The organism is Streptomyces sp. NPDC006610 (assembly GCF_040611575.1).
Classification (GTDB): Bacteria; Actinomycetota; Actinomycetes; order Streptomycetales; family Streptomycetaceae; genus Streptomyces.
The window spans coordinates 55557-113227 of record NZ_JBEXOP010000010.1; the positions used below are offsets into that span (position 1 = coordinate 55557).

At 74.3% G+C, this 57671-nt stretch carries 44 protein-coding genes and 1 pseudogene (1 of these 45 only partly in view); 14 read left to right on the forward strand and 31 right to left on the reverse strand.

Annotation, left to right across the window (positions count from 1 at the left end; translation table 11 throughout):
* The 4 genes in view from ABZY13_RS10650 to ABZY13_RS10665 are tightly spaced (at most 7 nt apart) and all read right to left on the reverse strand, a layout consistent with a single transcriptional unit that may run on beyond the window.
* Positions 1–2041, reverse strand: partial view of a glycoside hydrolase family 3 N-terminal domain-containing protein gene (locus ABZY13_RS10650; protein ID WP_356628952.1) — the 5' portion only. 332 nt of this gene lie to the left of the window's left edge; the window shows 2041 of its 2373 coding nt (coding positions 1–2041); the start codon lies at positions 2039–2041; its stop codon lies beyond the left edge, outside the window.
* On the reverse strand, positions 2038–2856 hold the full coding sequence (locus ABZY13_RS10655) for a carbohydrate ABC transporter permease (RefSeq protein WP_356628954.1): 819 nt from the start codon (positions 2854–2856) through the stop codon (positions 2038–2040). Before ABZY13_RS10655 ends, ABZY13_RS10650 begins: the two co-directional genes overlap by 4 nt.
* Positions 2853–3812, reverse strand: a complete 960-nt coding sequence (locus ABZY13_RS10660; RefSeq protein ID WP_356628956.1) for a sugar ABC transporter permease — start codon at positions 3810–3812, stop codon at positions 2853–2855. The genes ABZY13_RS10655 and ABZY13_RS10660 overlap by 4 nt, the downstream gene beginning before the upstream one ends.
* A 7-nt stretch (positions 3813–3819) precedes the next feature.
* Positions 3820–5124, reverse strand: coding sequence for an extracellular solute-binding protein (locus ABZY13_RS10665; RefSeq protein ID WP_356628958.1), 1305 nt, complete (start codon positions 5122–5124; stop codon positions 3820–3822).
* Between the two features lie 139 nt (positions 5125–5263).
* Here ABZY13_RS10665 and ABZY13_RS10670 point away from each other — a divergent pair, with 139 nt between their 5' ends.
* Positions 5264–6283, forward strand: a complete 1020-nt coding sequence (locus ABZY13_RS10670) for a LacI family DNA-binding transcriptional regulator (protein WP_356628960.1) — start codon at positions 5264–5266, stop codon at positions 6281–6283.
* Between the two features lie 596 nt (positions 6284–6879).
* Here the strand turns inward: ABZY13_RS10670 and ABZY13_RS10675 are convergent.
* Positions 6880–7962, reverse strand: a complete 1083-nt coding sequence (locus tag ABZY13_RS10675) for an endo-1,4-beta-xylanase (protein ID WP_356628962.1) — start codon at positions 7960–7962, stop codon at positions 6880–6882.
* Positions 7963–8302: 340 nt separating this feature from the next.
* Between ABZY13_RS10675 and ABZY13_RS10680 the strand changes: the two genes are divergently transcribed.
* Complete coding sequence (locus ABZY13_RS10680; RefSeq protein ID WP_356628964.1) at positions 8303–9673, forward strand: endo-1,4-beta-xylanase; 1371 nt, start codon at positions 8303–8305, stop codon at positions 9671–9673.
* 150 nt (positions 9674–9823) lie between these two features.
* A complete protein-coding gene (locus ABZY13_RS10685; RefSeq protein WP_356628966.1) occupies positions 9824–10510 on the forward strand; it encodes a polysaccharide deacetylase family protein in 687 nt (228 codons plus the stop codon).
* 70 nt (positions 10511–10580) lie between these two features.
* Here the strand turns inward: ABZY13_RS10685 and ABZY13_RS10690 are convergent, their stop codons facing one another.
* Together ABZY13_RS10690 and ABZY13_RS10695 are read right to left on the reverse strand one after the other, a co-directional pair.
* Positions 10581–11714: an amidinotransferase gene (locus ABZY13_RS10690; RefSeq protein WP_356629182.1), complete on the reverse strand. Its 1134-nt coding sequence runs from the start codon at positions 11712–11714 to the stop codon at positions 10581–10583.
* Between the two features lie 156 nt (positions 11715–11870).
* On the reverse strand, positions 11871–13742 hold the full coding sequence (locus ABZY13_RS10695) for a serine/threonine-protein kinase (protein WP_356628968.1): 1872 nt from the start codon (positions 13740–13742) through the stop codon (positions 11871–11873).
* A 110-nt stretch (positions 13743–13852) separates the two neighbouring features.
* On the opposite strand from ABZY13_RS10695, the gene ABZY13_RS10700 reads away from it, so the two are divergent.
* The 4 genes from ABZY13_RS10700 (at position 13853) to ABZY13_RS10715 (ending at position 18359) form a co-directional block, all read left to right on the forward strand.
* Positions 13853–14536, forward strand: a complete 684-nt coding sequence (locus ABZY13_RS10700; protein WP_356628970.1) for a helix-turn-helix domain-containing protein — start codon at positions 13853–13855, stop codon at positions 14534–14536.
* Between the two features lie 104 nt (positions 14537–14640).
* The gene (locus ABZY13_RS10705) at positions 14641–17025 is read left to right on the forward strand and encodes a SpoIIE family protein phosphatase (RefSeq protein ID WP_356628972.1); all 2385 of its coding nucleotides are present in this window, start codon (positions 14641–14643) and stop codon (positions 17023–17025) included.
* Between the two features lie 301 nt (positions 17026–17326).
* The gene (locus ABZY13_RS10710; protein ID WP_356629184.1) at positions 17327–17617 is read left to right on the forward strand and encodes a tetratricopeptide repeat protein; all 291 of its coding nucleotides are present in this window, start codon (positions 17327–17329) and stop codon (positions 17615–17617) included.
* A 55-nt stretch (positions 17618–17672) separates the two neighbouring features.
* On the forward strand, positions 17673–18359 hold the full coding sequence (locus ABZY13_RS10715) for a peptide deformylase (protein ID WP_356628974.1): 687 nt from the start codon (positions 17673–17675) through the stop codon (positions 18357–18359).
* Here the strand turns inward: ABZY13_RS10715 and ABZY13_RS10720 are convergent.
* Positions 18344–19774, reverse strand: a complete 1431-nt coding sequence (locus ABZY13_RS10720) for an NAD(P)/FAD-dependent oxidoreductase (RefSeq protein ID WP_356628976.1) — start codon at positions 19772–19774, stop codon at positions 18344–18346. The genes ABZY13_RS10715 and ABZY13_RS10720 overlap by 16 nt on opposite strands.
* A 123-nt stretch (positions 19775–19897) precedes the next feature.
* On the opposite strand from ABZY13_RS10720, the gene trxA reads away from it, so the two are divergent.
* Positions 19898–20287: a thioredoxin gene (gene trxA / locus ABZY13_RS10725; RefSeq protein ID WP_356628978.1), complete on the forward strand. Its 390-nt coding sequence runs from the start codon at positions 19898–19900 to the stop codon at positions 20285–20287.
* A gap of 175 nt (positions 20288–20462) precedes the next feature.
* Here trxA and ABZY13_RS10730 read toward each other — a convergent pair whose 3' ends face one another.
* The 3 genes from ABZY13_RS10730 to ABZY13_RS10740 form a co-directional block, all read right to left on the reverse strand.
* Entirely contained in the window at positions 20463–21674 is a 1212-nt protein-coding gene (locus ABZY13_RS10730) for a hypothetical protein (RefSeq protein WP_356628980.1), read from the reverse strand.
* 106 nt (positions 21675–21780) lie between these two features.
* On the reverse strand, positions 21781–22542 hold the full coding sequence (locus tag ABZY13_RS10735) for a M23 family metallopeptidase (RefSeq protein WP_356628982.1): 762 nt from the start codon (positions 22540–22542) through the stop codon (positions 21781–21783).
* A 146-nt stretch (positions 22543–22688) separates the two neighbouring features.
* Positions 22689–23348, reverse strand: coding sequence for a M15 family metallopeptidase (locus ABZY13_RS10740; RefSeq protein WP_356628984.1), 660 nt, complete (start codon positions 23346–23348; stop codon positions 22689–22691).
* A gap of 603 nt (positions 23349–23951) precedes the next feature.
* Between ABZY13_RS10740 and ABZY13_RS10745 the strand changes: the two genes are divergently transcribed.
* Entirely contained in the window at positions 23952–27281 is a 3330-nt protein-coding gene (locus ABZY13_RS10745; protein WP_356628986.1) for a BTAD domain-containing putative transcriptional regulator, read from the forward strand.
* Between the two features lie 242 nt (positions 27282–27523).
* On the opposite strand, the gene ABZY13_RS10750 is transcribed toward ABZY13_RS10745, so the two are convergent.
* Both ABZY13_RS10750 and ABZY13_RS10755 read right to left on the reverse strand, forming a co-directional pair.
* Positions 27524–28558: a LacI family DNA-binding transcriptional regulator gene (locus ABZY13_RS10750; RefSeq protein ID WP_356628988.1), complete on the reverse strand. Its 1035-nt coding sequence runs from the start codon at positions 28556–28558 to the stop codon at positions 27524–27526.
* Positions 28559–28611: 53 nt separating this feature from the next.
* Entirely contained in the window at positions 28612–29289 is a 678-nt protein-coding gene (locus tag ABZY13_RS10755; RefSeq protein ID WP_356628990.1) for a helix-turn-helix domain-containing protein, read from the reverse strand.
* A 117-nt stretch (positions 29290–29406) separates the two neighbouring features.
* Here ABZY13_RS10755 and ABZY13_RS10760 point away from each other — a divergent pair, with 117 nt between their 5' ends.
* On the forward strand, positions 29407–29970 hold the full coding sequence (locus ABZY13_RS10760; protein ID WP_356628992.1) for an NAD(P)H-dependent oxidoreductase: 564 nt from the start codon (positions 29407–29409) through the stop codon (positions 29968–29970).
* Between the two features lie 266 nt (positions 29971–30236).
* Positions 30237–31244 carry an FkbM family methyltransferase gene (locus tag ABZY13_RS10765; RefSeq protein WP_356628994.1) on the forward strand — a complete coding sequence of 336 codons (1008 nt, stop codon included), beginning with the start codon at positions 30237–30239 and terminating at the stop codon, positions 31242–31244.
* A gap of 27 nt (positions 31245–31271) precedes the next feature.
* Here the strand turns inward: ABZY13_RS10765 and ABZY13_RS10770 are convergent, their stop codons facing one another.
* The 7 genes and pseudogenes from ABZY13_RS10770 to ABZY13_RS10800 all read right to left on the reverse strand — a co-directional run bounded on the left by ABZY13_RS10770 (position 31272) and on the right by ABZY13_RS10800 (position 36832).
* The gene (locus ABZY13_RS10770) at positions 31272–33248 is read right to left on the reverse strand and encodes a caspase family protein (RefSeq protein WP_356628996.1); all 1977 of its coding nucleotides are present in this window, start codon (positions 33246–33248) and stop codon (positions 31272–31274) included.
* A gap of 2 nt (positions 33249–33250) precedes the next feature.
* A complete protein-coding gene (locus tag ABZY13_RS10775; protein ID WP_356628998.1) occupies positions 33251–33625 on the reverse strand; it encodes a hypothetical protein in 375 nt (124 codons plus the stop codon).
* Positions 33626–33887: 262 nt separating this feature from the next.
* A pseudogene (locus ABZY13_RS10780) lies at positions 33888–34177 on the reverse strand (DUF4235 domain-containing protein).
* A gap of 5 nt (positions 34178–34182) precedes the next feature.
* Positions 34183–34746, reverse strand: coding sequence for a DUF3618 domain-containing protein (locus tag ABZY13_RS10785; protein WP_356629000.1), 564 nt, complete (start codon positions 34744–34746; stop codon positions 34183–34185).
* On the reverse strand, positions 34743–35165 hold the full coding sequence (locus ABZY13_RS10790) for a phage holin family protein (RefSeq protein WP_356629002.1): 423 nt from the start codon (positions 35163–35165) through the stop codon (positions 34743–34745). Before ABZY13_RS10790 ends, ABZY13_RS10785 begins: the two co-directional genes overlap by 4 nt.
* Positions 35166–35260: 95 nt before the next feature.
* A complete protein-coding gene (locus ABZY13_RS10795; protein ID WP_356629004.1) occupies positions 35261–35806 on the reverse strand; it encodes a phosphatase PAP2 family protein in 546 nt (181 codons plus the stop codon).
* A 63-nt stretch (positions 35807–35869) separates the two neighbouring features.
* Positions 35870–36832 (reverse strand): helix-turn-helix domain-containing protein, encoded by a 963-nt coding sequence (locus ABZY13_RS10800; protein WP_356629006.1) that lies wholly within the window; start codon positions 36830–36832, stop codon positions 35870–35872.
* Between the two features lie 296 nt (positions 36833–37128).
* On the opposite strand from ABZY13_RS10800, the gene ABZY13_RS10805 reads away from it, so the two are divergent.
* A complete protein-coding gene (locus ABZY13_RS10805) occupies positions 37129–39861 on the forward strand; it encodes an AAA family ATPase (RefSeq protein WP_356629008.1) in 2733 nt (910 codons plus the stop codon).
* A gap of 139 nt (positions 39862–40000) precedes the next feature.
* On the opposite strand, the gene ABZY13_RS10810 is transcribed toward ABZY13_RS10805, so the two are convergent.
* The 3 genes from ABZY13_RS10810 to ABZY13_RS10820 all read right to left on the reverse strand — a co-directional run bounded on the left by ABZY13_RS10810 (position 40001) and on the right by ABZY13_RS10820 (position 42988).
* Entirely contained in the window at positions 40001–40843 is an 843-nt protein-coding gene (locus ABZY13_RS10810; protein WP_356629010.1) for an alpha/beta hydrolase, read from the reverse strand.
* Between the two features lie 75 nt (positions 40844–40918).
* A complete protein-coding gene (locus ABZY13_RS10815) occupies positions 40919–41764 on the reverse strand; it encodes an alpha/beta hydrolase (RefSeq protein ID WP_356629012.1) in 846 nt (281 codons plus the stop codon).
* Between the two features lie 237 nt (positions 41765–42001).
* Entirely contained in the window at positions 42002–42988 is a 987-nt protein-coding gene (locus tag ABZY13_RS10820; RefSeq protein WP_356629014.1) for an alpha/beta hydrolase, read from the reverse strand.
* A gap of 244 nt (positions 42989–43232) precedes the next feature.
* On the opposite strand from ABZY13_RS10820, the gene ABZY13_RS10825 reads away from it, so the two are divergent.
* On the forward strand, positions 43233–44192 hold the full coding sequence (locus tag ABZY13_RS10825; RefSeq protein ID WP_356629186.1) for a helix-turn-helix domain-containing protein: 960 nt from the start codon (positions 43233–43235) through the stop codon (positions 44190–44192).
* 6 nt (positions 44193–44198) lie between these two features.
* On the opposite strand, the gene ABZY13_RS10830 is transcribed toward ABZY13_RS10825, so the two are convergent.
* The 5 genes from ABZY13_RS10830 to ABZY13_RS10850 form a co-directional block, all read right to left on the reverse strand.
* Complete coding sequence (locus ABZY13_RS10830) at positions 44199–45086, reverse strand: helix-turn-helix domain-containing protein (RefSeq protein WP_356629016.1); 888 nt, start codon at positions 45084–45086, stop codon at positions 44199–44201.
* 85 nt (positions 45087–45171) lie between these two features.
* A complete protein-coding gene (locus tag ABZY13_RS10835; protein WP_356629018.1) occupies positions 45172–47934 on the reverse strand; it encodes an AAA family ATPase in 2763 nt (920 codons plus the stop codon).
* A gap of 293 nt (positions 47935–48227) precedes the next feature.
* On the reverse strand, positions 48228–48896 hold the full coding sequence (locus ABZY13_RS10840; RefSeq protein ID WP_356629020.1) for a hydrolase: 669 nt from the start codon (positions 48894–48896) through the stop codon (positions 48228–48230).
* A gap of 54 nt (positions 48897–48950) precedes the next feature.
* Positions 48951–49952, reverse strand: a complete 1002-nt coding sequence (locus tag ABZY13_RS10845) for an alpha/beta hydrolase (RefSeq protein WP_356629022.1) — start codon at positions 49950–49952, stop codon at positions 48951–48953.
* A 43-nt stretch (positions 49953–49995) separates the two neighbouring features.
* The gene (locus ABZY13_RS10850) at positions 49996–51216 is read right to left on the reverse strand and encodes a helix-turn-helix domain-containing protein (protein ID WP_356629024.1); all 1221 of its coding nucleotides are present in this window, start codon (positions 51214–51216) and stop codon (positions 49996–49998) included.
* Positions 51217–51467: 251 nt separating this feature from the next.
* Here ABZY13_RS10850 and ABZY13_RS10855 point away from each other — a divergent pair, with 251 nt between their 5' ends.
* A complete protein-coding gene (locus tag ABZY13_RS10855) occupies positions 51468–54218 on the forward strand; it encodes an AAA family ATPase (protein ID WP_356629026.1) in 2751 nt (916 codons plus the stop codon).
* A 97-nt stretch (positions 54219–54315) separates the two neighbouring features.
* Here the strand turns inward: ABZY13_RS10855 and ABZY13_RS10860 are convergent, their stop codons facing one another.
* From ABZY13_RS10860 to ABZY13_RS10870, 3 genes are read right to left on the reverse strand one after another with little or no spacing between them, the layout of a single operon-like run.
* Positions 54316–55029, reverse strand: a complete 714-nt coding sequence (locus ABZY13_RS10860) for a GPR1/FUN34/YaaH family transporter (RefSeq protein ID WP_356629028.1) — start codon at positions 55027–55029, stop codon at positions 54316–54318.
* A complete protein-coding gene (locus ABZY13_RS10865) occupies positions 55026–55550 on the reverse strand; it encodes a DoxX family protein (RefSeq protein WP_356629030.1) in 525 nt (174 codons plus the stop codon). Before ABZY13_RS10865 ends, ABZY13_RS10860 begins: the two co-directional genes overlap by 4 nt.
* A gap of 58 nt (positions 55551–55608) precedes the next feature.
* The gene (locus ABZY13_RS10870; RefSeq protein ID WP_356629188.1) at positions 55609–57492 is read right to left on the reverse strand and encodes an amidohydrolase; all 1884 of its coding nucleotides are present in this window, start codon (positions 57490–57492) and stop codon (positions 55609–55611) included.
* Between the last annotated feature and the right edge of the window lie 179 nt (positions 57493–57671).

The following is a 57671-nucleotide window of genomic DNA, read 5'->3' on the forward strand; positions in this document are numbered from 1 at the left end:
TGTTGCGCACGGTCAGCGCGAGCTGGAACTCGCCGTCCGTGGGCGCCTCGTCGGCGGCGACGGAGAGGTCGCTCCAGTCGAACCGCGTGTACGACAGGCCGTGCCCGAACCCGAAGGCGGGCGTCGGGTCGATGTTGGACACCTCGCTGAGCTGCGCCAGCCGCGCGCCCAGGTAGGTCGTCGGCTGGGCGCCCGGTCCGCGGGGCACGCTGACCGGCAGCCGTCCGGAGGGGTTGGTGCGCCCGCTGAGCACCCCGGCGATGGCGGTGGTGCCCTCGACGCCGGGGAAGAAGGACTGCACGATCGCGGCGGACTCGGCCGTGGCGCGGCCCAGGGCGTACGGGCGTCCGGAGATCAGCACCGTCACCAGCGGGGTGGAGGTGTCGAGCAGGGCGTCGAGGAGCTGCTGCTGGGCGCCGGGCAGGGCGAGCGACTCGGCGTCGCAGCCCTCGCCGCTGGTGCCGCGCCCGAACAGGCCCGCCCGGTCGCCGAGCACGGCGATGACGACGTCGGCGTCGCGGGCGGCGAGCACGGCCTCGGGGATGCCGATGACGTCGTTGTCGTCGATGCCGGTGCCGCGGACGACGGTCAGCTCGGCGTCGGGGAACTCCCGGGCCAGCGCGTCGCGCAGCGTGGGCAGTTCGAGGCCGACCGGGATCTGCGGGTGGTGGACGCCGACGTGCAGCGGGAAGGAGTAGCAGCCCAGTGCGGCAGTGGGCGTGTCGGCGTTGGGGCCGATGAGCGCGATGCGGCGGGGGCGCTCCAGGGGGAGGGTGCCGTCGTTGCTGAGCAGCACGACCGCCTCCTCGGCGACCGTGCGGGCCAGCTCGCGGTTCTCCGGCGTGTCCAGGTCGATCCGGCCGCGCAGGGCGTCGGGGTCGTCCTGGTCGGCGCCGACGAGGGCGGGCGGCACCGGGTCCCAGTCCGGGTCGAGCAGGCCGAGCCGGGCCTTCTGGGTGAGCACCCGGCGCAGGGCGCGGTCGACGAGCTCCTCGGGCACCCGGCCCTCGCGGACGGCGTCGGCGAGGGGCCGGCCGAACGTCTTGACGGTGGGCAGTTCGATGTCGACGCCCGCCTTGAGCGCGGCGCCGGCGGCCTCGGCCCAGTCCCCGGCGACGCCGTGCAGCGTCTTGAGGAAGGCGATGCCGAAGTAGTCGGCCACGACGGTGCCGTCGAAGCCCCAGGTGTCCCGGAGAAGCCCGGTCAGCAGCGTCTCGTCGGCCGCCGTGGGGACGCCGTCGATGTCCGTGTAGGAGTGCATGACGGACTCGGCGCCGCCCTCGCGCACGGCCATCTCGAACGGCGGCAGCAGGACGTCGGCGCGTTCGCGGGCGCCCACCGAGACGGGGGCGAGGTTGCGTCCGGCGCGGGAGGCGGAGTAGCCGACGAAGTGCTTGAGGGTGGCGACGATGCCGGCGGACTCCAGGCCCTGCACATAGGCGGTAGCGACGCTGCCGACGAGGTACGGGTCCTCGCCGATGGTCTCCTCGACCCGGCCCCAGCGGGCGTCGCGCACCACGTCGAGGACGGGGGCGAGGCCCTGGTGCACTCCGAGGGAGCGCATGTCGCGGCCGATCGCGGTGGCCATCCGGCGCACCAGGTCCGGGTCGAAGGTGGCGCCCCAGGACAGCGGGACCGGGTAGGCGGTGGCGCCCCAGGTCGCGAAGCCGGCCAGGCACTCCTCGTGGGCGACGGCGGGGATGCCGAAGCGGTTCGCCGAGACGATCCGGGCCTGGGTGCGGGCCAGGGACAGCGCGCCGAGGGCGGGGTCGACGGGGGCGGTGCCGAAGGGCCGGGTCAGCTGGCCCAGCCCGGCGGGCAGGAGGGCGTCGAGGTCGACGGCCTCCTCCATGTCGTGCTGGTGCGGCGCGACTTCGCCGCCCTCGTCGGAGGCGCCGACCCAGACGCCGTACAGCTGGGCGATCTTCTCCTCCAGGGTCATCGCCTCGATGAGGGCGGCGACTCTGGTGGCGATCGAGTGGGCGGGGTCGTTCCAGAGGGGGACTTCGGGGGTGGTCTCAACGGCCACGTTGGCGGTCACTTTCCTCCGACGCCCATGAGGCCCTGGACGAGGGCTCGGCGGGCGAAAAGATAAACGAGCAGGACAGGCGTCATGGACAGCACGACGGCTCCCAGCAGGCCGGGAATGTCGACGCCGTACTGGGTCTGGAAGTTGTAGAGACCCAGCGTGATGACCTTGGTCGAGTCGGACTGGGTCAGCACGAGGGGGAACAGGAAGCCGTTCCACGCCTGGAGGGCGGAGAACACGACGATCGTCGACATGCCGCCGCGGGACAGCGGCACCACGAGCTGGAAGAACATCCGCCGGGGGGTGGCGCCGTCCATGGCCATGGCCTCGAACAGCTCCGGGGAGATGTCGCGCATCGCGCCGCTGAGGATGAGCGCCGACATCGGGAGGCAGAAGGCCGCCGTGGGCAGGATGACGCCCAGCAGGTTGTCGTACAGCCCGGCCTCGCTGATGAGGTAGAACATCGGCACGATCACGGCCTGGGCCGGGATGGCGAGGCCGAGCAGGAACAGCCGGAAGACCGCCGAGGTGACCTTGGAGCGGCTGCGCACGATCGCGTACGACAGCGGCGGGACCAGCAGCAGCACGATGCCGACCACGGCGACGGTGACGACGATGGTGTTGAAGAAGTACCGCCCGAAGCCCGAGTCGAAGGCGTTCAGGTAGTTGTCCAGCGTGAACGTGTCCGGGATGGACACCGGACCGTCCTGCGCGTAGTCCGCGCGGGTGCGCACCGTGGCGGCGAGCATCACGTACAGCGGCAGACCGACCAGGATCAGCCAGACGATCGACCCCGCGCCTGCCAGGTAATTGGGGCGGCGCCTCATGACACACCCTCCATGGAGCTGCGCATCTTGTCGTAGCCGGAGACCCGGACGACGATGAGCGAGATGATGGTGGCCGCGACGACCAGGGCGAGCGCGATGGCGGCGCCGGCGCCGAAGTCGAATCCCTTGAAGGCCTTGTCGTACATGTAGTAGGCGCTGATCGTGGTGTCCGTGCCCGGTCCGCCCTGGGTGAGGATCAGCACCGTCTCGAACGTGGTCAGGCCGCCGACGATCATCATGATCATGGAGGTGATCATGGCGTTGCGCAGCTGCGGCAGCGTGATGTGGAAGAACTGCCGGTAGCGGCCCGCGCCGTCGATCTCCGCGGCCTGGTAGAGCACCTGCGGGATGGCCCGCGCGGCGCCCTGGTAGATCAGCGTGTGGAACGGCGTGAACTGCCAGGTGCTCACGAACGCCAGCACGCCGATGGCGGTGGCCTGCTCACCGAACAGGTTGCCGTCGCCGAACAGCCAGGTCATCCGGCCGGGGATGCCGAAGTTGGGGTCGAGCAGCGCCCGCCACAGCACGGACACCGCGGTCGCGGACAGCAGGAGCGGGATGAAGTAGATGACCGACAGCACGGCCCGGTTGCGCTGGTAGCCGGCGGCCCACACGCCCAGGACGATGCTCAGCGGCGTCTGGATGGCCACGCCGAGCACGGTCAGGAGCAGGGTGAGCCAGATGCTGTTGATCATCACCGGGTCGTCCAGCAGACGCGACCAGTTGTCCATGCCGACGAACTCGGGCGAGCCGAGCCCGTTCCAGGTCATGAAGGACAGCACCGCCACCATGACCAGCGGGGCGATCGCGAAGAGGGCGAAGAACACGGTGGCGGGCAGCGCCCAGGCGAAGCCGGGACGTCCCACGTTCACTGCGGATGAGCCGCCGGCCGGCCGCCGCCGGGCGCCCTTGCGGGGCCCAGCGGCAGCGGGAGCGCTCGTGATCTTGAGAGTCATGAGCCGTTCATTCGGTCGGGAGGCCCTGCATGGCCTTGATGAAACCGTCCTCGTCGATCTGGCCGTTGAAGAACTGCTGGATGGCCTGGTGGATCGGCGTGATCGCGGCCGGCGGGTACGCCTGGTCCCACGACAGCTGGAACGACGGGGCCTTCTCGACCAGCTCGTACTGGAACTCGGTGTACGCGGGGTCGGCGGCGGTGTCGAAGAACTTCGGCGTGTTCGTGGTGGTGGGCAGGTTGCCGATGGACATCTGCGCCTTCACGAAGTCGTCCGAGTACATGAGCTTCAGGAACTCGGCGACGGCCTCCGGGTGCTTGGTCTTCTTCAGCACCGAGTAGTAGTTGTTCGTGTTGCCCGCGACGTTGGCCGGGTCGCCCTTGCCGCCCTCGATGGCCGGGAAGGCGGTGTAGCCGAGGTCCTTCTCCGCGAACTCCTTGGCGTCGTTCTGCTGCTGGGAGTAGTACCAGGAGCCCATCAGCTCGAAGCCGGCCTTGCCGGAGGCGAGCAGCGCCGGGGAGGCGCCGTTCGTGTACTTCACGGAGTCGTAGTTCTTGCCGAAGGCGCCCGCGTCGACCAGCTCGCGGATCATGCTCAGGGCCTTCTTGCTCTCCGGGCTCTCCCAGACCTCCTTGTTGCCGTCCAGCGCCTGCTGGAACAGCTCGGGACCGGCGATGCGGTCGTAGAGGTACTGGAACCACATCTGGGTCGGCCAGCGGTCGCCGCCGCCCAGGGCGATCGGGGTGACGCCGTCGTCCTTCAGCTTCTTGACCGCGTCGAGCAGCTCGTCCCAGGTCGTCGGCGGCTTGACGCCCGCCTCGTCGAGGACCTTCTTGTTGTGGAAGAGGAGGACGGGCTGGGTGCCGCGCATCGGGATGCCGTACGCCTTGTCGTCGACGACGGCGGTGTTGAAGACGGACGGCAGGAAGTTGTCCTTGAGGCCCGGGTCCTTCTTGATGAAGTCGTCCAGCGGCATCAGCAGGTCGGCCTTGACGAACGGCTTGATGCTGCCGCCGCCCCAGTTGAAGAAGATGTCCGGGGCCTGCGGGGTGTTGATGATCGTCTGCAGCTTCTGCTGGTAGTCCGCACCGGGGATGGTGTCGAGGACCGCCTTGACCTTCGAGGTCTTGTTGAACTTGTCGATGATCTGCTGTTCGACCTTGTTGTTGGCGTCCCCGTAGACCAGGACATGGATCTTGCCGTCACCGGACGACGCCCCGCCGTCACCGTCACCACAGGCCGCAAGGCTCAGGGCCATGGCGAGCGTCGCACCAGAGGCGACCAGTCTGGGCAAGCGCGCACGTGTCTTCATCGTTCGCCTTTCGAAAGTTTCGGCATCATCGCCGAAAGTCCATGCCTCGGGACAGTAGGGTCACATCCGAGTTTCGGTCAACGGTCGTGCATGCACTCGCCCAAACCGTTACCCGACACTCGTGGCCTATCCTGCGTGCATGCACGAAGACGACGAGGTGAGCCCACGGGTGACACTGGCCGAGGTGGCGAAAGAGGCCGGGATATCCCTCCCGACAGTTTCGAAGGTCCTCAACGGGCGTTCGGATGTCTCCAACGCGACCCGGGCCAAGGTCGAGCGGCTGCTGGAGCTCCACGGCTACCGCCGTCGGCCCCAGGGCGCGCCGCCGTCGCCGCTCATCGAGCTGGTCTTCCACGAGCTGGACAGCGTGTGGGCGATGGAGATCATCCGGGGCGTGGAGAACGTCGCCAAGGCCAACCGGGCCACGGTGGTGCTCACCGAGAGCGGCACCCGGCACGCGCCGTCGCCGGAGTGGATCGAGGGCGTGCTGCGCCGCAGACCCCTGGGCGTGGTCCTGGTCTTCTCCTCGCTGCCCGAGGACGTCAAGCGCCGCCTGCGCTCGCGCGCGATCCCCTTCGTCATCATCGACCCGGCGGGCGACCCCGACCCGGACGTGCCGTCGGTCGGATCGGCGAACTGGGCCGGGGGTCTCGCGGCCACCCGCCATCTCACGGACCACGGGCACGAGCGCGTCGCGATCATCACCGGCCCCGAGGACATGCTCTGCTCGCTGGCCCGCCTGGACGGCTACCGCTCGGCCATGGCCATGGCGGGCCTGCCGATCGACCCGCGCCTGGTCCGCCACGGCGACTTCCACGTCCAGGGCGGCTTCGAGCACGCCATGGACCTCCTGACCGGCCCCGACCGCCCCACGGCGATCTTCGCGGGCAGCGACCTCCAGGCGCTGGGAGTGCTGGAGGCGGCCCGGCTGAAGGGCCTGAGCGTCCCCCGGCAATTGTCGGTCGTGGGCTACGACGACGTCCCCCTGGCCCAGTGGTCGAGCCCCCCGCTGACCACGGTGCACCAGCCCCTCCTCCAGATGGCCGAGGAGGCCTCGCGCATGCTCCTGCGCCCGGAGACCCCGGGCAAGGCGGCCCAGCGCATCGAGCTGGCGACGAACCTCGTGGTCCGGCAGAGCACGGCGCCGCCGGGCGAGTGAAGGGTCCCGCCGGGCGGGGCACTCCCCCTCGGGGGCGTTGAAGGCGAGGGAGCTGCCGCGGAGCCGGCCAACGGGTCCCTCGTTCGCGGGTTCCGGCGCGCGCCGAGCCCTCCGCTTTCCGCCGACGGCACGCGGGACCGCCAACGGTCACCGCGGCACCGGGCCCACCCGCCGCGGACGGTGCCCCACGCCGGCTGGCCTCCCCCGGGCGACACGCCCGCCGTCACCCCGGCTCCCCCGCACCGACCGCCCCCGTCCGGGCACGCCGAAGGCCGGGCAGGGCGCGAAGGCGCGCCTGCCCGGCCGGATGGTCGCGGGTGGCCGGAGGGCCGGTGCGGCGGGGGGCACGGCGGGGGGTCGGGGTGCCGCCGCGCCGGGGTGAGCCGCCGCGCCGGGCTGCCACCCTGCGGGGCAAGTCGCCGCACGGGGCCGGGGCCCTCCACGCGGGGCGCGTGGGTCCTCGACGCGGGGCGAGGCTCGGCGTACGACACGGAGACCACCGCCACGAAAACCCCGCCCGAGACGGGCCTCCACCGCGACGCGCACGAAGCGGGACTCCCGCCGACCCGAGACCCCGCACGAGGCGGGACCGCCGGTTACCGCAGCGTGGCGCGGGACGAGTCGGCCAGGGTGGACTGGAGGGTGCGGTAGGCGGGCTTCGCCTGGTAGTCCTCGTCCAGGATGTTCGCCGCGCCCTCGCCCTCGAACGTCCCCGGCACCCACGAGTACTTGTCCGTGAAGCCCCACACCGTGAACGAGACGCAGTGCCGCGCCCGCAGACAGGCGTCCAGCATCCGCCGGTAGCCCTCGGCCTGCGTGGCCAGCTTCTCCTCGTCGGCCGGCATGATCATGCGGACGTCCGCCTCGGTGACGGCCGTCTGCACGCCCAGGTCGTCGAACCGCTTGAAGTTCTCAGCCACGCCGCCGGGAAGTCCGTACTGGATCCCCCAGTGCCCCTGGAAGCCCACCCCGTGCACCGGAACGCCCTCGGCGCGCAGCGTGCGCACCAGGTCCAGCACGGCGTCGCTCTTCGGGCCGGCCCACTCGATGTTGTAGTCGTTGTAGAACAGCTTGGCCCGCGGATCGGCCTGGTGCGCCCAGCGGAACGCGTCCGCGATGTAGCCCGGCCCCAGCTCACGCAGCCAGATGCTCTCCCGCAGCGTCCCGTCCTCGTTGAACGCCTCGTTCACCACGTCCCAGTGCCACACGCGCCCCTTGAAGTGCCGCACGGTCTCGGTGACGTGCCGGCGCAGGATGCTGCGCAGTTCCTCCTTGGTGAAGTCGCCCTGGGTCAGCCAGGACGGCAGCTGGCTGTGCCAGACGAGCACGTGGCCGCGTACCTTCTGTCCGCGCTGCTCGGCGAACCGGACCAGCCGGTCGGCCGCGGCGTAGTCGCGCTCGCCGCGCCGCGGTTCCAGGGCGTCCCACTTCATGACGTTCTCCGGCGTCACCGAGGAGAACTCCGACCCGGCGATGCTGCGGTAGGGCACGTCCTCGGCGAGGGCGTTCATGTCGACGGCGGTGCCCACCCGCAGCCGGTCGTCGGCCGCGAGCTCCCGCAGCGACCGGTCCCACGGAACAGGCTCCTCCGCCCCGGCGGCCGGGCCCGCGGCGGTGAGGGACAACAGGGCGAGAGACGAGGTCACGGCGGCGGCCGTGACAAGGCGCAGAGCCTTCACGAAGAGCACTCCTTGCATGGGTGTGGCGGCCCGAACGGCCGCGAATACCAAGCGAATGCGAATGTTTCGAAGATCTCGAAAACGCGCTGCGCCAAGCTATTGGCCGCCCCCCACACCGTCAACCAGGCGGACGCCACGGACTTTTCCCACCCGGTTCGTACGCCGATTCGTGCGCAAGTGGTTGACCAAGGGACCAGCTGGCCGTACCTTCTGGCCGAGCCATTCGGAAATGCATCCGAAACTTTCGACAAGCACTTTCGCAACGCGTCTGAGGTTTCATCCACCCTCCCACTCAGGCCCCGCCACCGGCGACGGCCGCCCAGAAGGGGATGACATGCGCATGAGTACACCACGGGGTTCGTATACGACCCGGGCTCGCAGAGCCCTGGGCGTCGGCATGGCGAGCCTCCTCGCCATGGCCGGCGTCACCGCCCTCGCGGGGACCGCCGAGGCCGCCACGACGCTCGCGTCGGCGGCCAACGCCAAGGGCCGCTACTTCGGTACGGCCGTCGCCGCGAACCGTCTGAGCGAGACGGACTACGTCAACACGCTCAACACCGAGTTCGACCAGGTCACGCCCGAGAACGAGATGAAGTGGGACGCCCTGGAGCCGTCCCGCAACTCGTTCAACTTCAGCGCCGCCGACCGCATCGTCGACCACGCGCAGGCCCGGAACATGAAGGTCCGCGGCCACACCCTCGTGTGGCACTCCCAGCTGCCCAGCTGGGTCGGGAGCCTGAGCGCCACGGATCTGCGCGCGGCCATGGTCAACCACATCAACCAGGTGATGGGTCACTGGAAGGGCGAGATCCACAGCTGGGACGTGGTGAACGAGGCGTTCCAGGACGGCACCAGCGGCGCCCGCCGCAGCTCGCCGTTCCAGGACAAGCTGGGCAACGGCTTCATCGAGGAGGCGTTCCGCGCCGCACGCGCCGCGGACCCGGCGGCCAAGCTCTGCTACAACGACTACAACACCGACGGCGTCAACGCGAAGAGCAACGCCGTCTACAACATGGTCAAGGACTTCAAGGCGCGCGGCGTACCGATCGACTGCGTCGGCTTCCAGTCCCACTTCAACAGCCAGTCCCCGGTCCCCTCCGACTACCAGGCCAACCTGCAGCGCTTCGCCGACCTCGGCGTCGAGGTGCAGATCACCGAGCTGGACATCGAGGGCTCCGGCACCGCGCAGGCCACCAACTACAGCAATGTCGTCAAGGCCTGCCTCGCGGTGACCAAGTGCACCGGCATCACCGTCTGGGGCGTCACCGACAAGTACTCGTGGCGCGCCAGCGGCACGCCGCTGCTGTTCGACGCCAACTACAACAAGAAGCCGGCGTACCACGCGGTCATCGCCGCGCTCGGCGGCACGCCCGACGACGGCGGCGGCGACCCGCCCGGGGGCGGCACCGGCGCCTGCACCGCCACATACGCGCGCACCGCGGACTGGAGCAACGGCTACAACGGCCAGGTGACGGTCAAGGCGGGCAGCGCCGCGATCAGCGCCTGGACGGTCACCCTGACGCTCCCCTCGGGCCAGCAGCTCGCCGCCACCTGGAACGGCACCGCCTCCACGAGCGGCCAGACCGTGACCGTGCGCCCGGTCTCCTGGAACGGCTCGCTGGGCGCCGGAGCCTCGACCAGCTTCGGCTTCACGGTGAACAAGAACGGCAGCAATGCCGACCCGGTCGTCGGCACCTGCACGGCGTCCTGACCCGCACGCACGTCCGAGGGGCCTCCCGGCGACCGCACGACACCGGGAGGCCCCTCGCCTTCGCCCGCGCCGCACGCCTTGCCTCCTCCGTCTCCGTACCTCCCTCATCCCTCCCCTGCCTCCCCTCTCCCCTCTGCACTGGAGCACGTCATGAAGAAGCCGCACCGGCTGTCCCTGATCGGCCTGACCGCGAGCGCCGTCCTCGCGGCCTTCGCCCTCACCACCACGGCCGAGGCGGCCCCCGACGCCCGGGGCGGCTGCCGCAACGGATACGTCGCCCTCACTTTCGACGACGGCCCGGCCGAGTCGACGCCCGCGCTGCTGAAGGCGCTCACCGCGAACCGGCTGCGCGCGACCATGTTCAACACCGGCGCCAACGCGGAGGCCCGCCCCGACCTGGTCCGCGCCCAAGTGGCGGCGGGCATGTGGATCGGCAACCACTCCTACAGCCACCCGGACATGACGCAGCTGTCCGAGGCGGAGTCGTACGAGGAGATCGCCCGTACGCAGGAGATCCTCACCGGCATCCTCGGCGAGGCCCCGACCCTGTTCCGTCCCCCCTACGGCGCGACCGACGACCGGCTGCGCGCCCAGCAGCGGGAGCTCGGGCTGACCGAGGTGCTGTGGACGGTGGACTCGCGGGACTGGGCCGCCGCGACGGCGGACGAGATCGTCCAGGCGGCCTCGACGCTCCGGCCGGGCGGCATCATGCTCCTGCACGACTGGTCGGCGAGCACGCTGGAGGCCGTTCCGGGCATCGCGAAGGTGCTGCGCACCAAGGGTCTGTGCACGGGCCGGATCGCCGCGGCCCCCACTCCGGTGGCGGTCAGGCCCTGACGGCGGACCGGTGAGGTTCCGGCGGCGGGGCGCGCCGCACGGCGCGGGACCCACGCGGGTTCCGCGGGAGTCAGTCGACGTACGACTCCAGCGTGCCCCGCCGCCGCACGTCGAGGGTGGCGCAGTGGAAGGAGCCCCCGAACGGCGCGTAGTGCAGCAGGTCGCACGGGATCGGTTCGAAGCCCCATGTCTCGAGTGCGCGCAGCATGCCGGTGTGATGCCGCTCGGCGACGACCCGTTTCCCGTCGATCATCAGAATGTTCATGCTGAGCCATTTGCCGCAGATCGAGGTGAACCGCAGCAGGCGCTCGTCGATCGGGTCCGGTTCCGGCGCGACCAGGATGTCCCATCCGTCCAGCACGTCGGGCAGTCGGTCCACGTCGATGTACTCGGGATTGACGAGCGCCCTCCCGGGCCCGAGCACGAGAAACGTCGTGTCGATGTGCATGGGCGTACGACAGCGGCTCTCGATCTCGTGGATGCGGTAACCGGGCCCGAGGTGCCGCCGCAGCCACTCGATCCCCATCCCGTTGGTGACATTGCTCCGCGTGACGAACAGATCGCGGCCGGCCCGCACGAAATCCGCCGCGTCGAACACCGGCTCGAACTCGGTGAGGATGTACCGCATGGGCTCGCCGGCCTCCGGAACACGGAAGTCCGGGTCGAACAGGTCGTCCGTGAGCTGCGGCTTCGGCGCGGCGGTCCAGCGGGCGCCGCGCCGGAAGTAGTCCTTGAGCAGCTCCCGGTAGGAATGCGTCTCGAAATACCGGCACGGCCAGGCCATCGGCGTCTCGATGATCTCGTCCCCGATCACCAGCAGACTGTCGCGGGGGCACGTATTGCAGAACCCGCGCGAGGACCAGTCGGGCGTGGCGAACCGCTTCCGATGGTCGACCGCGTCGGGCCGCCGGACGGTGACGCCGAGTTCCCGCAGCAGCGCGACGAACCCGTCGAGCTCCTCCTGCGCCCGCTCCACCAGCACCCGCGGATACCGCAGCCCGGCGGCCATCCCCTGCAGTCGCGCCGCCCAGCCGGGGATGTTGCAGGTCACCACCGGATGCCCGGAGGGAATCGTCGCCCCGTCGAGCCGCCCCACGACGACCTCCTCCAGCGGGTCCCATTCGTTGTGCGAACGGACCGGCGAGGCGTGCGTGTCAGCGGCGTCGGCACGCCGCGGCTCCCCGCCCGCCCCCGCCCGCGCCATGCCGGGTCTCTGCTCCACCGCCATGCCCAACACCTTCGGTCGCGGATGCCACCGGCTGCCGACGGGTCGGCGCCCGGTGACTCATGACTGACGACACCTGGCGGGTGTCGATGAGAGACCCAGTTCCCCGGTCCAGGCGAACCGAAGCAGGGCGCGTCAGTCCTCCTGTTCGTTGGGCACCACGCGGGTCACCTCGCCCCGGTGGTCCGCCTCCAGGAAGCCGGTCCCACCGTAGTCGTCGGTCAGGTAGACCGACATGCCCATGGGGTCGCCGGACGTCGGGTCGGCTCCGCTCACCACGAGGTAGCGGGAGGTGGCGTCCTTGACGTTCAGTTCCTTCTCCCCGCGTTCGAGCAGGCCCGGGAGGGCGTCCCAGTCGAAGTCGTCGACGCGGAACGGGCTGTCGAACGCGGACACCGAGCCGCTGATGATCCCCTTCTGCGCGCCCGTCCCCGACCGGTAGGTCCAGGAGTCGTAGCGCGTCCTGCTTCCGTCGACCATGACGTTGGCCGAGACGTGCTCCGGGTAGACGACGAGGCTGCACACCCGGTCCGTACCCGTCTCGGCCTTGATCGCCGCGACGGCGGTGCGGATGCCGTCCGGGGTGAGCAGGTCGGTCCGGGCCGCGTCCGGACCGGAGCTCTCCGAGTCGCCGGAACCGGCGGGGATGTCCACCGCGTGCGTCGGCGTGTGCGTGCGCGAGCCGGCGGCGTCCGAGACCGGTGTCTTCACGGCCCGGTCCTCCGCGTCGTCGTCGCCGGGCAGCAGGAAGGTCACGGCCAGCGCCCCGGCGACGACCGTCGCGGCGGCCGACGCGCCGACGGCGGCGACACGGCGGACCCGCGCACGCTCCCCCTCCTTGCGTGCCGGGCCGGCGTCCTGGACGGAATGCGCGTGCGGGAACGGCGGACGGAGCGGGTGGACCGCGGGAGGCGCCGGGTGCGGGCCGCCGTACGCGAGCGGGCCGGCCGGCGACGCCGCATCGGCAGGCGGTCCGGCGGACGAGGCCGACGGGACGGACGGAGCGGACGGAGCGGACGGAGCGGACGGAGCGGACGGAGCGGACGGAGCGGACGACGGTACGACCGGCGGTGCGAGGTGGAACGACGTCACCCCGGTGGACCTCGCCCCATGGGGCCGAGCCCCGCCGGCCCCCGTCCCGGTGAACGGGGCCGCGTGCGGGGTGGCGCCGGCCGCCGCTTCGGCCAGCATCGCGTCGGCCGCGGCCACATCAGGTCGCCGTGCCGGGTCCTTGACCAGGACGGCGGCGAGCAGCGGAGCGAGTGCGCCGGCACGCCGGGGCGGCGGCAGCTCCTCGTCCAGCACGGCCGCCAGGGTCGCCAGTGTGGTCGCACGGCGCAGCGGATGGCGGCCCTCGACGGCCACGTACAGCATCATCGCCAGCGACCACAGGTCCGACTCCGGGCCGCCCTCGCCGCCCCGGACGCGTTCCGGGGCCATGTAGTCGGGCGTGCCGATGACTGATCCCGTGGCGGTCAGGGCCGTGGACTCCCGGATCGCGGCGATGCCGAAGTCGGTGAGCACGGGGCGGCCGTCGGGGCGCAGCAGGACGTTCGCGGGCTTCACGTCCCGGTGCTGGATGCCCGCCGCGTGCGCGGCCCGCAGCGCGCCGATCAGCTCGTGTCCCAGCCGGGCGGCCTCGTGCGGCTCGACCGGCCCGCGCGCGAGCCGGTCGGCGAGCGAACCGCCGGTGACCAGTTCCATGACCAGCCAGGGGTAGGCGTCGCCGCGGCCGTCCACCACATGGTGGATGGTGACGACGTTCGGGTGCTGCACCCGGGCCAGCGCCCGCGCCTCGCGCAGCACGCGGGCGCGCAGGAGTGCCGCGGCCTCGGGATCGTACTCGGCGAGCGCCGGGTCGGGCGGGCGGACTTCCTTCAGTGCGACGGCCCGGTCCAGGACGAGGTCGCGCGCCCGCCACACCGTGCCCATGCCGCCGCCGCCGAGCCGTGCCTCCAGCTGGAAGCGGCCGTCGATCACCCGTCTGCCGGGGTCCCCCTCGTTCATGACCCCGGAGCATACGAGAAGGCGGTGAGAGCGGGCTGCGGGGGCCGCTCGCCCGTTCGGCACCAGATCTCGGCTTCCCGGCACTGAGTACCGCCGTAGGGTGGGCGTCCATGAACAAGGCACCCGCACGGATCCGTCTCGCCGACGCCGCGCTCGCGCTCTTCGACGAGCGGGGGTACGAGCAGACCACGGTGGACGACATCGCCGAGCGTGCCGGGGTGGGGCGCACGACGTTCTTCCGGCACTACGGGTCGAAGGAAGCGGTGATCTTCCCCGACCACGACCGGCTGCTCGACCTCATCAGGGACCGGCTGGCGACGTCCAGCCACAGCACCGCCCTGGTGGCCGTCTCGGACGCGGTCCGGCTGGTGCTGCTGCACTATGTGGAGGAGGGCGATCTCGCCCGCCGGCGGTATGCGCTGACGAGCAAGGTGGCCGTGCTGCGGGACCGGGAGATCGCCAGCGTCGCCCGGTATCAGCGGCTGTTCCGGGAGTTCATCGCCGACTGGATGGGCGATCCGACGGCATCGGCCTCGCTGCGCGCCGAGCTGATGGCGGCGTCCGTCGTCGCGGCCCACAACCATGTGCTGCGGCGCTGGCTGCGGGGCGCGTCGTCCGACCCGGTCACGGAGATCGACGAGGCGATGCGCGAGGTGCTGGCCCTCTTCCCGGCGCCCGGCGCCGGCGGGGGCGCGGCCGGCGGCACGACCGTGGTCGCCTTCCGTACCGGGCAGGATCTGGACGCGCTGCTGCCGGCGCTGAGGCGGGCCGTCGAAGGGGTTCCCGGCCCCTGACGCCCGACGTTCCCGAGGTGCCGCCCGGGGCCGCCGCCCGCACAATGGTCGGGACAGCGTGACCCTCCGGTGACCAGTGGTGTTCGAGGTGACGAGGCGGCCGAGTGACTGCGAGGACAGACGCCAACGGCTCGGGTGAGCCGCCGGGGGACGGCACGGCCGTGCTCCTGCTGGACGGCGACGGCGTCGTGCTGGGGTGCTCCGGGACGGTCGCCGGCCACTCCCTGGCCGGGCTGCGGGGTCGCCGTATCGCGGACGTGGTCACCGCGCCGGACTCCTGGACCGCGGCGCTCCGCGCGGTCTCCCGGGACGAGTGGCGGACGCTGCGGGCGTCGCTGGTCCACCCGGACGGCTCCGCGCCCGAGGTGGACGCGACGGTGCTGCCGCTGCCCCCGGACGGCCGGGCGCGGTTCGTGGTCTGTCTGACCGCCGCGTGCCGTGACTGGCCCGGCGTGGAGGACGAGTCGCTGCTGCGGGCGCTGTTCAGCCAGGACCAGATCGGGCTGATCGTCCACGACGCCGAGCTGCGGATCACCCGGGCCAATCCCGACCCCCGCCTCCTCGGCCAGTCCGGGACCCCTCGGCAGCCGCCCGGCCTGCGCATCGCGGACGTCCTGCGCGCGGAGGACGCCCGCGTGATCGAGGAGCGGCTGCGGCGCGTGCTGGCGACCGGTGAGCCGCTGATCGGCTGGGAGCGCTCGGCGCGGTTCCGGTCGGCTCCGGCGCGGGAGCGCGTGCTGGCGCTGTCCGCGTTCCGGCTGAACGACGCCCGGGACCGCGTGATCGGCGTGGCGGTGATCTTCGCCGACATCACCGAGAAGCACACGGCACGCCGGCGCCTGGACCTGCTGTACGCGGCCGCCACCCGGCTGGGCCGCACCCTGGACGTGACGCACAACGCCCGGGAGCTGACCGCCGTCCTCGTGCCGGAGGTCGCCGACCTGGTGAGCGTGGACCTGTCCGAGTCGGTGTTCCAGGGGCGCGAGCCCGGCCGGTTCCGCCCGGGCACGCATCTGCGCCGTACGGCGACCGCCGCCGCGTCGGGGACCTGGCCCGCGGACGTGTACCGGGACGGCGACACCGTGCGGGCCCGGGAGGCCGAGAGCGAGGCGCTGCGCGAGGGCCGGGCGGTGCTGGTGCCCGACATGGCCGCCTTCGCGCGGGTGCAGGACGTGGACGAGGAGCGGCGTCGGCTGCTGTTCCCCGCGGGGGCCTCGTCCGCGCTGTTCGTCCCGCTGCACGCCCGGGGGAGCGTGCTGGGCGTGGTGGGGCTGTGGCGCGTCGGCGACCGGTCGCCGTTCGCCGAGGGGGACGTGCCGCTGATCGAGGAGATCTCCTCCCGGGCGGCGCTGAGCCTGGAGAACGCCCGCCGCTACACCACCGAGCTGCGCACCGTGGAGACGCTGCAGCGGAGCCTGCTCCCGTCCTCCGGGATGGCGCTGAGCGCGGCGGAGTCCTCCGGCATCTACGTCCCCGCCGGCAGGGCGTCGGGCATCGGCGGGTGCTGGTACGACGTCATCGAACTGCCCGCCGCACGGGTCGCGTTCGTGATCGGCGACGTGGCCGGGCACGGTCTGGGCGCGACGGCCACCATGGGCAGGCTGCGCACGGCCGTGCAGACGCTGTCCGATCTCGAACTGCCGCCGGAGGAGCTGCTGACGCACCTGGACGACCTCGTCGTGCGGCTGGGGGCGACCGAGCCGGAGTCCCAGGTCGGCGGCGTCCTCGGCTCGACCTGCCTGTACTGCGTGTACGACCCGGTCACCGGCCATTGCGTGCTGGCGGGCGCCGGCCATCCGCCGCCGGTCCTGATCGGCCCGGACGGCTCCCGCGCCGCCGTGCCGCTCACCCCGGGTCCCGCCCTCGGTGAGGGGCATCTGCCCTTCGAACCACTGGAGTTGACGCTCGCGCCCGGCAGCGTCCTGGCGTTCGCCACCCGGGAACTGACGCGGGACGAGGGCACGGCGGAGCTGCTGCACCGGCACATGGCCGCCGCCGTGGCGGCGGGCGACTCCCCCGCCGACATCGGACGCACCGCCCTCGACCGGGCCCTGACGGAACCCCCGGCCGACGACGTGGCCCTGCTCGTGGCCCGGGTGCGGCGGCTGCCACGGGACGCGGTCGCCTCCTGGGAGTTGAAGGCCGACCCGAGCGTGGTCGGTGAGGCCCGGCGGCTGATCACCGGGCAACTCGCCGACTGGGGCCTGGCGGACCTGGCCTTCACCACCGAGCTGATCGTCAGCGAACTGCTCACCAACGCCATCCGGTACGCCGAACCGCCCGTCGGGCTACGGCTGATCAGGGACAAGAGCCTCATCTGCGAGGTCTCCGACGCCAGTCAGACCCAGCCGCGGCTGCGCCGTGCCAGACTCCTCGACGAGGGTGGGCGCGGCCTGTTCCTCATCGCCCAGCTGGCGCAGCGCTGGGGCAGCCGGTACACCCGCTCCGGCAAGACCATCTGGACGGAGCAGCCGCTGGAGCCGGCCTGAGTCCGGGCGGGCGTCGAGCGACACGCCCCGCCCGGCGTCGTGCCGCACGGGCCTGCGCCCCCTCCCCCGGCGTCGTGGGCATGCGCCCCGTCCGGCTCGTCCGCACGGGCGTTGGCCTTCGCCCGGCGTCGTGCCGCGGACGCGCCCGCGGGTCGGGATTCGGGGCCCCGGAATGTTCCGCCGCCCCCGCCGGTTGGAGTGCGCGAAGGAGGCACCAGTGGAGACGATCTACACGGCGGTGGGCGACCAGGCGTCGTACTACGACCACGGAACGCCGGCCGAGCGCTGGGAGCGGGCGCGGATGTTCTTCGACGCCAAGGAGTACGCCGCCGCGGCGCGCGTCCTGGACGGGCTGGTCGAGGAGGCGCCGGAGCAGACCGGGCCCCGGCTGCTGCTGGCGCGGGCCTACTACCACTCCGCCCAGCTGGGGCGTGCCGAGCGGGAGTTGCGGATCATCGTGGAGCGCGACCCGGTGGAGGGGTACGCCCGGCTGATGCTGGGGCGCACGCTCCAGCGGCAGGGCCGGGAGGAGGAGGCGGGGCCGCACCTGCGGATCGCCTCCGCGCTCGCGGGCGACTTCGAGCGGCCGTGAGGACGCCGTCGCGCTCCCCCGTCGCGGGCGGTGCGGGGCGTGGCATGCTGGCGGAATGCCGTCCAGCCTTTCCTTCCGTGCGTCCCGTGACCGTGTGCCCTACGCCGAGCTGGTCGAGGAACTCCTCGCCGCCGAGGGGCCGTTGCCCATCGTGACGGCGGGGGACCCGGTGCTGCGGCGGGTCGCCGAGCCGTACGACGGTCAGCTCGGGCCCGCGCTGCTCGCCCGGTTCGTCGCGGCGCTGCGTGCCACCATGCACGCGGCGCCGGGCGTGGGCCTCGCCGCCCCGCAGGTGGGCGTGGGGCTGCGGATCGCGGTGATCGAGGACCCGGCGCCGGTGCCGGAGGAGGTGCGGCTGGCGCGCGGGCGGGTTCCGCAGCCGTTCCGGGTGCTGGTGAACCCCTCGTACGAGCCGCTGGGCACGGAGCGGGCGGCGTTCTTCGAGGGTTGTCTGAGCGTGCCGGGGTGGCAGGCGGTGGCGGCCCGGCCCGCGCGCGTGCGGCTCACCTGCCAGGACGAGCACGGCGAGGCCGTGGACGAGGAGTTCGAGGGCTGGCCCGGGCGGATCGTGCAGCACGAGACGGACCACCTGGACGGCCTGCTGTATCTGGACCGGGCGGAGCCGCGCTCGCTGTCGTCCAACCGGGCCGTGGCCGAGCGCTGGACCCAGCCCACGCCGCTGGAGGCGGCGCGGGAGCTGGGCTTCGAACTGCCGGAAGCTCCCCCTCAGTTGTCCCGGTAGGCCTCCAGCAGGCGCAGCCACACCTCGCTGATCGTCGGGTACGACGGCACCGCGTGCCACAGCCGGCCGACCGGAACCCGCCCGACGACGGCGACGGTCGCCGAGTGGATCAGCTCGCCGACCCCGGGGCCCACGAAGGTGACGCCGCGCAGGATCTCCTCCTCCAGGTCGACCACCATGCGGGCGCGGCCCTGGTAGCCGTCGGCGTACAGACCCGCCCCGGCGACCGAGGAGAACTCGACGTCGACGGCGCGGACACGGTGGCCGGCCGCTTCCGCCTCGGCGAGGGAGAGGCCCACGGCGGCGGCCTCGGGGTCGGTGAAGACGACCTGGGGGACGGCGGCGTGGTCGGCGGTCGCGGAGTGCGCGCCCCAGGTCTCCCGGCCGACGCTCTCCCCGGCGGCGCGGGTCGCGATGGCGGCGCCCGCGATGCGGGCCTGGTACTTGCCCTGGTGGGTGAGCAGGGCCCGCTGGTTGACGTCGCCGACCGCGTACAGCCAGTCGGTGCCGGTGACCCGGAGGCTGTCGTCCACGGGGAGCCAGGAGCCCGCCTGCAGGCCGACGGTGTCGAGGCCGATGTCGTCGGTGCGCGGGGCGCGGCCGGTGGCGAAGAGGATCTCGTCGGCCTCGATCCGCTCGCCCGCGTCGGTGACGGCGACGACGGCGCCGTTGTCGCGGGCCACGGACGTCAGGGAGGTGCCGGTGCGCAGGTCGGCGCCCGCCGCGGTGAGCGCCTCGGCGACCAGTTCGCCGGCGAAGGGTTCCATGCGGGGCAGCAGGCCCTTGCCGCGGACCAGGAGGGTGACCCGGGAGCCGAGCGCCTGCCAGGCGGTGGCCATCTCGGTGGCGACGACGCCGCCGCCCACCACGATCAGCCGGCCGGGCGCCTCCTTGGCGCTGGTCGCCTCCCTGCTGGTCCAGGGCCGCACGTCCGCGAGACCGGGCAGGTCGGGCAGTTGCGCGCGGGTTCCGGTGCACACAGCGACGGCGTGCCGGGCGGTGAGGGTGCGCACCGCGCCGTCGGGGCCGGTCACGGCGACCGCGCGCGGTCCGGCGAGGCGGCCCTGGCCGCGGTACAGGTCGGCGCCGATGGCGTCGAGCCACCGGACCTGGCCGTCGTCCTGCCAGTGGGAGGTGTAGCCGTCGCGGTGGGCGAGGACCGCGGCGGTGTCGAGGGGGCCCTGTACGGCCTGGGCGAGGCCGGGGACGCGGCGGGCGTCGGCGCGGGCGATGGCCGGGCGCAGCAGGGCCTTGCTGGGCATGCAGGCCCAGTAGGAGCACTCGCCGCCGACGAGTTCGCTCTCCACGACCGCGGTGGTCAGTCCGGCGGCGCGGGTGCGGTCGGCGACGTTCTCCCCCACGGGCCCGGCCCCGAGCACCACGACGTCGTACGCGATGGTTTCCGTTTCCGTCATGGGGTCAGTGTGGTGGGTGGTGTGGCCCGGGGCCACATGGGTAAGCGCCGCGGAATACGGACCCGGGCCGCCGTGTTGTGCGGACGGCTTCACCCCCACCACCAGGAATGAGGGATTCACGCCATGAGCAGCAGCACCGTCGAGCTCACCAAGGACAACTTCGACGAGACGGTCAAGGAGAACGACTTCGTGCTGATCGACTTCTGGGCGGAGTGGTGCGGTCCCTGCCGTCAGTTCGCGCCGGTCTACGAGAAGGTGGCGCAGGCCAACCCCGACCTGGTCTTCGGCAAGGTGGACACCGAGGCGCAGCCGGAGCTGGCCGCGGCCTTCCAGATCCAGTCGATCCCGACGCTGATGATCGTCCGTGACCGGGTCGCCGTGTTCGCTCAGCCGGGGGCGCTGCCGGAGGCCGCGCTGACGGACCTGATCGGCCAGGCCCGCAACCTGGACATGGACGAGGTCCGCAGGTCGGTGGCCGCGCAGCAGGCGCAGAGCGGGCAGAGCGGCGCGTAACGCCCGTCGCGGGCCGATCGGGGTCCGGGGGCGTCGTCCCCGTGCGGGTGGGCGAGGTCGTCGCCCCGAGCGGTCCTGCCCTCGGCCGGCGCCTCCGAGACGGAGAAGCCGGGCGCGAGCACGCCTCGGCCGCTGCGGACGCAGGGGCCGAGGCGCAGTGCCGTCGCGGTACGGGCTAACAGACCGGCACCCCGGGAATCCGGTTCTCCGGCACGCTGAGATAGATGTTGGTCATGTAGCCGCCGTACTGCGGCAGACGAGCCCACCAGTCGTTGGTGTAGGGCGGGACGCTGACCTGCTGTCCGCGCGTCTGACAGCCGACCAGGACCTCGACGCCGGCGGGCAGCGTCGTGACCGCGCCCGAGGTGGTCGCCGCCTGGGTGCGGACCCGGACTCCGCTGCCCCAGGTGCCGATCCACGTGCCGGCCGGCTGCGAGGCGCCGGGGACGTTCAGCGACCGGGTCAGCCGCCCCACGTCCGTGTAGGCCTTGCCGTAGGGGGTTGCGGCGGGGTGCAGGGTGAAGACCGCCACGATGGAGCGGTCGCCCGCGCCGACCACGCCCGTGGTGTGCAGTGCCGGACGTGCGAGGTCCACGGCCTCGGCGCCCGCGGCCGTCCGTGCGGCGGACCCGGCCGGTCCCGCCGCCGCGGCGGTCGTCGCCGTGCAGCCTCCGGAGCTGAAGCCCGACCAGCCCTGCTTGACGGCCCAGGGGCGGTTGAAGGAACCCGCGATGCCGAAGTGCTGGTCGTAGCCGTCGGTGGCGCAGCGGGTGGACTGGCGCAGATTGCCGAGGACGTAGTCGCGTACCGCCGCGGGAGCCGCGTCCAGCAGGTAGCGGTAGATCTTCACGGTGTCGCGGGCCGAGAGGGCCGTGTAGCCCCAGTAGCCGGGATGGGTGGCCGGCGGACGGGCGGTGTCCGTCAGACCGAGCCGCGTGACCATCCGGTCGACGATCGCGCCGGAGCCGTTGTTCGCCCAGAACGTGCTCGCGGCCGCGTCGTCGCTGCCGCGCAGCATGTTGTCGACGCGGGACCGGTCGGCGGCCGGCAGGGCGTCGGGGCCGCGGTTCCAGAGCAGGTCCAGGGCGATCAGCAGCTTCACCACGGACGCCGACCGGAACTGCGCGGCGGTGTTCAGCTGCTCGGTGAAGGCGCCGGTGTGGCGGTCGAATACGGCGACGCCCGCCGTCACCCCGGCCGGCACGTCGGCCCGCACCGACACCGGGGGCGACGACGGGGACTCGGTGGGTGCGCCGGTCGCGGTGGGCGCGGTGGCGCACACCAGTGCCGCGAGAGCGGCGGTCAGCACTCCCGCCCGCACCGCCCCACGGCGTGCGAACCGGACGACCGCTCCGTCACGTGCGCTGCCCAGGCTCATCATGCTCATCCTCCCAGTCGTCGGTCCGCGCGGACGGGGTGAGGCCGGGGCGCGAGGGGCGCCGCGGCGACCGGGACGGCCGCCGCGGCACCCCTCGTCCCGGCGGGGACGCCGGTCAGCACGTACGCACGCCCGGCAGCCAGGCGTCGGGGTGGTCGATGTAGATGTTGCTGATGTAGCCGCCGAGCCCGGGGACGTAGGCCCAGGCGTCGTTGCTGTAGCCCTCGGCGTGGACCATGTCGCCGCGCTTCTGGCACTCCACGTAGACCGGCGTCGGCCCGGTCAGCGTGCGGACGACCGTCGCGGTCAGCCGTGCGTCGGCGCGCACCCGGACCGAGGTCCCCCAGGTGGTGAAGTTGCTCCCGGGCGTACCGCTGCCCGGCGTGCACGGCAGGCCCACCCCGCGCTCCCGCAGGTAGGGGACGGGGTCCATGCCGCGGGTGCTGGACGTGGAGCTGTGCGCCTCGAAGTGCAGGTGGGGCCCGGTGGACTGGCCCTCGGAGCCCATGCGGGCGATCAGCTGGCCGCCGCTGACCCGCTGGTTCACGGAGACGAGACGCTGGTACATGTGGCCGTACTCGGTGACCGTGCCGTCGTCGTGCCGGATGCGGATCCACTGGCCGTAGCCGCTGGCGGCGCCGGAGACGATGACCGTGCCCGGGCCGGTGGAGTAGATCGGCGTGCCGAGGGCGTTGGCGATGTCGACGCCGTCGTGTCCGGAGTGCCACCACTGGGTGACCCTTCCGGAGGTCGGGCAGGAGCCCGCGTAGGCGGTGGGCGCGGCCTCGGCCGCGCCCGCGGTGAGCGGGATCAGCCCGGTCGCGGCGACCGTGGCGAGGAGCATCCCGACGGACTTGGTGCGCTTGAGTACGCGCATGGCGAATTCTCCTTCGTGGGGTGGATGGGGCGAGGGCGGCTCGGCCGACGAGGTCGTCGTCGGCGAGGTCCAGGTGTTCTCCGTCTCGTCCCCCGTGGGTCCGTCCCGGACGTGCGGCCCGGCATGTACCCCGAGGGCCGCGGCGGCTACGGGTGGTTCAGCGAGGCGGGCCCGTACTTGGCCGCCGGCGCCTCGGTCATCAGCGCCCAGTACCGGTCTCCGTACGACCAGTGCCACCACTCGGTCGGGTAGTTGACGAACCCGGCCGCCGTCATGGCCCGGCCCATCACCTCCCGGTTGGCGCGGGCCTCGGCTCCGATGCCGGCCGCGGCGGTACGGCAGCCGCCCGCGCTCTCCTCGGGAGTGGCGTTGACCTGGGTGCCGAGGGGGAGTTCGGCGCCGTCCCCCGTGCACAGCGTCAGGTCCACCGCGCCGCCGCTGACGTGCGGGGCGACCTCGGGGGGCGAGATGTACGCGCTGGCCAGCTCGCGTATCCGCTCCGGCGGGGCGTCCGGGTGGGCCGTGCGCAGCGTGGCCGCGTACGCGTCGAAGTAGCGGCGCTGCAGCGCGGGCGGCCGGAAGCCCTCCACCATCAGCAGGCGGACGCCGGGGGGCAGCGCGTCCTGTGCGAGCAGCAGCCGGCGGAGCACGTCCGCCCTCAGGTGCGCGTACGAGCCGTCGTCGTCGGCCTTCCGCGTGTCGACCCGGAGCGCGGCGACCTCCCGGGCGTCGACCAGGGGTTCACCGTTGTCGGCGACACGCGTGGCTGCCACTCGGTGGTCCGAAAGCAGGATGATGTCCCTCACGCTCTCAGCGTGGCCGCGGGCTCTGCAGGAACGATGCAGATCTTCTGCAGGGCGATGCAGGACCGGCTCAGGACTGCTCGTGATTCCGGTGCGCGAAGCGCCGTGAGCCGAAGCCGTCGTCGCCCCGCGCACCGCCCGCGCAGAACGATTCCTCGGCCTTTGTCGGAAGCAGTCGTCGAATTCTGCGAAACACCCGGAATGGGCCCGAGTCGACGCCGCCGCCGACGCGGACCGCGCCGATCCGGCCACGGGGTCCGCCGACTTCCCACCCGGACCAGGTAATTGTTCACGTATTGCCCGCCTCTCACGGTGTCGCCGCGGCGGGCTCTCGGGTAACCGTCGTCCGGGCGCATCGACGAACCGGCCCCACCGGCCTGGAGGAGAGGCAGTCACACGAAAGGACCTGCGCCTCCGTCCGCAGGTCGAAAGCGGACAGTCCTTTCCTCGGATTGGGAGGGATTCACACAGGACACCCCACGAATTCCAGCCAAGTGCACGTGATACCGGCCTGCCGAGAAAAACGGGCAGTCCGGTGTGCGGCATGCCTTCCGCCCTGGCCGGTATGTTGTCCCCGACTGCGGGAGCGTGAAATCGGGGGACACGATGGACGTTCGCCTTCTGGGTCCGGTCGACGTGTCGAGCGAGGGACGTCGTATTGCGCTGAACGGCGCCAAACCGACGGCGATACTCGCGGCTCTCGTCGTCCATCTCGGTGAGGTGCTGTCCGCCGAGCGGCTGGTCGACCTGGTCTGGGAGGAGGAGCCGCCCGCCACCGCGCGGGCGCTCGTCGCCTCGCACGTCTCCGGACTGCGGCGGGTCCTGGCCAAAGCGGAGGGCGGCGACGCCATCCGCACCCGGTCCCCGGGTTACGTCGCCGAGTTCCCTCCCTCCGCCGTGGACGCCCGGCGCTTCGAGGCGGCGTTCACCGCCGGCCGCAACGCGGCCCTCGACGGGCGTGCCGAGGAGGCCGCCGAGACGCTGCAGAGGGCGCTGCGGCTGTGGCGCGGCCAGGACGCCCTGGAAGGGCTCGGCCAGTCCTTCGCTCGCGTCGAGGCGATGCGCCTGACGGAACTTCGGCTGGAGGCACAGGAGTTCCGCTTCGCCGCCGAACTGGATCTGGATCGTCGTACGGATCTCGTCGCCGAACTCGTGGCACACGTCGCCGCCCACCCCCTCAGAGAACGCTCGCGCGGCCAGCTGATGACCGCGCTGTTCCGCACCGGCCGGATGGCCGACGCGCTGCGCTGCTACGACGAGGGCCGCCGTCTGCTCCGCACGGAGCTGGGCGTCGACCCCGGCCCGGAACTGCGGGCACTGCACCAGGCCGTGCTGCGGGCGGACACGACGGTGCTGGGAGCGCCGGTCCGCCGCGGGGCCACGTCCTCCGGAGCGGGCCACGCAGCGGTGTCCTTCGGGGAGCATCACGGAGCCGGATCCTCCGGGGGCGGCCACGGGCCCGCGGACACGGCGATCCCCTCGCGCTCCGACGCCCGCCCGCCGTCGCACCGGCTTCGTGCCGGGCAGTCGTACGACGACACGGGTCGCCCGGCGCCCTGTCAACTGCCTCCCGACGTCGCCGACTTCATAGGACGCACCGAAGAGATCGCCTGGGCGGCCGCCCTCCTGGAGCAGGTTCGGGACCCGCTGCGCACCGCGCCGCCCGTCGGGGTGATCTCCGGCCGGTCGGGCGCCGGCAAGACCGCCCTGGCGGTGCACGTGGGCCACCGCACCGCCGCGCTCTTCCCCGACGGACAGCTCTTCGTGGACCTGCGCGCCGCGGACTCCGAGCCCGTACGGACCACGGACGCCCTGGCCCGACTGCTGCGCGCCCTCGGGGCGGACCCCGACGCCCCGGCCCGCGACGAGGAGGACCTCCTCGGCCTGTACCGCACGCACATCGCGCGCCGCCGCGTCCTGCTCATCCTGGACGACGCCGTCGGCGAGGCCCTGCTGCGCCCGCTGCTTCCCCCCGGGGGCGGTTCGGCCGTGCTGATCACCTCCCGCCGCCGGCTGGTCGCCCTGGAGGGCGCCGTCCACCTCGACCTCGGCGTGCCCTCCGAAACGGAGGCGATGGAGCTGCTGGCCCGCGTCGCCGGCCCGAGCCGGCCGATCCTGGAGCCGGCCCGGGCGGCCGAGGTCGTCGCGCTGTGCGGACGGCTCCCGCTCGCCGTGCGCATCGCCGGAGCCCGTCTCGCCGCCCGCCCCCACTGGACACCGGCTCGGCTCGCGTCCCGCCTGAACGACGAGCGCCGCCGCCTGGACGAACTGCAGGCGGGCGACCTGGAAGTACGCGCGAGCCTGGGACTCGGCTACGCCGACCTCGACCCGCACCAGCGGCGCGCCCTGCGCCGCCTGGCCCTGATGGATCTGCCCGACTTCGCCGCATGGGTCGCCGGTCCGCTCCTCGACGTGAGCGACGACGACGCGGAGGACGCGGTCGAGCAACTCGTGGACTGCCACTTCGTGGAGGTCGTGCGCACCGACGAGACGGGCCGAACGCGCTACCGCATCCACGACCTGGCGCGCGAGTACGCCCGGGAACGCTGTCTGGCCGACGAGGCCCGGCAGGAGCGGGAGACGGCGGTGCGACGACTGGTCGACCGCTGGCTGGGCATGGCACGCGGCGCGGCAGCCCGGGGGCCGGGCGGCGCGGCGCGGCTCCTTCCTCCCCCGGCGGAGGGCGGGTCGGCTCGTTCCGCGGGCGGGCCGGTGGATAGCGCGGCGAAGCCCGCACGTCTCCCGACGGGGCCCGCGCGTCCCTCGACGGAGCCGGCACGTTTCGCCGCGGAGCCGACTTCACCGACGGACCCGTCGGCCCACCCTGCGGGTGAGCCGACCGCGTGGTTCGCGGCCGAGCAGCGGTGCCTGCTCGCCGCGGTCACCCACTGCGCGGAGCACGGCATGTTCGATGCCGCCCGCGAACTCGCCGCCGCCCTGATGGCCGCCTCCGCGGCGCTCTACAACCGGTTCGACGCCTGGTCCCGCTCCCACGAGGTGGCCCTGCGGGCGGTGCGCCGCGGCAAAGACTCCGAGGGCGAGGCGTGGCTGCTGAACGGTCTTGGCCAACTCCGCCTGGAGCAGGACCGTTTCGACGAGGCGTACGCGTTCTTCGCCGCGGCGCTGCGCCTGTTCGAGGAGCGAGCCGTACGACGCGGACGCGCGGACGCGTTGGCCGGGATGGGCACGGCCCGCCGCGAACAGGCCCGCTTCGACGAGGCCCTGGCCCTGCTGACCGCGGCGCTCGCGCACTACCGGGAGCCGCGGGACGTCGCGTCCGTGGCTCATGTGCTGCACGGCATCGGATGCGTGTACCGGGACCAGGGCCGCGACGACGACGCATGGGCCGCTCTGTCCCGCGCGCACCGCCTGTACGTGGCCGCCGGCGACCGGCACGGCGACGCGCTCGTGCTGCGTTCACTGGGCCTGTACCACCGGGCGCGGGGCGACCTGTCGAACGCGGAGGTTCTGCTGCGGCGGTCGCTCGGCCTCTTCGAGGCGATGGACGACGCGTTCGGCGTCATGTACGCGAGCCAGTCCCTGGCCAAGGTGGAGTTCCGGCAGGGCCGGACGACCACGGCCCGGCAGCGTCTCGACCGGTGTCTGGAGATCACCCGCGAGCGCCAGGACATGTTCGGCGAGGCGCTCGTCCTGCGCACGATCGGCGAGTGGCACCTCGCCACGTCCGACTGGAAGACCGCGGCCGAGATCCTGAGACAGGCCCTCGACCTGTGGGACAAGCTGGAGCTGCCCCTGTGGCGCGCCCGCACCCTGCGCGACCTCGCCCGCGCCGAACTGGCCAGGGGCGCGGCCGGAACGGGGCGCGAGCTCGAACAGGAGGCGCGGCGCGTCTTCCGCCGACTCGGCAGCCGCGAAGCACTGGAAGCCCTGGGAGCCCTGGGAGCGCTTGAACCGCACGGCGGTCCGGGACGCTGAACCGGCGCCCCGCACGACCGGCGAGCCCGACCGGCACTCACCCGGCCCGCGTACGAGAGACGCCCACCCGCGTCGCCGGGCGGACGGCGCGGCATCCGCCGCGCGACCACTGCCGGAGGGGGACTCGACCATGACCAGCACGCCACCGGGCAGGCGCGGACACGGCATCGGGGCGAGGCCGGGCCCGTTTCCGCTTCGGGGCACTGCGCTCCTCCACCGGGCTCCGGTGGCCGTCGTCAGGGTCAGGTGGAGTCGCGCCGCACGACCTCGGCGCCCAGCACCTCGTGCCGCTCGGGCTCGATGCCGGGGTCGCGGACGGCGCGGTCGACCAGTTCGGCCAGCTTCCGGCCGGACGGCAGTTCGAGGTGGACGGTGGTCAGCCGGGGCCTCAGCAGCCGGCCCAGCATCAGGTCGTCGGCTCCGATCACCGCCGTGTCCTCGGGGATGCGGACGCCCGCGTCCTGGAGGGCGCGCATGAGCAGCATCGCGTACTCGTCGTTGTAGGCGAACACGGCGTCGAGGTCCAGCTCGCGCCAGCGTGCGGCCAGGCGGGCGGCGGACTCCTCGTCGTAGGCGAGCGGCAGCTCGGTCACGGTGATCCCGGCGCCGTGCACGGCCTGCCGTACGCCCTCCACCCGGGGCCGGGCGAAGGCGTCCAGGCCGGGTTCCTCCGGGACGACGACGCCGATGCGGCGGCGGCCGCGGGCGCGCAGATGGGCGCCGGCCGCGCGGCCGACGCCCGTGTGGTCCATGACCACCGCGTGGGCGCCCTCGACGGGGTCGGGCCCGAAGGTGACCACGGCGCGGGCGCCGGAGCGCTTGAGCAGGGCCACGCCCTGCGGGCCGAGGGCGGCGCCGGGGGCGAGGACGGCCACCGGACGCAGCTCGGCCCAGGCGCGGGCGGCCTCGTCGCCGCACAGGCCGAGGCTGCCGTGCTGGACGACGGTGTAGTCGAGGCGGCCGAGCGCCCACTGGAGTTCGTTGACGAACCGGCTGAAGAGCGGGCCGGCCGGGATGGCCGGGGCGGGCATCAGCACCATGCGGGTGTGCCCGGCGCGCAGGCTGCGGGCCGCCGCGTGCGGTACGTAGCCGAGTTCCTTCGCGGCCTCGCGCACCCGGCGTCGGGTGGGCTCGCTGATGCGGACGGCGCTGGTGTTGTTCAGGACGTAGGAGACGGTCGCGCGCGAGACGCCGGCCAGGCGGGCCACGTCGGCGCTGGTGGGCACCGGGCGCTGCGGAGTGGATGCGGAGACGGGCTCTTTCGGTATCTGCACCATGAGGTAGGCATCTTGGCAGAGGCCGAAGGGCGCGGTCCGGGCGGGGGAACGCGCTACCGCTCCGGGCCGCGGGACGGTTCGGTCCGGGTCACCCGGGCGACGAGGTCGGTCCAGCCGGCCTCCAGCCGCTCCGGCGGCATTCCGCGCTGCCTGGTCAGGTGGTGGATCACGGCCGGGTCGAGGTACGCCATGAGGGTCTGGGCGAGCAGGTCGCAGTCCGCGTCGGGGATCGCCTGCCGCAGCAGCATCGCCACGTGCCCGTGATGCAGCCGCCGGGCGGGCGGGGTGTAGCGGCGGTCCGGGCCGTGTTCGGCGGCGAGCTGGAGCTCCAGCTCGCGGGCCGACCGGCGCAGCGAGGCCAGGCCGAAGGCGTGCAGCCGCTCCACGGCCGGGGCGCCGGGGCCGAGGGGCGGGGGGCCGGAGAGGAAGGCGGCCTGGAACTGCTTCTCGGAGTGGTCCAGCAGGGCCGTCAGCAGCCCGACGCGGTCCCCGAAGCGCCGGAAGACCGTGCCCTTGCCGACCGAGGCCGCCGCCGCGACGGCCTCCATGGTGAGCGCCGCGGCGCCGTGCTCGGCGACCAGCCGTCCCGCCGCCTCCAGGAGCCGGGCGCGGTTGCGCGCCGCGTCGGCCCGCAGACAGGGTTCGGCGCCCGGCAGGCCGAACTCGAGCGGCTCGGCCGTGTCGGACGCGGATCGCTGCGGCTCGGGGAGCGACGGCAGGGACGCGGACATGAGGACAGCGTAGAGCACCGGGAAGAAACTGGACCGCGGTCCGGTTTTGGTGTTACAACTTTAAACGGACCTCGGTCCGGATTCTTTCGCCCACTGTCACGTCCCCTGGAGTTCCCCATGTCCGTTCGCTTCCTCGCGCTCGTCGGCAGCCTCCGCGCCGGCTCGCACAACCGCCAGCTCGCCGAGGCGGCCGCCAAGGTCGCTCCCGAGGGCGTGGACGTCGAGCTGTTCGACGGCCTGGCCGACGTCCCCTTCTACAACGAGGACGTCGACGTGGAGGGCTCCGTCCCGGCCGCCGCCGCCCGGCTGCGCGAGGCCGTGGCCGGCGCCGACGCGCTGCTGCTCTTCTCGCCCGAGTACAACGGCACCCTCACGGCCGTGCTGAAGAACGCCATCGACTGGCTGTCCCGCCCGTACGGCGCCGGCGCGATCAGCGGCAAGCCGGTCGCCGTCCTCGGCACCGCCTTCGGCCAGTACGGCGGCGTGTGGGCGCACGACGAGACCCGCAAGGCCGTGGGCATCGCCGGCGGCAAGGTGCTGGAGGACGTCAAGCTCGCCATCCCCGGCTCGGTGACCCGCTTCGCCGAGGTCCACCCGGCCGACGACTCCGAGGTCGCCGCCCAGCTCGCCGAGGTGGTGGCCCGGGTGCACGGCCAGGCCCACGAGGCGCCGGCCGCCTGATCCGGCCGCATCACGACGGGGGCCCGGGCGCACGACGCCGCCCGGGCCCCCGTCGGCGTACCGGCCCCCCCTGCCGACGTACCGGCCGGCCCCCTGCCTGCGTACCGGACTCCCGTCGGCGTGCCGAGCCCTCGTCGGCGCAGCGGGAGCCCGGAGCCGGGAGTGCGGCCGGGGATTCGCGGGCACGATGCACGTGTCGGCTACCTGTTCGACGAATCTCGTTCAACTTCACAATCACTTGCCGACATCTCTGCCAGGGTGGGCGAATGCAGACCCTTTACCGATCAGTGCTCAGGCTGCTGCCCAAGCTGGGCGTGCAGGTGACGGACCTCGGGCCGGGGACCGCGGTGGTCTCCCGGCGCGGACGGCGGCTCCGGATCCCGGTGGGCCCCGGAGCGGATCTGCTGGCCAGGGACGACGGCGGCTACTCCGTCGCCGAGGCCGGGAAGAACACCTGGCTGGTGCTGCGCGACCGGACGCGCGCGGCACGCGCCGAAGCGCCGCGGTGGACCGGCGTCCCGCTCGGCGACACCGGGGCGCGGCTGCTCCTCGACGGGCGGGCGGCGGCCGACGAGCGCAAGTTCCAGATGGCGGCGGCCGAGTACCTGTGCCATCAGCACGTCGCCGCGATGCTCGACCTGTACGGCGTCAACTGCGTCCTCGACGTCGGCGCCAACGCCGGCCAGTACGCCCGGCGGCTGCGCCGGCTCGGCTACACCGGCCGCATCGTGTCCTTCGAGCCCACCGCCGAGGCCTTCGCCCGGCTCAGCCGCGCCGCCGAGGGCGACCCCGACTGGCGGGTGCACCACTGCGGGCTGGGCCGCGAGGACACGGTCGCCGAGATCCACACCGGCTGGAACACCATGAACTCCCTGCTGCCGCCCAGCGACTACGGCCGTGACCGCTACCGCCGGTTCGCCACGTCGAAGACGGAGGAGATCCGCATCCGGCGCCTGGAGGACGTGATGGACGAGGCGCTGGCCGGCATCGAACGTCCCCGCCCGTATCTGAAGATGGACACCCAGGGCTACGACCTGGAGGTCTTCGCCGGCGCCGGCGCCCGCGCCGCGGAGTTCGTGGGCCTCCAGTCGGAGGTCGCCGTGCTGCGGCTGTACGAGGGCAGCCCGCCGATGAGCGAGTCGGTGGCCGCGTACGAGGCCGGCGGTTTCGAGATCACCGGCATGTACCCCGTGACCCGCGAGGCGCGGACCGGCCGGGTGGTGGAGTTCGACGTGGTGATGATGCGCGCGAAGGAGGCGCCGGCGAGCACCTGAGCGCCGGGCCGGGCCCGGCCCGGCGGGTCACCCCGGTTCGAGGACCTGAGCTGCCACCAGGTAGCCGATGCCGGTCAGCACGGCGAGGACCAGCGCCGGGACGGCCAGCGTCTTCGCCGTGCGGCACAGCAGCCTGGTGGCCGTCGCCGGGCCCCGGGCGTAGCGGTCGGCGTGCGCGCCGAGGTCGTGGCGGGCGTACGCGCCCACGGACAGCGCCGCCACCGCCGTGCACAGGGAGACCCACAGGTACCGGACCAGGGCGGTGTCCCTGATGTGGCCGAGGTGGTCGCTCGCTTCGGCGCCCCAGTGCGTACGGAGCGACTCTCCGCCGTCCACGACCGCCCGCAGGACCGTGTACAGCGCGACGGCGGCGAGAGCGGCGGCGAGGCCCGCGAGGACGGCGGCCGGGCGGCTCGTGCGCCGGGTCGCGGACGGGGGCGGCGTGACCGGCTGCTTCGGGGGCGGGACGGGCCTGCGGGGCGGCGGTGGGGGTGGCGTGTACGGGCGGGTGGGCTGGGACGACTCGGGCTCCGGGCGCGGGGGCGCCTCGTGGACGGGGGCCCGGTCGGGGCGAGGCGGCGGAGGGGCGCCGGCGCCCGGTCGGCCGATGACGACCGTGGGGGCAGCGGTGCCGGCGTCCGCATGCGGGTCCGCTCCGGGTGCCGGGCCCGTCTGCGTCTGCTCGCCGGGCGTCGGGCCCGGCCCGGTCTCCGCCTTCTCCTCCGTCGGCCGTTCGCGTTCCCGCGCCGGTACGACCTCGGCCTCGACGTGCAGGACCGCCTCGCCGACCACCCCCTTGAGCACGATGTCCCCGCTCAGCGGTCCCGGGCTCGCCGTGTCGACGCGGACGTCCAGGCCGTCGGAGGTCTCCGTGGCGTTCAGCCACTGCGCCTTGGGATGCGGGGCGCAACTGCGGGCCAGCGGCGGACCGAGCAGGCGCACGGTGCGGTGCGGCGGCGGGGAGCCCTGCGGCACCGGGCCGAAGTCCACCCGGGTCGGGTACGGGTTCACGGCGACCTCGCTCAGCGACCGGCTCGCCTCGTCCGCGACCAGGCGGATGTCCTTGCGGGCCATCTCCTCCAGGGCCTCGCGGGCGCCCAGCGCGACGGCGAGGTCGGGGTTCTCCATGCGGGCGCGCAGTTCGGCTATCGCGCCGAGGCGGGTGTAGAAGTCCCGGCTGCGCATGGCGGCGCGGACGTCGTCCGGGAGCGCGGCGGGGACGATGCGCCGGCGGCGGCTGTGGGCCAGGTACATGTCCCCCTGCATGTCGACGGTGCGGCTCGGGGTCTGGTTCGGGTTCTGCTGGCGGACGCGGTCGAAGACGTACTCGTACAGCTCGTCCAGCGAGACCCGGCCGTCCTCGTCCAGGTCCGCCTCCCCGGTCTCCAGGCCCTGTACCACGGCGTGGGTGAACAGCGACGGCTGGGAGGAGTGGGCGTCCTCGGCGAGGTCCGCGCCCTCGAAGGCGTACTCCATGGACGTGGAGGCGGTGATGACGGCCCAGCCGCGTCCGCCGCCGAGTTTCTCCCCGGCGAAGTTGTCCAGCACGTTCACGTCCCCGGCGGCGCGCACGGAGACCGGGCCCTGGGCGAACGCGCCGCCGTAGCAGCAGTCCAGGAACAGGGCGACGCGACGGGCGCGGGTGGAGGCCATGCGGCGGCGGACGAAATCGGCGGCGACGGCGGTCGAGTCCAGCCGCCTCGGCAGCGTGTCGCGCGCGGCGAAATACAGTTCGCCGGATTCGCTCTTCAGACCGTGGCAGGAGAAATGCACCAGCAGGGTGTCGCCCGTTTTCCGGTCGGCGAAGAAGTCGTCGATGTGCCGCGCGATGACGTGGGCGGGCTCGTTCTTCACGATGTCCACGTCGAAGCCGCCGACGCCGGGGTCGCCCAGCACCCGGGCCAGGGCGACGGCGTCGTGCGCCGGCGCCCTGAGCCTGGTGAGCCCCTCGTCCGCGTACCGGTCGTTGGCGATGATCAGCGCGTGCCGGGACTGCTCGCCCATGGCTACGCCTCCACCCCGGCATGGCGCCTGACGAACACGTCGAACGCCCGGGTCACCTGTTCCGGCGACGCCTCGCCGATCTCCAGCACGTCGCCGTCCAACGTCAGTCGCAGGGAGGGCCGCGTGTCGCGGCCGCGGCCCCACCAGTCCCGGATCACGCTCATGACCTGGTGCAGGGCGCTGGTCGAACTGCCGAGGCCCACCAGCAGCGAGCCGATCGCCGCCAGCTCCACGGCCCGCGCGCCGGGCGGAGGCGGCCCGGCGGGGACGGGCTTCACGTCCTCCACGTCGAGTTCGAGGAGTTCCGCCCGCAGACGGCGGGTCAGGTCGTCGACGCGTTCGGCGTCGGCCCCCTCCTCGGAAAGGAGAATCTGCAATTGATGCTCCACCGCAGCCCCTTGGTTGATGCGTTTCGGGGGCGGATTTTCACTTCGTCCACTCCGACTACATTTTCCGCCCGCCGTGGTGCGGTGGCAAACCGTCCGTCGTACGGAGAACAGAGAGCGCTCGGAGAACGCAGAGGACACGGAGAAGACGGAGGAAGGCGGCTCGCCCGCGGGCCGGGAGAGGACATGCGGCGGGCCCCGACGGCGGGATCGTCGCCCGCCGTCGGGGCCCGTGGTGCGGTGCGGCGCCGGCTCAGCCGGGCCGGGCGCCGGTCGGCCCGCGGGCCGCGGCGGCGCCCGCGCGGCCGACGGCGGCCTCGACCCCGGCGAAGATCGCGCCCTGCACCGTCGCCGCGATCAGGGCCTTCCGCCGGCCGCGGTCCTCGCCGAGGGCGTCGGAGCGTCTTCGTCGTGACCGAGCACCTTCCACGCCTGCTCGAACAGCGCCCCGGCGACCACGACGGGCGCGCCGAGGGCCGGCCCGACGCTCGGCGCGCCGAGGGCCGGCCCGACCGGCTTGTACGCGACTCTCCAGGCCTTCACGGGGCTCACCTACTGTTGCGGCGGCGCAGCCACAGCCAGGCGAGCACGCCCGCGCCGCCGACCGCGATCAGCGCGGTGCGGTTGTCCCGGGCGGTGCGGGCGCCGCGCTCGGCGCTGCGGCGGACGGGCTCGGGGGCCTTCTCGTGCCACACCTGCCCGGCCCGGCCCGCCTTGGTCCGCACCTGCTCGGCGGCGACCGTCGCCTTCTCCTTGACCGGCTCGGGCAGCTTCTCCTGGACCCGGTGCGCGGCCTCGGCGGCCTTGGTCCTGACCTGCACCGTGAGGCCGGAGGTCTTGGCGCCGGCCTGCTCCTTCAGGGTGCTGGTCCTGGCGCCGGCCTGCTCCTTCAGGGCGATGGTCTTCGCGCCGGCCCGCTCCTTCAGGGCGGTGGTCTTCGCGCCCGCCCGCTCCTTCAGGGCGATCGTCTTCTCCCGCGCCCGGGTCTTGACGTCGGCCTTGGCGGCCAGCTCCTCCACCGTGCGGCCCAGCTCGTGGCGGGTCTGCTCGACCTGCCGGCGCAGTTCCTCGGGGTTGGAGGCGACGGGTTCTTCGTGGGGAGGCTGGGTCATCGTCGTGCACTCTCCTTGATCTCGGCCACATCGGACTTCACGCTGTCGACGGTCCGCCGGGGTGCGGGCGGGCCGGCCCGGTCGACCTCCTTCTTGCCGCGCAGGGCGAGAACGGCGGCGACGAGCCCCAGGACGGCGGTGACGATCAGCGCCGCGGCCCACACGGGAAGCGGCACCGCCAGGGCGGCGATCACGGTGGCGACCAGCGCCTGAAGCGCCAGGAAGCCGACGAGGCCCGCCCCGCCGAACAGTCCGCCGCCCTTGCCGTAGCGCCTGCCCTTCTCGCTCATCTCCGCCTGCGCCAGCCGCATCTCGCCCCGCACCAGTTCGGCGAGCTGCTGCGAGGCCCGCTGCACGAGTTCGCCGACCGGCTCCTGGGCGCCGGCCGGACCGCGGCGGGGATCCGGCGTCGTCGTCATTGCGGATGGCCTCCTCGTCTGTGTCGACTGCCCTCCGGGTGCCCAGACACGGGCACCCCATCCTGCGGCCTTCGGGCTGCGGGGCAGGGGCCCGGTCACAGCAGCCCGCGGGCGATGCGGGGCGCCCTGTGCACCAGCACGGCCGCGCCGGCGCCGATCGCCGCGCCGGCGGCCACGTCGGAGGGATAGTGCGCGCCGGAGTGGACGCGCTCCCAGGCCACCAGGGCGGCGGGCGCCGCGCACACCGCGCCCGCCCACGGCCACACCGCGGTCACGGCGCCCGTGAAGGCCACGGCCGCGGCGGTGTGGCCGGAGGGGAAGGACGACGAGTCGGGCCGCTCCCGGGCCTCCTCGGCCGGCACCCACTCCCCCGACGGCCGCCCGCGCGGGCACAGCGGCTTGACGAGGGCGTTGGACACGGTCTCCGCCGCCGCCATGGCCAGCACTCCCGCCACCGCGGCCCGCCGGCCCCGCCATCCGCCGGCGGAGGCCAGGACCGCGGCGGCGGCCCACCACAGCCGGGTGTGCTCGGCGGCCTCCCGGACCACCGGCGCGAGACGGCGGGCGCCGCGCGGGCGCCGCGTGGCCACCTGCCGCGCCAGCCGGTGGTCGCCGTCGTGAAGAGCCGTCCACACATCCATGTCCGGCGACTTCCCGAAGGGATCAGTTCATAACACCGGTCACCGGGTGCGGCTCATGACACGTCAAAGACCGTGCCGGAGTCCCCGCCAGGCCTGCGGCGGCAGTCCGTACGCGGCCTTGAAGGCGCGGCTGAAGTGCGAGGCCGACTTGAAGCCCCAGCGGTGGGCCAGCGCGGCGATGGTCTCGGCGCTCGGCGGAACGCGGGACAGTTCCCGGCGGCACGCGTCGAGGCGGTGGGTGCGCACCCACTCGCCGAAGCCGACGCCCTGGCGGGCCAGGATGGCGTACAGGTAGCGGACGGAGATGTGGTGGGCGCGGGCCACCGACGCCGGGCTCAGGTCCGGGTCGGCCAGGTGCGCCCGCATGTGGTCGAGGATGCGGGCGCCGAGCGTCTCCTGGAGGGGGCCCGCCGCGAGGTCGGGCCGGTCCCCCTCGGCGGCTATCATCGCGCGGATCAGCTCCATGCTCGGCGCGGCCAGCAGCCGGCCGGCGGCCCCGTCGTGCAGTGCGGGACTGGCCGCCAGCCGGGCGAGGTAGCCGGCGGTGAGCCCGGAGACGGTGCCGTGAGCGCCGAGGGTGCGGGCGACCGTCCGGCGGACCGCGGCGTCGGGCAGCGCGATGTCCCGCAGCGGAACGCGGAAGAAGTGCAGGTCCACGCCGTGGTCGAAGAGCAGCGTGTAGGGCTGCCGGGTGTCGTAGACGGCGATGTCTCCGGGACGCAGCCGGGCGTGCCGGCCCTCCTGGACGACCGTGCTCTCGCCGGAGACCTGGAGGCTGATGAAGAGCACCGGTTCGTCGTCGGCCCGGGCCAGCCGGGGGGTGCGGTGCACCGTGGCGGGGTTGGCCCGGACGGAGGTGACCTGGAGGGACCCCATCTCCGTGATGGCGACGTCGGCGAAGACGTGCTCGGGCCGGCGCGGCAGTTCGATCTCGACCGGGACGACGTGGTCCCGGATCGTCCGGCGCAGCGCGTCGGCCCGGTGCGCCAGCGGAACCCCCGATGTGGCCCAGGTGGTGGTGGCCATAGTCCGTCCTCCCGGCGGTCGTACAGCGGCAGGCTAGGCCGTCCGCGGCGCCGGGGGGCGCCCGCGGCCAGGGAAAAGGGCGGACGGAGCAGCCACGGCACACAGGTGTGCACGCCCAGGACAGCGTGTCCCGGCGGGCGGTTCCGCCGGGACACCGGGCCGTTCCCGGGCGTCCCGATCGGACGGTACGGTTCCGGCTGCGGGCCGGGACGACGGCGTTATCCTGCGCCTCGGGGGCGGCGCGCCGGGTCCGCGCGCATCCGTGCGGCCGGCGTCGCGGCAGGAGGGGGAACGCATTGCCGACAGGGGACGGCACCGACCTCATGGGGCGCCGGGAGGAGACGGCGCTGCTGCACCGCGCCCTGGACGGCGCGCTGACGCGCGAGGGGGGCGGTTCGGCGATGCTGCTGCGCGGCGAGGCGGGCATCGGCAAGACGGCCCTGCTGGACTGGACGGCCGCCCGGGCCCGCGGGCGGGGGTTCACCGTGCTGCGCGCGGTGGGTTCGGAGGCGGAGTCCGAGCTGGCGTTCGGCGCGCTGCACCAGGTGCTGTGGCCGCTGGTGGAACGCTCCGGGGCGCTGCCCGCGCGGCAGCGCGAGGCTCTCGGGGCCGCGCTGGGCCTGCACGAGACGCTGTCACCGGCCGGCGGCTTCCTGGTGGGCGCCGCCGCGCTGACGCTGCTGGCCGAGGCGACCCGTGAGCGGCCGCTGCTGGTCCTGCTGGACGACCTGCAGTGGGTGGACTCCTCCAGCGTGGCCGTGTTCGCGTTCCTGCACCGGCGGATGGCCGATCTGCCGCTCGTGATCGTGAGCGCCAGCCGACCCGACGGCACGGCCGCCGAGGGCTGGCCCACCCGGCCGGTCGACATCGGGGCGCTGGCGCCCGCGGACGCCGCCCGGCTGGTGCGCCGGCGCCATCCCGAGCTGGGCGGCCCGGCACTGGAGCGGGTGGTGCGGGAGGCCGCGGGCAATCCGCTCGCGCTGGTCGAACTCCCCCTGCAGCTCCATCCGGACCAGATCCGGGGCGTCGCGCCGCTGCCTGAGCAGTTTCCGCTGGGGCGGCGGCTGGAGCGGCTGTTCGCCGACCGGCTCGCCTCCCTGCCCGCCGAGGCGACGCGGGTGCTGCTGCTGGTCGCGCTGGGCGGGGGCACGGCCGCCTGGGACGCCGGCAGGTGGCTGCGCGCGCAGGCCGGCGAGCGGGTGGAGAGCGTGCTGGACCTGATCGAGTCCAGCGGGCTGGCGCGTCTGGACCCGGTGGGCCGACTGGTGTTCCGGCACCCGCTGGTCAGCAGCGCCGTCGTCGCGGGCGCCTCGGGGCGGCAACGGCGCGAGGCCCACCGGGAACTCGCCGGCGCGCTGCCGGCCGACGACCCGCGCCGGCTGGTGCACGAGGCCGCGGCGACGCTGCTGCCGGACGAGGAACTCGCCGCCCGGCTCCAGGCGGCGGGCCGACGGCTGTCCCGGCGCGGCGGCGACGCGGAGGCGGCGCTGCTCCTCGACCGCGCGGCGGCCCTGAGCACCGACCCGCTGTCCCGGGCCAGACGGCTGACCTGGGCCGCCGTCATGGCGGCGCGCGGCGGCAGGCTGCCGTACACGGCGCGGATCGTGGAGGACCTCAAGCAGGGCCCGGTGCCCCCCGACGTGGCGCCGCTGTTCGCGTACGCGGTGGTGTACGTCGACCAGAGCCACCGGATGGACTTCGAGTCGTCCTTCACCCTGCTGCCCGAGGCCCTGGACGCGCTGGCCGAGCCCGGCGCGGACTCCTTCGGCGGCCTGGCCGAGCAGGCGTTCTTCAAGCTGCTGCTCGCCTCCGCGTACACGGGCGACCCGCGGGGCTGGGAGGTGCTGGAGCGGCACCGCGAACGGGTGTCGCCGCTGGCCCGGCTCTGTCTGCGGGCCTGGTCGGACCCGGCGCGCACGGGCCACGGCGTCAGCGGCGAACTGCGGGCGCTGGCCGCCGGGATGAGCGGCGAGCAGCAGGCCGGGGTGGCCTGGCTGCTGCTGTGGACGGCGTCGTCGGTGGACATGGCGGACGCGGCCATGTGGCGGCGCTTCACCGAGCAGCACGCCTACGCCACCCAGGGCACGATCGCGAAGGCCAAGGCGTACCAGGACTACCTGGAGGGCCGCTGGGACCAGGCCGGCGTCTGTCTGCGCGAGGCGGTCGCGGCGGACGAACTGGGGTACCACAACAACGCGCTGGCGTTCCGGCACCACTACGCCATGTATCTCGCGGGGCGGGGCGACGAGGAGGGCCTGGCGGAGATCGAGGGGATCGTCGGGCCCGTCGCGCGCCGGGGGCGGATGAAGCTGGTGCTGGACCGTCTGGTGTATCTGCGCGGGCTGGCGGCCCTGGCCCACGGCCGGTACGAGGAGGCGTACACGCGGCTGACGGAGCTGATGCCGCCGGGCGAGCTGCCGGCCGGGCTGGTCTGGTTCCATCTGGTGTTCTTCGACGTCGTGGACGCCGCCACGCGCACCGGCCGCCACACGCAGGCGCGCGCCCAGGTGGCCGCGGGCCGGGCGGCACGGATGGCGGAGATCTCCCCTCACCACGCGTTCGTGCTGGCGGCGTCCGAGGCGCTGGCGGCGACGGACGAGGAGGCGCCCGCCCGGTACCGGGCCGCCTTCGAGGTGGAGGGCGCCGAGCGGTGGGTGTTCGAGTCGGCCCGGCTGCGGCTGGCGCACGGGGCGTGGTTGCGCCGGCATCAGCGGGCCGCCGCGCGGGACGTGCTGGTGGAGGCGCACCGGGCGTTCCGGGCGTTGGGCGCCGGGCCGTGGGCCGGGCAGGCGGAGCAGGAGCTGCGGGCAGCCGGGCACGCGGTCGCGCCGGCGGCCGGTGGGCGGGAGCTGCTGACGGCGCAGGAGCTGCGGATCGCCCATCTCGCGGCGGACGGGCTGACCAACAAGGACATCGGGCAGGTGCTGCGGCTGTCGCCGCGCACGGTCGCCGATCACCTGTACAAGGTGTTCCCGAAGCTGGGGATCACCTCCCGTGCGGCGCTCGCGCGGGCGCTGCGGGAGGACTGAGCGGACGGGCGCGGCCCAGGAGGGGGCGGGGCGCGCGGGACGGGGCGGGGCCCGCAGGGATCGGGTCGCCGGCACGGCGAAACGGGGGCGCCGGGCGGATGAGTCGCCCGGCGCCCCCGTTCGCGTTGTCGCTCGCCCGTCAGCCGGTGAACCGCTTGACGAAGGCCAGCGCCGTCCCGGCGACCTCGCGCCAGCCGCTGTCGATGGTCAGCGCGTGGCCGCGGCCCGGCATCTCGGTGATCTCGGTGACGGCGTGCTCGTTGCGGACCTGCTTCTTGTACGACGCGTTGGCCAGCGCCCACGGCACGGTGTGGTCCTTCTCGCCGGAGATGATCAGCAGAGGGCCGCGCTGCGGCGTGAGGGTGTCGACCTTGACCTCCGTCCACGGGTTGATGTTGGCGGTGGCCGCCTGGAACAGCGGTTCGCCCGGCGCCGGCACCGCGAACCGCTCGTACAGCTCCCTGGCCTCCTCCTCATCGACCGCGTTGGCGAAGGAGTAGCGGAACTGGTCGTACGTCAGCGGCACCGCGCGGTGGTAGTTGGCGGGGTTGCCGAGCACGACGCTCGCCGCGCGCAGCGAGGACAGCGGCAGCGGGAGCACCCCGCGGAAGGGCGCCGGGTCGATGGCGACGGAGGCCGCCGACAGGCCCCGGCCGGCCAGCATCTGGGTGATGAGGCCGCCGAAGGAGTGCCCGACGACGACGGGCTTGCGCTCGAGGCGGCCGACGAGGTCGGCGAAGTGGTCGGCGACCTGGCCGACGCTCTTGCCGGCGAACACCTCGGGGTGGGCGTTGGCCTCGGCGACGGTGTCGGGGTCGTCGGGCCAGCCGGGGGTCAGGGGCGCGTAGCCGGCCTTCTCGAAGACCCCAGCCCAGCGGTCCCAGCTGCTGGGCAGCAGCCACAGTCCGTGGACGAAGACGACGGGGGTGCGGCCGGTGGCGTTGGCGTGTGCGATCTGTTCGAGGTCATGTGCTGTGGACACGGGGTTCCTCACTCGGGGGGGGCGGGAAGGCCAGGGGCTCGGGGGACGGCCGTCCGGACGGGGGCCGCCGACGGCTCAGGCGGAAGGGGCGGCGGTGCGCGCGGCGGTCCTGATCAGGGCGGCCACGTCGCCGGGGCGGCTGTACAGGGGCAGGTGGGAGCTGGCGACCTCCACCGTGCGGGAGCCGGCCCGCTCGGCCTGGAACCGCTGCAGCCGCGGGGGGATGCCGCGGTCACGGGTGGCGACGAGGTTCCAGGACGGGACGGAGCGCCAGGCGGCCCTGGTGGTGCGGTCGGTGAACGCGCCGGCCGACAGGGGCCGTTGGGCCGCCGCGAGCACCGCGGCGGTGGTCCGGGACACATCCGCGGCGAAGACGTCGCGGAAACGGTCGGTGCGGAGGTACAGGTCGAGTCCCGGGGTGCCGTCGGCGGCCGGGGCGGGCACCGGCGACAGGGCCTCCTGCAGCTCCGAGCCGGGGTACTTGGCGGCGAGTTCGCCGAGCACCTCGCCCGCGTCCGGCACGAAGGCGGCGACGTAGACGAGGGCCTTCACGTTCTCCAGGCCGTCGGCGGCCTCGGTGACGACGGCGCCGCCGTAGGAGTGCCCGGCGACGACGACGGGACCGGTGAGGGAGGCGAGGACGCTTCGGACGTAGGCCGCGTCGACGGCGAGGCCGCGCAGCGGGTTGGCGACGGCCTGGACCGTGTACCCCCCTCGCTGGAGGCGCTCGACGACGGGGGCCCAGCTCGATCCGTCGGCGAAGGCACCGTGCACCAGGGCGATGGTGGGCTCGGGGGTGCGTACGGCGTCGTGGCCGGACGCGGCTGCGGGGGCCGGGGCGGCGGCGAGGCTCGCGCCGGCGGCGACGGCCGCGCCGGCCGCCATGATCCTGCGGCGGCTCATCGACTGGGGCTCGGTCATGGTCCGGGACTCCTTGGACGATCGGGGTGTCCTTCGCACGCTAGGGCGGCGCGGGTCACGCGGTATGACCCCGCGTGCACGGGTTTGTGCCGCCGGCGCACGGCCCGCCGGCGCACGGACCACCGGCGCACGGACCACCGGCGCACGGCCCGGTTCGCCGGGGCGGGAGGGGCGCGGCGGGAACGGGGCCGGAGGGCCGGCGCGCGCCGGGGCAGGGCCCGGTGGAGCACGGCGGGTTCAGGACCGCCAGGAGTGCAGTGCGGTGTGCAGGGTGTCCATGGTCTGGACGCGGGCGGCCGTCGCCGCGTCGCTGCCGCGCAGGGCGTCGAACAGGACGAATCCGTGCACCGTGCCGTGGTAGCGCAGCGACGTCACGGGCACCCCGGCGGCGCGCAGCCGGGCCGCGTAGGCCTCCCCCTCGTCGCGGACCACGTCGGCCTCGGCGGTGACGATCAGGGCGGCGGGCAGGCCGGCGAGTTCCGCGTCCGTGGCCCGCAGCGGGGAGGCCGTGCTGCGGAGCCGGTCGGCGGGGTCGGGGACGTACTGCCGCCAGAAGCCGCGCATGGCCTCGCCGCCGAGGAAGTGGCCCTCGCCGAAGGCGCGGTAGGAAGGGGTGTCCAGGCCGGCGTCGGTGACCGGGCAGAGCAGGACCTGGTGGAGGAACTCCACCTCGCCGCGTTCCTTGGCGAGGAGGGTGAGGGCGGCGGCGAGGTTGCCGCCCGAGGAGACGCCGGCGACCGCGAGCCGGGCGCCGTCGAGCCCGCACTGGCCGCCCTGGCGGGTGATCCAGCGTGCCACCTCGTGCAGTTGCCCGACGGCCTCCGGGTAGCGGGCCTCGGGCGCACGCGTGTACTCCGGTACGACGACGGCCGCGTCGGCGCCGAGGGCGAGGTCGGCGGGCAGCCGGCCGGGGGTGGCGGCATCCGTCAGGGTCCAGCCGATGCCGTGCGCGAACAGGACGACGGGCAGCGGCCCTTCTGCGCCGGCCGGCCGCAGGATGCGGACGGGGATCCGGCACCGGCCGGGACCGCCGGGCAGGGACAGCCATTCCTCGGTGACGTGCTCGTCCGGCGGCCGGCCGTCCAGCAGCCGCGCGACGGCGGCCCGCGCGGGCCCCGGGTCCGTGCCGGGCGGCACCCGCGGGCAGTCGTGGTCGCGCACGAACTCCCGTGCCCCGCGCTCCAGGACGAGCGGAGGCCACTGCGAGCGGTCGGTACGGGACACACGAACTCCTGGGGGCCGGCGGCGTCCTGCAAAGGGCCGACGTTAGGGACGCCACCGGCGTCGCGGGTGCCTGAGCGCGCACCACGTCATGACCGTACGCGCACCGCATGCGCCGGACGCCGCACCCCGGCGGCGCACCCGTCAAATGACCTAACCGCGGCGGCCGCGGCGCGCCGAGCCTGGGCATATGGGGCAAGGCGTGCGCCTTGCCGGAGCGCCCAGCGAGGAGCGGACTGTGCAGCCCATGGTGGACACGGCGGTCATGGCGGAGACGGAGCGGGCGGCGGCCTGGGAACGGGCGGTGCGGCAGTGGCTGGGGCCGGTGCGGGTGGCGCGGCCCGCGCAGGAGCGGCCGTTCGAGGGGGCGCTGGCGTCGCGGGACCTCGGCTATGTCCGGGTGCTGTCGCTGCGGGCCGACCCGATGCGGCTGAGCCGCACGACGCGGCTGGTCGCCGAGGCCCCGGACGACCGGCTGGCGCTCGCCGTGCAGGTGTCGGGGCGGGGGGCGCTGCACCAGGACGGGCGCGGCACCGCCGTACAGCCGGGCGAGCTGGCCCTGCTGGATCTGCGGCGGCCGTTCTCGCTGGAGCAGCGCCGGCCGTTCCTGCTGCATCTGGTGCGGGTGCCGGGTGCCGCGCTCGGGGTCTCCGGGGCGCGGGCGCGGCAGCTGACGGGCCGGGCCGTGCCGGCGTCCGAGGGGGTGGCGGCGCTGCTGGGGCCCCTGGTGTCGACGCTGGTGGCGCAGGCGGAGGGGACCGACGACGCCGTCGGGGACCGGCTGGCCGGCAACCTGGCGGACCTGCTCGCCACGCTGATCGACGAGCAGACCCTGGAGCACGATCACCGGGCCCGCTCGGGCCGGGAGCATCTGCTGGCGTCGATCCGCCGCTACATCGACGACAACCTGCGCGACCCCGACCTCTCCCCCGCCGCCATCGCCGACGCCCACCGCATTTCGGTGCGCTATCTGCATCTGCTCTTCGAGGGCGAGGAGTCGACCGTGCGCAAGCTGATCCAGCGGCGGCGGGTGGAGGAGTGCGCGCGCGAGCTGGCGCGGCGCGGCCGGGTCACGCCGACCGTCTCGGCGGTGGCGCGCGGCTGGGGGTTCGCCAACGTGGCCCACTTCAGCCGGTCGTTCAAGGCGGTGTACGGCCACTCGCCGCGCGACTGGCGGGACGCGACGCGGGCCGCGGTGGCCAACTGAGCGGCGTCAGTCCGCGCCGGCCCCGGCCCGGAGGCGGTGCCATTCACTGGGCGAGACCCCGTACGCGGCGCGGAAACTGCGGCTGAAGTGGGCGGCGTTGGCGAAGCCCCAGCGGCGGGCGACCGTCGCGAGCGAGGCCTGCCCGGGCCCGGCCGGCCGGGCCAGCTCACGTCTGCACTCCTCCAGTCTGCGCCGCCGTATCCACCGGCTCAACGTGGTGCCCTCGGCGGCGAACACCTTGTGCAGGTAGCGCACGGACACGTGGTGGCGGGCGGCGATGTGCTCGGGGCTCAGGGCCCGGTCGGCGAGGTTCTCGTTGACGAAGTGCCGCACCCGCCGCGCCATGGCGGCCCGCTCGTCGTGTTCCGCCCGGTGCGCGGCGCTCGCCCGGGCGCGGGTGCGCCGTTCGGCGGCCAGGGTGCCCAGCAGGTCGACCACGCTGCCGGCGACGCCGTGCGCGATGTGCGGCGGATACGTCGGGGCGGCCTCCGCCGCGGCCGTGAGCAAGGGCGCCAGCAGCCGCGCCACACCGCCTCCGGTCCGCCCGTGCACGCCCCACAGGACGGCCAGCTCGTCGTCGGACAGTCCCGTCAACTCCCGCGGCACGGTGTAGAGGTGGAGGCGGAATCCGGCCGGCTCGCACAGCTCCCAGGGCCGCGAGGGGTCGGCCACGAACACGTCGCCCGGCGCGCAGGGCGTGCGGGAGCCGAGCTGGGCCCATACGGCGGCGCCCTCGGCCTGGACGCCGACGCCGACGAGGGCGGGGCCGGTACCGGACCTGGTCCCGCGATCGTGCTCGGGGCCGGACAGGACGTACGGCGCCGGGCCCTGGTGGGTGGTGACGCGCAGGGCGCCGAGACGGTGCTCGCTCGTGCGGGTGGTCGTCAGTGTCATGAGGGCTTCCTCGGATCGCACCGGTGTCCGGGCCGGGAACGGCCCCGGCCGTTCACCCAGGGTGGCGAGAGCGCCGCGCCGGCCGTTAGGTCGGATGACGGTCCTCGCGCGTGGGCTGCGCGGCCAGCGCCCGGGCGACCGCCGCGCGGGTGGTGATCCCCAGCTTCGGGTAGATGCGGTAGAGATGGGCGGCGACCGTGCGCGGCGACAGGTGCAGCCGGGTGCCGACCTCCCGGTTGGTGAGCCCCTGGGCGACGAGTTCGGCGATCCGCAGTTCCTGCGGGCTGAGGGCCGACACGCCGGCGGACTCGTCGCAGACCGCCAGCTCCTGCCGGGCCCGCTCGGCCCACGGACCGGCGCTCAGGCCGGTGAAAACCCCTTCTGCCAGGGTGAGTTGGTCGCGGGCCTCGGCGCGTCTGCCGTGCCGGCGCAGCCAGGCGCCGTGGTAGAGGCGCACCCGGGCCAGTTCGAAGGGCCACCGCCGGGTGTCGCTCGACGCGTACAGGGCCGTGCAGTCGGCGTCGACGTCCTCGCTCGCCAGCGCCCGCCCGGCGTGCAGCACGAAGCGGTGGTGCGGGGAGATGCGGTCCATGCCGGCGGCCAGCCCGGCGGCGACGTGCCGGCGGGCCTCGGCGTGCCGGCCGGTGTGCACGGCCGCCTCGACGAGGTCGAGGAAGACCAGCTGGAAGTGGTTGACGCCGGCGGGGAAGGAGCCGGGCGGGGTGATGGCGCAGGCGTGCGCGTAGGCGCTCTCGTGGTCGCCGACGGCGAGGGCGCACATGGCCTCCATGGAGCGCACGCGGTGGACGACGAAGACGAGCCCGCGCGCGACGGCCCAGGGCCGCAGTTCGGCGACGAGTTCGTCCACCCGCTGCCGGTCGCCCCGGGCGGCGGCGACGTAGCCCTCGGTGTACCGGTGGACGCGCTCGTGCATGCCGAAGCCCCGGACCCGGGCCGCCGCTGCCGCCGCGCGGGCCGCGTCGACGCAGCGGTCCCAGTGCCCGTTGAGGTAGTCGGCGTAGCCGCACACGGCGGTGATGAGCGCCTGGGTCACGTACGAGTGCCGACGAGCGAACTCCTTGATGAGCGGAGCGTGTTCGTCGGCCGAGTCGAGCGCCACGGCGGACCACAGGAACAGCCAGGCGTCCTCGGCGCTCTCCCCGGTGACCGTGCGCGCCAGTTCCGCCAGGCGGGCGGCGCCGTCCTGGGCGTGACGGGCGGGGTCGTGCCAGACGTCGCGGCCGAGGCGCACGAGGTCCGACTGGGCGGCGAGCCGGGCGTCGACGGCTTCCCAGGCGCGGGGGTCGGTGGTGTACCCGGCGATCAGCAGCAGCAGGAACAGACATCCGCGGCGCATCGGCTCGGTCCCGGGCAGCCCGTCGAGCCGGTCGAGCACGCCGGGCACCAGGTCGAGGGTGGGCGCCGGGTCGCCGTCCGCCTGGAAGCGGACCGTGGAGCGGGTGAAGGCCAGCGTGTCGCGGGCGGCGGCGGGCACGCCGTGCGCCTGGGCCTGCTCCAGCAGCTGGTCGGCGAGCGCGATCCGCACGCCCCGTACGGCGGCCAGGGCGGCGGCCACCAGACGGTCGCCCCGGCCGGCCGCGGTGCCGCTCAGCCCGGCGGCGCGCGCGAGGAGTCCGGCCGCCTCGGCGTCGCCGCCGCGGGCCTGGGCCCGCTGGGCGGCCTCCTCCAGCGCGCGGGCGATCTCCTCGTCGGGCACGGCCGTGGCGGCGGCCCAGTGGGTGACCTGCCGCAGGTCGCCGCGGGGCAGCACGTCGGCCCAGGCGGCATGCGCGCGCCGGCGGTCGGCCCCGGGCGCGGCGGCCACCAGCGCCGACCTGACCAGCGGGTGGCGAAAGCGCACCTGGGCGGTGCGCGGGTCGAGATGGATGAGGCCGTGCTCCTCGGCGAGCGCCAGGTCCTGCTCGACGCCGTCGGCGCCCGCGGCGCGCGCGGCGGCGGCGATCAGGTGCGGGGACGGTCCCTCACGGCCCTCCAGGGCGCACAGCAGCAGCGTGAACTGCGCCGACGGCGACAGCACCGCCACTCGCCGGGCGAACATGTTCCGCAGCCGTGTGCCGAGGGGAAGGTGTTCGGGCAGCGGAAGTTCGCCGGTGCGCTCGCCCTCCTCCAGCCGGCCGGGCAGTTCGACGAGCGCCAGCGGATTGCCGGCCGCCTCCTGGAGGATCCGGGAGCGGGCCGCCCCGGACAGCCCCGGGTGCCGTTCGCGCAGCAGCCCGTCGGCGCCCTCGTCGGTGAGCGGCTCGACGTCCAGGAGCCGTACGCCGGTGAAGTCGGAGCCGGCGACGGCCTCCGCCCACACGGTCGCGAGCATCACGACGGGGACCGGGGCGAGCCGGCGCTGGAGGAAGTGCAGGACCTCGGCGCTGGACGCGTCGATCCAGTGCAGGTCGTCGATGAGCAGGGCGATCGGGCGGCGCCTGGCCGCGAGGGCGAGCAGTTCCAGGGTAGCCGCGGAGACCGTGTACGCCCCCGCCTCCTCGTCCGGGTCCATGCCGAGGGCGCGGTCCAGCGCGGCCCGCGCCGGGGCCGGCAATTCCCGGGCCTGCGGGGTGAGGGTCCACATCATCTGGTGCAGGGCGGCGAACGGCAGGTCCTTCTCGCCCTCGGCCCCGTTGACGCGCAGCAGCCGCAGTCCCCGGTCCGCCGCGAACTCACCGGCCTGCTCCAGCAGGACGGTCTTGCCGATGCCGGGTTCGCCGCACAGCCACAGGGCCCGGCCCTGTTCCGTCACGGTCTCGATCGCCTCGCGCAGCACCCGCCACTGCGGTCCCCGTCCCAGCGCCTGCGCGTCCAGCAGGGCCGAAGCCCGCTCCTTGGTGTCCGCCATCGGACCGCCCTCCCTTCCCGCCGCCCGCGGCCCGGTACGCGGCGGCACGCCCATCCTGCGGCGGACATCCGGGCGGCGGGGCCCGCGCGGGGGTGCCGTGCACACTCGGTCAAGGGCCCGTCCCCGCAGGTCAATCCGGGGTGCCCGAGCCCGCCGTGCCCCTCGGCTGCCCGGACCGCCGGGCCGAGCGGGCCGAACGGCCCTGCCGCTCGGTGGGGGCGCCCGGACATGGCGGAGCGACCGCCGGGGGCACACCCCGGCGGTCGCCGACGGACGCTCGCGGAACCGGGGAGTCAGCCCGCCGCGCCCGCGCCGATGAAGTGCTTGGCGTACACGACCCCGAGGCCGTACGCGCCGGCGTGCGCCTTGACGATGTCCATCACTCCCTCGTACGTCTCGCCGCGCGCCCAGTCCCGCTGGAGCTCCAGCAGCACCTGCACCCAGGTGACGGTGACGGCGCCGGCCCGGCTCATCCGCTCCAGGGCGTGCTCGTGGGCCGCAGGGGTGACACCGCCGGAGGCGTCGGCGACGACGTAGACCTCGTAGCCCTGGCCGAGCGCGGACAGCACCGGCAGGACCAGGCAGACCTCGGTCCACAGACCGGAGATCACGATCTTCTTGCGGCCGGTGGCGCGGACGGCCCCGACCAGGTTCTCGTCCTCCCACGCGTTCATCGTGGTGCGGTCGATCGGCTTGTGGTCGGGGAAGACCTCGGCGAGCTGCGGCAGCACCGGGCCGGAGAAGGACTCGGCGGCGACGGTGGTGATGACGGACGGCACGTCGAACAGCCGGGCGGCCCTGGCCAGTCCGACGGTGCTGTTGATGACGGCCGTGCGGTCGCCGCTGCCGGTGCCGAAGAACATCTGCGGCTGGTGGTCGACGAACAGGAACACGGAGTTCTGCGGGGTGAGCAGATCGGGGCTGGGCGCCGCGGTGACCTCGTCCGGACGGAATTCGGGCATGACTGACGACTCCTTGTCGCGAAGGGGTGGTTGGTGCAGGGGTGGGGGCCGTGCTCAGACGGCGTGGAGGGCCTTGCGCAGGGCGTCGACGGCCAGGGTGACGGCCGCCTCGGCGCCCTGGGTGGAGCGCAGCGCGTTCAGCATCACGAAGTCGTGGATCACGCCCTGCACCCGCACCGCCGTCACCGGGACGCCGGCCGCGCGCAGCTTGTCCGCGTAGGCCTCGCCCTCGTCGCGCAGGACGTCCGCCTCGGCCGTGATCACGAGCGCCGGGGGCAGCCCGGTGAGTTGCTCCCGCGTGGCGCGCAGCGGGGACGCGGTGATCCGCGCCCGCTCGTCCTCGTCGGTGGTGTACTGGTCCCAGAACCACTTCATCGCCTCGCGCCGCAGGAAGTAGCCCTCGGCGAAGCGGTGGTAGGACGGAGTGTCGAAGGCCGCGTCGGTGACCGGGTAGAACAGCACCTGGAGGGCGAGTTCGAGGTCGCCGCGCTCCTTGGCCATCAGGGTGAGCGCCGCCGACATGTTGCCGCCGACCGAGTCGCCCGCGACGGCGATACGCGCGGCGTCCAGGCCGTGCCCGGCGCCCTCCTGCACGACCCACCGCGCGACGGCGTAGTTCTGCTCGATCGCCACGGGGTAGCGCACCTCGGGCGAGCGGTCGTACTCGGGGAAGACGACCGCGGCACGCGCCCCGACCGCCAGTTCCCGCACGAGCCGGTCGTGGGTGTGCGCGTTGCCGAACACCCAGCCGGCGCCGTGGATGTAGACGAGGACCGGCAGCGGGCCCTCGTGTCCGGCCGGGCGGACGATCCGGGCCCGCACCGATCCCGTGGGCCCGCCCCGGACGGTCACCCACTCCTCGTCCACCTCCGGCTTGGCGATCGCCCCGGACTGAACGTCGTCCACCGCCTTGCGGCCTTCCTCGACCGGGATCTCGTAGAGATACGGCGGGTCGGCGGTGGCGGCGGCGAACTCCGCCGCGGCCCGCTCCAGGACGGGACCGGTGCCGACGGGTCCGCTGCCCGCCGGTCCAGTACTGCTGTGCTCGTCGGACATGGTGCTCGACCTCTCCTCGCGTGCCCCGTGGTTCGTGGTGGGCTCACCGTAGGAGCGGCGCGGATCGGGGAGTTTGCCCAGAGTGCAGACGGGTTGACGGGGCAAGCACACGCGGTTCGGCGGGCGGCGCGGGCCCGGCGGGAGGGTCGCCGTGTCCCTGGCGCCAGCGGCTCGGAGTCACCCCGTACACGGAGCGGAACAGCCGGCTGAAGTGGGCCGGGTTGACGAACCCCCAGGTGCGGGCGACGGCGGCGATGGTCAGCCGCTCGTTCCCGGGGCGCAGCAGGTCCTCGGCGCACTCCTCCAGCCGGCGGCGCTGGACGAGGCGGCCCACGGTGAGGTCCTCGTCCTCGAACAGCTTGTGCAGGGAGCGCACGGAGATGTGGTGGGCGGCGGCTATGGACTCGGGGCCGAGGCCGGGGTCGGTGAGGTGGCGGTCGACGTGGGCGCGGATCTCCTCCAGCAGCCGGCCGCGCGTGCCCTCGGCGGCGTCCGTGCGGGCGCCGGTGTGCTCGGCGACGAGGGAAGCGAGCAGGTCGGTGACGCTGTCGGCGAGCCGGCGGGCGATGGGCTCGGGGCAGCCGGCGGGGGTGTCGGCCAGGGCGGCGACCAGCGCGGCGAGCAGGGCCGCCGACGGGCTCGCGGGGTCGGCCTCGAGCGGGGCGAACGCGGCCAGGGCGTTGGCCCAGGGGCCGAGTGCGGCACGAGGGACCAGGCAGGCCCTGACGGGTGGGGCGACGGGCAGGCCGGGGCCGTGCGGCTCGTCGGCGCCCTGCCATGGACGGAGCCCGTACGGCCGGCCGGTGTCCCACACCAGGAGCCGCACACCCGCGGCGCCCGCCGTACGTCCGGGGCGGCGAGCGGCCCGGGCAACCAGCGCGGACGGTGTGGCCGGCGCGGCCCATGCGGCAGGTGTCACCGGTGCCGCGGAGCCGGGCACGGCGACCGCCACGAAGCCCGGTTCCTGCAGTGGGCCGAGGGCGGCGCGCCGGCCGGGTCCGGCGGGCCGATGCGCGTCGGCGTCCAGGGTGACGAAGAGCAGATGCCCCAGGCGCCGGGTGACCGGGCGGCCGTCGTCCGCCGGTGTCCGGCCGCGGGCGGCGCCGACCGGCGTCCGACCGCCGGGTGCGTCGGCCGAGAGCCGGCCGCCGGCCACCTCGACCGGCGTCCTGCCACGGCGCCCGTCGACCGGCGTCCGGCCCCGGGCCGCCTCGGCCGGCGTCCGGCCGCGGGACCCGTCGATCAGCGTCGTCGTCGGTCGCATCGCTCCTCCCGCCTCCTGCCGGCACCCTCACGTTCCCCGCACGCGGCCGGTCCGCCGGCGAAGGGCCGCGTCCGCACCCGCCCAGCGTCGGGCCCGGGCGGCGTCCGCGGCATCGGCACGATGACTGCGAAGTGACTGTGATCGCGTGCCGGCGGCCGGGCTGTGCCGCCCGCGCACCGCGGCTGCTCCCTGTGTGCGGTCGCGCCCATAAAATCGTTGTCGGGACACAGGCGTGGTGACGGGGGCATCGGGTGTCGGTCGACGGGCTGATCGGCAGGGCTGAGGAGCTGAAGGCGCTCGACGCCCTGGTCGACGGGCTGCCCCGGCAGGGCGCGGCGCTCGTGGTGCGCGGGACGCCGGGGATCGGCAAGTCGGCCCTGCTGGCGCGGACGGCGCACCGGGCGTCCGGCGCCGGGTGCACCGTACTGCGGGCGTCGGGGGTGGAGACCGAGACGCATCTGCCGTTCGCCGGGCTGCACCAGCTGACCCGGACGGTCCTGGACCGCGTGTCGGCGCTGCCGCCGGCGCAGGCGCAGGCGCTGCTCGCCGCGTTCGGGATGGGGAAGCCGTCGCCTGCGGCGCCCGCCCCGCAGTTCTTCCTGATCGCCCTGGCGACGCTCAGTCTGCTCGGCGAGGCGGCGGCCGACAGGCCCGTCCTGCTCGTCGTGGACGACGCGCAGTGGCTGGACTCGCCGACCCTCGACGTGCTGGCGTTCCTCGCCCGGCGGCTCGGCGCCGAACCCCTCGGGCTGCTGCTCGGGGTCCGCGAGGAAGCGCCGACTCCTCTGGACGCCCTCGCCCTGCCCGAACTGCGGCCGGGCCCGCTCGGTCCCGACGACGCCGAGGCGCTGCTGGACGCCGCCGAGCCGACGCTGGAGCCCACGCTGCGGCGCCGGGTGCTGGAGGGGGCCGCCGGCAACCCGCTGGCGCTGCTGGAACTGCCCGACGCACTGCGCCGCCGGGGAACGGCCGCCGACGCCCTGGTGTCCCCGGCCGTTCCCCTGACCGCACGGCTGGAGCGGGCCTTCGCCTCCCGGCTGGCCGGACTGCCGCCGCACACCCGCAGCGCGCTGCTGATCGCCGCGTCCGACGACGAGGGTGCGGTGGACGAGGTCCTGGCGGCGGCGTCCCGGCTGGCGGGCACGCGGATCGGGCCGGACGCGTTCGAAGCCGGCGGCGCGCCCGCCCTGGTCGCGGTGGACGACCGGCGCGTCCGGTTCGCCCACCCGCTGGTGCGCGCGGCCGTCCTGCACGCCGCGTCCCCCGCCGAGCGGCGCGCCGCGCACGCCGCGCTGGCCGCCGTACTGGACGGCCGCGGCGACCGGCAGGCCTGGCACCGGGCCGCGGCCGGCGGTCGCCGGGACGAGTCCGCGGCCCTGGCGCTGGACCGGGCGGCCGAGCGGGCCGGGGCCCGCGGCGCGCCCGCGGTCGCCCTGGCCGCGGTGGAGCGGGCGCTGACGCTCGGCGAGGAGACCTCGGCCCGGGGACGCCGGCTGTTGAAGGCGGCGGAACTCGCCCTGGAACTGGGCCGCACCGACCGGGCCGCGACCCTGCTGCAGCTGGCCGCCCCGCTGGAGTTCGACGTGCCGGCGCGGGCGCGCATGGTGCTGCTGCGCGAGGCCCTGGAGACGGACGTGTCGACCAGCGTTCCCCGGCTGCGGCTGCTGCTCGCCACGGCCGAGGCGGCGGCCGGCGCGGGCGAGCCCGAGCCGGCGCTGCGGCTGCTGCGGGCGGCGGCGCGGCGCTGCTGGTGGTCGGATCCGGGGCGGGAGCTGCGCGAGCGGGTGGTCGCGGCGGCCGAACGGCTCCCGGTGCCCGAGCTGCACCCCGAGCTGGTGTACGTCCTGGCCGCGGCGGCCCCGCTGGAGCGCGGCACGACCGTCGTGGAACGGCTGGAACGGCTGGAGTTCCGGGGCGGTTACGACGTCATCGGCGCCGCCACGCTGGGCACCGCGGCCACGATGGCGGGCGCCTACGACCACGCCGGGGGCTTCCTGCGGCACGCGGCGGCGGGGCTGCGGGCCCAGGGCAGGCTCGGGCTGCTGTCCCAGACGCTGGTGTCGCTGTCGTTCACCGCGGCCCACATCGTGGACTGGGAGTCGGGGCTGCCGAGCGTGGCCGAGGCGCTGCGGCTCGCGGAGGAGTGCGCGCTGCCGCGCTGGCTGACCGGCGCCCGGATCGCCAAGGCCCACTTCGCCGCCGTCCTCGGGGACCTGGAGGCGGCGCAGACGGCCATCGGCGAGGCGGAGCGGCAGGGGCTGACCGTCGCCAACCCGTCCAATCTGGCGTTCATCCAGAACACGCGCGGTCTGATCGCGCTGGCGGCCGGGCGGCACGCGGAGGCGTTCGCCTGTGTGTGGCGGGTGTTCGACCCCTCCGACCCGGCCCACCACCCGTATCTGCAGACGGTCGCGATCACGACGCTCGCCGAGGCCGCGGTCTCCGAGGAGCACCGGGCGCTCGCGCGGGAGGCTCTGCGCCGGCTCGACGCCGCGTCCGCCGCCACGGACGTCCGGATGATCCGGGCCAACCTCGCCTTCGCGCACGCCCTGCTGGCGGACGACGAGGAGGCCGGGGAGCGGTTCCGGTCGGCGCTGGCCCTGGACCTGTCCCGTGATCCCTTCACCCGGGCGCGGCTGCTGCTCGCCCAGGGGGCCTGGCTGCGGCGCAGGCGCCGGGTGATGGAGTCGCGTACGCCGCTGCGGATCGCCAAGGAGTCGCTCGCCGCGCTGGGGGCGCAGCCGTGGCACGAGCGGGCGGCCCAGGAACTGCGGTCGGCGGGCGAGGGCGGGGCGCAGGCCGGTCCTCCCGGCTGGGATCTGCTCACGCCCCAGGAGCTGCAGATCGCCCAGTTGGCGGCGACGGGCCTGTCCAACCGGGAGATCGGGCAGCAGCTGTACCTCTCCCCGCGCACGGTCGGGGCCCATCTGTACCGGATCTACCCGAAGTTGGGGATCACCTCGCGGGGTCAGCTGCGGGAGCGGCTCGGTCCGCGCGGGTGACGGGCCGCCTCCCGGCGGGTGACGGGCCGTTCCGCGCGGGTGGCGGGTGGCGGCGACAGGCGGCGGGCGGCCCGCGGGCGGCGGCCGGCCGTCGGCGTCACAAGGTGCGGCGTACGCCCGCCTGGCGCTCCAGGTTCCGCAGCTGCACCGCGAGGTCGCCCTCCACGGCGTCGTACGCCGGCCCCTTGCGGCCGACGGGCAGGACCTCCTCGCCGCGCATGTCCTCGACCATGTGCGCGAACGCCGCGTACAGGGCGACCGCCGCGAGGAGCAGCCCGAACACGCCGGAGATGCGGCCGAGCCAGCCGGCGCCGGTGAGGCTGAACAGGGCCGCGACCGTGAAGCGCGGCACTGCCACGCACAGCACCAGCCACATGGCGCGCTTGCGGTGCGCGACGGTCGCCATCAGCAGGGCGAAGAAGGCGAAGACGAGGTTGAGCACGCCGAGCACCCGTGCTCCGGAGGGCGGTTCGAGCGCCAGGACCAGCGCGGACGCCAGCCAGGTGCCGGAGAAGCAGGCCATGAGGGTTGCCGCGAGCACGTCCCGCGCGCCGAACGCCAGGACGGCGACCAGGAGTTGGAGGACGAAGGCGGGCAGGATCGTCAGGGCGACGGCCCGGCCGGCGTCCGCGCCGAGCAGGTCCAGCTGGAAGACGCCGACGATCACGGAGGCGATGGCGACGGCGAAGAAGCCGAGGGGCATCGGGGAGGCGATGGGCCGCAGGTTGATGCGGGTCATCGACCGCAGGTCCGGCTCGTGGCGCCGGGCGGACTCGGGCCGCCGCGGGGCGGGCTCGGGGCTGTCGCTCATGACGTGCTCTCCTGGGGGCGGTGGGGACGGGGGTGACGTTGCGGCCGGTGCAGGACCAGGCGCGTCAGCAGGCCGCTGCCGACCCCGGCGGCGACGACGAGCGGGGCCCACCAGGCCGGCCAGGGCAGCAGTCCGAGCCGGGCGTCCAGCGACCAGTCGCCGGGGCCGGTCGCGGACAGGACGGCGGTCACCACGATCAGCACGAGGGGGTATTCGTAGCCGTCGTTCTGGACCCACAGGCCGTGCCGCCACTTGACGGTGAGCGCGACGGTCATGACGCCCATCGCCGCGGTGGCCGCGAGCGGGGTCAGCAGTCCGGCGGCGAGGAAGAGGCCGGAGCCGATCTGGCCGGCGCCCGCGGCGAGCGCGGTGAGCGCGCCGCCGCGGAAGCCGTCGTCGCGGAACTCCTGGATGCCGCCGCGCAGCCCCCGGCCGCCGAGTCGGAAGCTGACCTTCTGGACTCCGTGGCCCGCGATCAGCAGGCCGATGATCACCCGCAGGACGAGCAGTCCGGTGTTCATGGTGGCTCCTGTGGTGGTTCGGGGTTCTCTCGGTGCACGGGCCCGGCGGCGCCCGGCGTCACAGCACGAAGCACGGGTCGAACACCTCTGAGCGGGCCTCGGGCGCGAGGCCGCGCGCGGCCCGCCACCGGCGGTGCTGTTCGGACTCGGCGACGGCCTGCGCGAGCAGGTCGGCCTGCCGGGCGCCGGTGAGGCTGGGCCGGGGTGTGGCCCGGTAGCCGCCGAAGTGGGCGACGGGGCTCCACTCGGGCCGGACGGGTTCGATCGCCTCGTCCAGGCCCTCGTACTCGGCCGCCGCGTGGACGATCCGTCCGCCGACGACCGTGAGGACGGACTCGATGTGCGGGATGTCCTCGGCCGGCACGCCGAAGTAGTCGTCGGACAGGACGGCGAGGTCCGCGAAGTGCCCTTCTTTCAGGCGGCCCTTGACGTCGTCCTCGCCGGTGAGGCGGGCACCGCCGAGGGTGTACAGCTCCAGGGCGGTCTCCCGGCTGAGCCGGTTGCTCTCCGGGTACAGGGGCAGGTCGCCGACCGTTCGGCCGGTGACCAGCCAGTGCAGGGCGACCCACGGGTTGTACGAGGACACCCGGGTGGCGTCGGTGCCGGCCCCGACGGTCAGCCCTTTGTCGAGCATCCGCCGCACGGGCGGGGTGCGGGTGGCGGCCGCCGCGCCGTAGCGGTCGACGAAGGCGCGGCCCTGGAAGGACATGCGGTTCTGCACGGAGACCGCGCCGCCGAGTGCGGCGATCCGGTCCAGGCTGGCGTCGCTCACGGTCTCCGCGTGGTCGAACAGCCAGCGGTTGCCGGCCGGGAACAGGCCCTCGGCGGCGAGGCGTTCGAAGACGGCGAGGTCGCGGCGGATGGTGTCGTCGTAGGTGGCGTGCAGCCGGAAGCCCCAGCCGTTCTCCATCAGCAGCCGCACCGCCTTCTCGAACTCCGCCTCGTAGCCGTCGGCGAGTTCGGGGCGGGGCTCGGTGAAGTTCTCGAAGTCGGCGGCGGCCCAGGTGAGGTTCTCGCCGGCGCCGTTGAGGCGCAGCCAGGCGTCGCCGTCCTGCGGGCGGACCGTCTCGATCCAGCGGGTCAGGTCGGCGATCTCCTGTCCGCCGGTCTGCGGGAACAGGTGGTAGGCGATGCGCAGCGTCAGCTCGCCGCGCCGGGCCAGTTCGATGACCGCGGCGTAGTTGTCGGGGAAGTTCTGGAAGCCGCCGGCCGCGTCGACGGCCGACGTCAGCCCGAAGCGGTTGAGCTCGCGCAGGAAGTGCCGGGTGGACAGGAGCTGTTCGCCGGGGGCGAGGGCGGGGGCCTTGGCGAGCGTGGAGTAGAGGATCAGCGCGCCCGGGGCGGCCAGCAGCACGCCGGTGGGCCGGCCGTCCCGGCCCCGCACGATCTGGCCGCCGGGCGGGTCGGGGGTCTCGGCGGTGAAGCCGGCGGCGCGCACGGCCGCGCGGTTCATCAGCGCGGACTGGTAGAGGTGCAGCACGAAGACCGGGGTGTCCGGGGCGGCGGCGTTCAGCTCGGCGACGGTCGGCATCCGGCGCTCGGCGAACTGCTCCGCCGTCCAGCCCCCGACGACCCTGATCCACTGTCCGGCAGGGGTGCGCCCGGCCTGCTCCCGCAGCATCGCCAGCGCCTGCCGCAGCGAGGGCACGCCGTCCCAGCGCAGTTCGAGCACGTAGTTGAGGCCGCCCCGGATGACGTGCAGATGCGAGTCGTTGAGGCCGGGGACGACGCGGCGGCCGAGGGCGTCGACCACTTTCGTCTCCGGTCCCACCAGGCCCGCGAGGTCGTGGTCGTCGCCCAGCGCCAGGACCCGGCCGTCGCGGACGGCGATCCCGCGCGCCTCGGGCCGTGCCCGGTCGCCCGTGTACACCTTGGCGTTGCGCACGAGCAGTTCGGCGGGCTCGGCGGCGCCGGAGGTCGGCGTCATGCCCGCAACCGGCATGCTGGTCACGTCGGCTCCCCTTCGGTGAGGTGGTCGGCCCGGACGGCGGACGCGCGCCGGGCCTTTCCGTTGTCACCGTAGGAGCGGGGCGCGGCGCGGCCTGTGCCCGGAGCGCACACGCGTTGTCCGGCCCGGCACGCTCCCGCCCGGGCGGGCTCCGGGCGGGGCGGCGGCGGTCA

Bases quoted from the DNA above. Each gene is read 5' to 3' on its own strand.
- ABZY13_RS10655 (WP_356628954.1), bottom strand. From the start codon at position 2,856: ATGAGGCGCCGCCCCAATTACCTGGCAGGCGCGGGGTCGATCGTCTGG.
- ABZY13_RS10660 (WP_356628956.1), bottom strand. From the start codon at position 3,812: ATGACTCTCAAGATCACGAGCGCTCCCGCTGCCGCTGGGCCCCGCAAG.
- ABZY13_RS10665 (WP_356628958.1), bottom strand. From the start codon at position 5,124: ATGAAGACACGTGCGCGCTTGCCCAGACTGGTCGCCTCTGGTGCGACG.
- ABZY13_RS10670 (WP_356628960.1), top strand. From the start codon at position 5,264: ATGCACGAAGACGACGAGGTGAGCCCACGGGTGACACTGGCCGAGGTG.
- ABZY13_RS10680 (WP_356628964.1), top strand. From the start codon at position 8,303: ATGAGTACACCACGGGGTTCGTATACGACCCGGGCTCGCAGAGCCCTG.
- ABZY13_RS10685 (WP_356628966.1), top strand. From the start codon at position 9,824: ATGAAGAAGCCGCACCGGCTGTCCCTGATCGGCCTGACCGCGAGCGCC.
- ABZY13_RS10690 (WP_356629182.1), bottom strand. From the start codon at position 11,714: ATGGCGCGGGCGGGGGCGGGCGGGGAGCCGCGGCGTGCCGACGCCGCT.
- ABZY13_RS10695 (WP_356628968.1), bottom strand. From the start codon at position 13,742: ATGAACGAGGGGGACCCCGGCAGACGGGTGATCGACGGCCGCTTCCAG.
- ABZY13_RS10700 (WP_356628970.1), top strand. From the start codon at position 13,853: ATGAACAAGGCACCCGCACGGATCCGTCTCGCCGACGCCGCGCTCGCG.
- ABZY13_RS10710 (WP_356629184.1), top strand. From the start codon at position 17,327: ATGTTCTTCGACGCCAAGGAGTACGCCGCCGCGGCGCGCGTCCTGGAC.
- ABZY13_RS10715 (WP_356628974.1), top strand. From the start codon at position 17,673: ATGCCGTCCAGCCTTTCCTTCCGTGCGTCCCGTGACCGTGTGCCCTAC.
- ABZY13_RS10720 (WP_356628976.1), bottom strand. From the start codon at position 19,774: ATGACGGAAACGGAAACCATCGCGTACGACGTCGTGGTGCTCGGGGCC.
- trxA (WP_356628978.1), top strand. From the start codon at position 19,898: ATGAGCAGCAGCACCGTCGAGCTCACCAAGGACAACTTCGACGAGACG.
- ABZY13_RS10730 (WP_356628980.1), bottom strand. From the start codon at position 21,674: ATGAGCATGATGAGCCTGGGCAGCGCACGTGACGGAGCGGTCGTCCGG.
- ABZY13_RS10735 (WP_356628982.1), bottom strand. From the start codon at position 22,542: ATGCGCGTACTCAAGCGCACCAAGTCCGTCGGGATGCTCCTCGCCACG.
- ABZY13_RS10745 (WP_356628986.1), top strand. From the start codon at position 23,952: ATGGACGTTCGCCTTCTGGGTCCGGTCGACGTGTCGAGCGAGGGACGT.
- ABZY13_RS10750 (WP_356628988.1), bottom strand. From the start codon at position 28,558: ATGGTGCAGATACCGAAAGAGCCCGTCTCCGCATCCACTCCGCAGCGC.
- ABZY13_RS10755 (WP_356628990.1), bottom strand. From the start codon at position 29,289: ATGTCCGCGTCCCTGCCGTCGCTCCCCGAGCCGCAGCGATCCGCGTCC.
- ABZY13_RS10760 (WP_356628992.1), top strand. From the start codon at position 29,407: ATGTCCGTTCGCTTCCTCGCGCTCGTCGGCAGCCTCCGCGCCGGCTCG.
- ABZY13_RS10765 (WP_356628994.1), top strand. From the start codon at position 30,237: ATGCAGACCCTTTACCGATCAGTGCTCAGGCTGCTGCCCAAGCTGGGC.
- ABZY13_RS10770 (WP_356628996.1), bottom strand. From the start codon at position 33,248: ATGGGCGAGCAGTCCCGGCACGCGCTGATCATCGCCAACGACCGGTAC.
- ABZY13_RS10785 (WP_356629000.1), bottom strand. From the start codon at position 34,746: ATGACCCAGCCTCCCCACGAAGAACCCGTCGCCTCCAACCCCGAGGAA.
- ABZY13_RS10790 (WP_356629002.1), bottom strand. From the start codon at position 35,165: ATGACGACGACGCCGGATCCCCGCCGCGGTCCGGCCGGCGCCCAGGAG.
- ABZY13_RS10795 (WP_356629004.1), bottom strand. From the start codon at position 35,806: ATGGATGTGTGGACGGCTCTTCACGACGGCGACCACCGGCTGGCGCGG.
- ABZY13_RS10800 (WP_356629006.1), bottom strand. From the start codon at position 36,832: ATGGCCACCACCACCTGGGCCACATCGGGGGTTCCGCTGGCGCACCGG.
- ABZY13_RS10815 (WP_356629012.1), bottom strand. From the start codon at position 41,764: ATGACCGAGCCCCAGTCGATGAGCCGCCGCAGGATCATGGCGGCCGGC.
- ABZY13_RS10825 (WP_356629186.1), top strand. From the start codon at position 43,233: ATGGTGGACACGGCGGTCATGGCGGAGACGGAGCGGGCGGCGGCCTGG.
- ABZY13_RS10830 (WP_356629016.1), bottom strand. From the start codon at position 45,086: ATGACACTGACGACCACCCGCACGAGCGAGCACCGTCTCGGCGCCCTG.
- ABZY13_RS10835 (WP_356629018.1), bottom strand. From the start codon at position 47,934: ATGGCGGACACCAAGGAGCGGGCTTCGGCCCTGCTGGACGCGCAGGCG.
- ABZY13_RS10840 (WP_356629020.1), bottom strand. From the start codon at position 48,896: ATGCCCGAATTCCGTCCGGACGAGGTCACCGCGGCGCCCAGCCCCGAT.
- ABZY13_RS10845 (WP_356629022.1), bottom strand. From the start codon at position 49,952: ATGTCCGACGAGCACAGCAGTACTGGACCGGCGGGCAGCGGACCCGTC.
- ABZY13_RS10850 (WP_356629024.1), bottom strand. From the start codon at position 51,216: ATGCGACCGACGACGACGCTGATCGACGGGTCCCGCGGCCGGACGCCG.
- ABZY13_RS10860 (WP_356629028.1), bottom strand. From the start codon at position 55,029: ATGAGCGACAGCCCCGAGCCCGCCCCGCGGCGGCCCGAGTCCGCCCGG.
- ABZY13_RS10865 (WP_356629030.1), bottom strand. From the start codon at position 55,550: ATGAACACCGGACTGCTCGTCCTGCGGGTGATCATCGGCCTGCTGATC.
- ABZY13_RS10870 (WP_356629188.1), bottom strand. From the start codon at position 57,492: ATGCCGGTTGCGGGCATGACGCCGACCTCCGGCGCCGCCGAGCCCGCC.